This window comes from Corynebacterium sp. HMSC06G04, from assembly GCF_001807365.1.
GTDB classification, from domain to species: domain Bacteria; phylum Actinomycetota; class Actinomycetes; order Mycobacteriales; family Mycobacteriaceae; genus Corynebacterium; species Corynebacterium simulans.
This window is the reverse complement of sequence record NZ_KV788599.1, coordinates 94,614-137,968: the sequence shown is the minus strand read 5'-3', so window position 1 is coordinate 137,968 and position 43,355 is coordinate 94,614. Positions and strand designations below refer to the sequence as shown.

General features: G+C 58.1%; 46 protein-coding genes, 4 tRNA genes and 1 pseudogene (1 of these 51 only partly in view). 25 read left to right on the top strand and 26 right to left on the bottom strand.

The features are described from left to right. Positions 1-170 precede the first annotated feature (170 nt). The 4 genes from HMPREF3158_RS03720 to HMPREF3158_RS03700 all read right to left on the bottom strand — a co-directional run bounded on the left by HMPREF3158_RS03720 (position 171) and on the right by HMPREF3158_RS03700 (position 3,343). Entirely contained in the window at positions 171-1,004 is an 834-nt protein-coding gene (locus HMPREF3158_RS03720; RefSeq protein WP_062036407.1) for a hypothetical protein, read from the bottom strand. Positions 1,005-1,540: 536 nt separating this feature from the next. Then, positions 1,541-2,005 carry a hypothetical protein gene (locus HMPREF3158_RS03710; RefSeq protein WP_062036411.1) on the bottom strand — a complete coding sequence of 155 codons (465 nt, stop codon included), beginning with the start codon at positions 2,003-2,005 and terminating at the stop codon, positions 1,541-1,543. 104 nt (positions 2,006-2,109) lie between these two features. Continuing rightward, positions 2,110-2,511 (bottom strand): hypothetical protein, encoded by a 402-nt coding sequence (locus HMPREF3158_RS03705; protein WP_062036413.1) that lies wholly within the window; start codon positions 2,509-2,511, stop codon positions 2,110-2,112. Positions 2,512-3,258: 747 nt separating this feature from the next. Then, positions 3,259-3,343, bottom strand: a tRNA-Leu gene (locus tag HMPREF3158_RS03700). Between the two features lie 190 nt (positions 3,344-3,533). Here HMPREF3158_RS03700 and HMPREF3158_RS03695 point away from each other — a divergent pair. From HMPREF3158_RS03695 to HMPREF3158_RS03645, 11 genes are all read left to right on the top strand, one after another. After that, the gene (locus HMPREF3158_RS03695; protein ID WP_062036439.1) at positions 3,534-4,367 is read left to right on the top strand and encodes a DUF3662 and FHA domain-containing protein; all 834 of its coding nucleotides are present in this window, start codon (positions 3,534-3,536) and stop codon (positions 4,365-4,367) included. Between the two features lie 28 nt (positions 4,368-4,395). Continuing rightward, the gene (locus tag HMPREF3158_RS03690; protein WP_061925626.1) at positions 4,396-4,848 is read left to right on the top strand and encodes an FHA domain-containing protein FhaB/FipA; all 453 of its coding nucleotides are present in this window, start codon (positions 4,396-4,398) and stop codon (positions 4,846-4,848) included. Continuing rightward, entirely contained in the window at positions 4,845-6,188 is a 1,344-nt protein-coding gene (locus HMPREF3158_RS03685; RefSeq protein ID WP_062036443.1) for a PP2C family protein-serine/threonine phosphatase, read from the top strand. The genes HMPREF3158_RS03690 and HMPREF3158_RS03685 overlap by 4 nt, the downstream gene beginning before the upstream one ends. Continuing rightward, complete coding sequence (locus HMPREF3158_RS03680) at positions 6,189-7,541, top strand: FtsW/RodA/SpoVE family cell cycle protein (RefSeq protein WP_062036445.1); 1,353 nt, start codon at positions 6,189-6,191, stop codon at positions 7,539-7,541. Then, a complete protein-coding gene (locus tag HMPREF3158_RS03675; protein WP_070497353.1) occupies positions 7,538-8,965 on the top strand; it encodes a penicillin-binding transpeptidase domain-containing protein in 1,428 nt (475 codons plus the stop codon). The genes HMPREF3158_RS03680 and HMPREF3158_RS03675 overlap by 4 nt, the downstream gene beginning before the upstream one ends. Before the next feature lie 2 nt (positions 8,966-8,967). Further along, entirely contained in the window at positions 8,968-10,401 is a 1,434-nt protein-coding gene (locus tag HMPREF3158_RS03670) for a serine/threonine-protein kinase (protein ID WP_070497351.1), read from the top strand. A 3-nt stretch (positions 10,402-10,404) separates the two neighbouring features. Then, the gene (gene pknB, locus HMPREF3158_RS03665; protein ID WP_070497349.1) at positions 10,405-12,348 is read left to right on the top strand and encodes a Stk1 family PASTA domain-containing Ser/Thr kinase; all 1,944 of its coding nucleotides are present in this window, start codon (positions 10,405-10,407) and stop codon (positions 12,346-12,348) included. Positions 12,349-12,418: 70 nt separating this feature from the next. Next, positions 12,419-12,691 (top strand): cell division protein CrgA, encoded by a 273-nt coding sequence (gene crgA, locus HMPREF3158_RS03660; RefSeq protein ID WP_070497348.1) that lies wholly within the window; start codon positions 12,419-12,421, stop codon positions 12,689-12,691. Between the two features lie 16 nt (positions 12,692-12,707). Further along, positions 12,708-13,796, top strand: coding sequence for a sensor histidine kinase (locus HMPREF3158_RS03655; RefSeq protein ID WP_061925605.1), 1,089 nt, complete (start codon positions 12,708-12,710; stop codon positions 13,794-13,796). Positions 13,797-13,858: 62 nt separating this feature from the next. Continuing rightward, a complete protein-coding gene (locus HMPREF3158_RS03650) occupies positions 13,859-14,095 on the top strand; it encodes a hypothetical protein (RefSeq protein WP_061925602.1) in 237 nt (78 codons plus the stop codon). Between the two features lie 6 nt (positions 14,096-14,101). Further along, positions 14,102-14,752, top strand: a complete 651-nt coding sequence (locus tag HMPREF3158_RS03645; RefSeq protein WP_070497346.1) for a response regulator — start codon at positions 14,102-14,104, stop codon at positions 14,750-14,752. 21 nt (positions 14,753-14,773) lie between these two features. Here HMPREF3158_RS03645 and HMPREF3158_RS03640 read toward each other — a convergent pair whose 3' ends face one another. The 5 genes from HMPREF3158_RS03640 to HMPREF3158_RS03620 form a co-directional block, all read right to left on the bottom strand. Continuing rightward, a complete protein-coding gene (locus tag HMPREF3158_RS03640; RefSeq protein ID WP_046646009.1) occupies positions 14,774-15,352 on the bottom strand; it encodes a hypothetical protein in 579 nt (192 codons plus the stop codon). 11 nt (positions 15,353-15,363) lie between these two features. Then, a complete protein-coding gene (locus HMPREF3158_RS03635) occupies positions 15,364-15,933 on the bottom strand; it encodes a hypothetical protein (protein ID WP_062036461.1) in 570 nt (189 codons plus the stop codon). A 55-nt stretch (positions 15,934-15,988) separates the two neighbouring features. Continuing rightward, positions 15,989-17,275, bottom strand: a complete 1,287-nt coding sequence (locus HMPREF3158_RS03630) for a hypothetical protein (RefSeq protein WP_070497344.1) — start codon at positions 17,273-17,275, stop codon at positions 15,989-15,991. Positions 17,276-17,791: 516 nt separating this feature from the next. Continuing rightward, positions 17,792-18,448 (bottom strand): rhomboid family intramembrane serine protease, encoded by a 657-nt coding sequence (locus tag HMPREF3158_RS03625; RefSeq protein WP_210386623.1) that lies wholly within the window; start codon positions 18,446-18,448, stop codon positions 17,792-17,794. A 72-nt stretch (positions 18,449-18,520) separates the two neighbouring features. Then, positions 18,521-19,051 carry a peptidylprolyl isomerase gene (locus HMPREF3158_RS03620; protein ID WP_082787645.1) on the bottom strand — a complete coding sequence of 177 codons (531 nt, stop codon included), beginning with the start codon at positions 19,049-19,051 and terminating at the stop codon, positions 18,521-18,523. 68 nt (positions 19,052-19,119) lie between these two features. Here HMPREF3158_RS03620 and HMPREF3158_RS03615 point away from each other — a divergent pair, with 68 nt between their 5' ends. Next, a complete protein-coding gene (locus HMPREF3158_RS03615) occupies positions 19,120-19,758 on the top strand; it encodes an HAD family hydrolase (protein ID WP_070497365.1) in 639 nt (212 codons plus the stop codon). Here the strand turns inward: HMPREF3158_RS03615 and metE are convergent. Together metE and HMPREF3158_RS03605 are read right to left on the bottom strand one after the other, a co-directional pair. Beyond that, positions 19,738-22,011 carry a 5-methyltetrahydropteroyltriglutamate--homocysteine S-methyltransferase gene (metE, locus tag HMPREF3158_RS03610; protein ID WP_061925585.1) on the bottom strand — a complete coding sequence of 758 codons (2,274 nt, stop codon included), beginning with the start codon at positions 22,009-22,011 and terminating at the stop codon, positions 19,738-19,740. The two genes, HMPREF3158_RS03615 and metE, sit on opposite strands and share 21 nt — an antisense overlap. Next, positions 22,008-22,931, bottom strand: a complete 924-nt coding sequence (locus HMPREF3158_RS03605; RefSeq protein WP_061925582.1) for a methylenetetrahydrofolate reductase — start codon at positions 22,929-22,931, stop codon at positions 22,008-22,010. Before HMPREF3158_RS03605 ends, metE begins: the two co-directional genes overlap by 4 nt. Positions 22,932-23,241: 310 nt before the next feature. Between HMPREF3158_RS03605 and HMPREF3158_RS03600 the strand changes: the two genes are divergently transcribed. The 6 genes from HMPREF3158_RS03600 to HMPREF3158_RS03575 all read left to right on the top strand — a co-directional run bounded on the left by HMPREF3158_RS03600 (position 23,242) and on the right by HMPREF3158_RS03575 (position 29,306). Beyond that, complete coding sequence (locus HMPREF3158_RS03600) at positions 23,242-24,117, top strand: GDSL-type esterase/lipase family protein (RefSeq protein ID WP_160330566.1); 876 nt, start codon at positions 23,242-23,244, stop codon at positions 24,115-24,117. Between the two features lie 110 nt (positions 24,118-24,227). Further along, positions 24,228-25,037 (top strand): hypothetical protein, encoded by an 810-nt coding sequence (locus HMPREF3158_RS03595; protein WP_061925579.1) that lies wholly within the window; start codon positions 24,228-24,230, stop codon positions 25,035-25,037. 116 nt (positions 25,038-25,153) lie between these two features. Then, positions 25,154-25,357 (top strand): hypothetical protein, encoded by a 204-nt coding sequence (locus HMPREF3158_RS03590; RefSeq protein WP_061925575.1) that lies wholly within the window; start codon positions 25,154-25,156, stop codon positions 25,355-25,357. A 91-nt stretch (positions 25,358-25,448) separates the two neighbouring features. Beyond that, the gene (locus HMPREF3158_RS03585; protein ID WP_070497343.1) at positions 25,449-27,023 is read left to right on the top strand and encodes an ABC transporter transmembrane domain-containing protein; all 1,575 of its coding nucleotides are present in this window, start codon (positions 25,449-25,451) and stop codon (positions 27,021-27,023) included. Then, positions 27,020-28,801 (top strand): ABC transporter ATP-binding protein, encoded by a 1,782-nt coding sequence (locus HMPREF3158_RS13345; RefSeq protein ID WP_070497341.1) that lies wholly within the window; start codon positions 27,020-27,022, stop codon positions 28,799-28,801. The genes HMPREF3158_RS03585 and HMPREF3158_RS13345 overlap by 4 nt, the downstream gene beginning before the upstream one ends. Positions 28,802-28,811: 10 nt before the next feature. Next, a complete protein-coding gene (locus tag HMPREF3158_RS03575) occupies positions 28,812-29,306 on the top strand; it encodes a GNAT family N-acetyltransferase (protein ID WP_062036478.1) in 495 nt (164 codons plus the stop codon). 168 nt (positions 29,307-29,474) lie between these two features. On the opposite strand, the gene HMPREF3158_RS03570 is transcribed toward HMPREF3158_RS03575, so the two are convergent. Continuing rightward, positions 29,475-29,547 (bottom strand) — tRNA-Ala (locus HMPREF3158_RS03570). 176 nt (positions 29,548-29,723) lie between these two features. Here HMPREF3158_RS03570 and HMPREF3158_RS03565 point away from each other — a divergent pair. Both HMPREF3158_RS03565 and HMPREF3158_RS03560 read left to right on the top strand, forming a co-directional pair. Further along, entirely contained in the window at positions 29,724-30,572 is an 849-nt protein-coding gene (locus tag HMPREF3158_RS03565) for a polysaccharide deacetylase family protein (RefSeq protein ID WP_070497340.1), read from the top strand. Then, a complete protein-coding gene (locus tag HMPREF3158_RS03560) occupies positions 30,572-31,120 on the top strand; it encodes a DNA-3-methyladenine glycosylase (RefSeq protein WP_070497338.1) in 549 nt (182 codons plus the stop codon). The genes HMPREF3158_RS03565 and HMPREF3158_RS03560 overlap by 1 nt, the downstream gene beginning before the upstream one ends. A gap of 6 nt (positions 31,121-31,126) precedes the next feature. On the opposite strand, the gene HMPREF3158_RS03555 is transcribed toward HMPREF3158_RS03560, so the two are convergent. The 10 genes and pseudogenes from HMPREF3158_RS03555 to gyrA all read right to left on the bottom strand — a co-directional run bounded on the left by HMPREF3158_RS03555 (position 31,127) and on the right by gyrA (position 36,567). Next, complete coding sequence (locus tag HMPREF3158_RS03555; protein WP_061925562.1) at positions 31,127-31,612, bottom strand: MarR family winged helix-turn-helix transcriptional regulator; 486 nt, start codon at positions 31,610-31,612, stop codon at positions 31,127-31,129. 42 nt (positions 31,613-31,654) lie between these two features. After that, positions 31,655-31,873, bottom strand: a pseudogene (locus tag HMPREF3158_RS03550) (succinate--CoA ligase subunit alpha); the annotation flags it as partial. A 63-nt stretch (positions 31,874-31,936) separates the two neighbouring features. Then, on the bottom strand, positions 31,937-32,110 hold the full coding sequence (locus HMPREF3158_RS12875; protein WP_158510289.1) for a hypothetical protein: 174 nt from the start codon (positions 32,108-32,110) through the stop codon (positions 31,937-31,939). A gap of 142 nt (positions 32,111-32,252) precedes the next feature. Next, positions 32,253-32,633, bottom strand: a complete 381-nt coding sequence (locus tag HMPREF3158_RS03545; RefSeq protein ID WP_061925555.1) for a hypothetical protein — start codon at positions 32,631-32,633, stop codon at positions 32,253-32,255. Continuing rightward, a complete protein-coding gene (locus HMPREF3158_RS03540; RefSeq protein ID WP_005325312.1) occupies positions 32,633-32,842 on the bottom strand; it encodes a hypothetical protein in 210 nt (69 codons plus the stop codon). The genes HMPREF3158_RS03545 and HMPREF3158_RS03540 overlap by 1 nt, the downstream gene beginning before the upstream one ends. Positions 32,843-32,901: 59 nt before the next feature. Continuing rightward, positions 32,902-33,162 (bottom strand): hypothetical protein, encoded by a 261-nt coding sequence (locus tag HMPREF3158_RS12870; protein ID WP_070497336.1) that lies wholly within the window; start codon positions 33,160-33,162, stop codon positions 32,902-32,904. A 167-nt stretch (positions 33,163-33,329) separates the two neighbouring features. Next, positions 33,330-33,402, bottom strand: a tRNA-Ala gene (locus HMPREF3158_RS03530). A gap of 9 nt (positions 33,403-33,411) precedes the next feature. Continuing rightward, positions 33,412-33,488 (bottom strand) — tRNA-Ile (locus tag HMPREF3158_RS03525). A 166-nt stretch (positions 33,489-33,654) separates the two neighbouring features. Next, on the bottom strand, positions 33,655-33,999 hold the full coding sequence (locus HMPREF3158_RS03520) for a DUF3566 domain-containing protein (RefSeq protein WP_062036487.1): 345 nt from the start codon (positions 33,997-33,999) through the stop codon (positions 33,655-33,657). A gap of 3 nt (positions 34,000-34,002) precedes the next feature. Then, positions 34,003-36,567, bottom strand: coding sequence for a DNA gyrase subunit A (gene gyrA, locus HMPREF3158_RS03515; protein WP_062036489.1), 2,565 nt, complete (start codon positions 36,565-36,567; stop codon positions 34,003-34,005). Between the two features lie 78 nt (positions 36,568-36,645). Between gyrA and HMPREF3158_RS03510 the strand changes: the two genes are divergently transcribed. From HMPREF3158_RS03510 to HMPREF3158_RS03490, 5 genes are all read left to right on the top strand, one after another. Next, complete coding sequence (locus tag HMPREF3158_RS03510; protein WP_062036497.1) at positions 36,646-36,858, top strand: hypothetical protein; 213 nt, start codon at positions 36,646-36,648, stop codon at positions 36,856-36,858. Continuing rightward, positions 36,855-37,124 carry a hypothetical protein gene (locus HMPREF3158_RS03505; protein ID WP_062036499.1) on the top strand — a complete coding sequence of 90 codons (270 nt, stop codon included), beginning with the start codon at positions 36,855-36,857 and terminating at the stop codon, positions 37,122-37,124. The genes HMPREF3158_RS03510 and HMPREF3158_RS03505 overlap by 4 nt, the downstream gene beginning before the upstream one ends. A gap of 126 nt (positions 37,125-37,250) precedes the next feature. Next, positions 37,251-37,607, top strand: a complete 357-nt coding sequence (locus tag HMPREF3158_RS03500) for a hypothetical protein (RefSeq protein WP_070497334.1) — start codon at positions 37,251-37,253, stop codon at positions 37,605-37,607. A 33-nt stretch (positions 37,608-37,640) separates the two neighbouring features. Continuing rightward, positions 37,641-38,078, top strand: coding sequence for a DUF6918 family protein (locus HMPREF3158_RS03495; RefSeq protein WP_062036503.1), 438 nt, complete (start codon positions 37,641-37,643; stop codon positions 38,076-38,078). A 32-nt stretch (positions 38,079-38,110) separates the two neighbouring features. Continuing rightward, positions 38,111-38,797, top strand: a complete 687-nt coding sequence (locus HMPREF3158_RS03490; protein WP_083291034.1) for a nitroreductase — start codon at positions 38,111-38,113, stop codon at positions 38,795-38,797. An 85-nt stretch (positions 38,798-38,882) separates the two neighbouring features. Here the strand turns inward: HMPREF3158_RS03490 and gyrB are convergent, their stop codons facing one another. The 4 genes from gyrB to dnaN all read right to left on the bottom strand — a co-directional run. Further along, positions 38,883-40,937 (bottom strand): DNA topoisomerase (ATP-hydrolyzing) subunit B, encoded by a 2,055-nt coding sequence (gene gyrB, locus HMPREF3158_RS03485; RefSeq protein WP_070432485.1) that lies wholly within the window; start codon positions 40,935-40,937, stop codon positions 38,883-38,885. 143 nt (positions 40,938-41,080) lie between these two features. Beyond that, a complete protein-coding gene (locus HMPREF3158_RS03480) occupies positions 41,081-41,602 on the bottom strand; it encodes a DciA family protein (RefSeq protein WP_062036507.1) in 522 nt (173 codons plus the stop codon). Continuing rightward, positions 41,595-42,761: a DNA replication/repair protein RecF gene (recF, locus tag HMPREF3158_RS03475; protein WP_070455763.1), complete on the bottom strand. Its 1,167-nt coding sequence runs from the start codon at positions 42,759-42,761 to the stop codon at positions 41,595-41,597. Before recF ends, HMPREF3158_RS03480 begins: the two co-directional genes overlap by 8 nt. Continuing rightward, positions 42,761-43,355: the 3' portion of a DNA polymerase III subunit beta gene (dnaN, locus tag HMPREF3158_RS03470; protein WP_082778674.1), read on the bottom strand. 587 nt of this gene lie beyond the right edge of the window; only the last 595 of its 1,182 coding nucleotides appear in the window; the start codon falls outside the window, past its right edge — the gene reads right to left on this strand; it ends in the stop codon at positions 42,761-42,763. The genes recF and dnaN overlap by 1 nt, the downstream gene beginning before the upstream one ends.

Sequence of the window (43,355 nt, the reverse complement as noted above, 5' to 3'; positions counted from 1 at the left end):
CGGATTGCCCCTACCAACTACGCCGAAACGGCACTTTGTATACCGACTTTCTATTCCTGATGCCCACTGCTGAAATTCTTCAACCACGGTAGATAGTGGAAACCGAAGAAGCGCCACAGCATGGGATACCGGTGCTATGGAATGGGTGTAGAAATACTTCGTCATTGTCTTTAGTTCCCTTCGTGTTCGCGGACCCAGGTGTGTTCACGACGTTCAAATAAAGCGCATGGCCCGTACTTTTTAGGCAAAGGGTATCCACTATTGATAAGTGTTGCACGCCCGGTGAGGAACTGTCTGTTGAAGGGATCGAGCCCAAAAAGCTGTGCACACTCGAAGAGATCATCGGTAGTAAACCGCTTGCGTAGTGGACCCTTTTTGGTTTTGAGTCTTTCCAGTCCGGGAAAGGCGAAGTCTTCGCCGTCAGGCCAGTCGGTAAAAGCCTGGAACCGGGTTTCTCCTTCCCCAATACCTACAATAAAAGTGTCGTATCCTCGGATTTCAGCGGCAGGGGCGCGTTTGCCGATAGCGGCATCCATATCGTAGGTGCCGATGATGAGGGACTTGCTGCCTGAGCGGTAATTCCACCCTTTGACGATTTTGCGTTCATCTGGCTCATCCACGATACGTAGCTGTGTCATACCGGGAACAAAAGGAATAGAACCATTATACCTAACGGTTGCGAAAAAATCGTAATTGTTGCTCGAGTCATCGCAGATAAACCACACCCAATCAGGATTCGTGGTTTCCAAAACTGCTGCCCAACGACGAGGAAACTGCGGATCGTGCACCCCAAGACGCAGCGCATGAGGAAGATCATCGACGGTAGTATCAATGTCCACATACTGCTGCGACCAGTAACTATTAGCTGTTTCTAAAGGCGTGTGGAAAACACGTGACCGTGCGGCAGCCTCAACCGCATAATCAAAAGGCAGCTTCAAAAATAACTGATCATAAGAATACGGGGCTAACAGATAATCAATATCTCGCCGCAGGTACACACTCATCTTTAAATCCCTTCCCTGAGCGAAGCGACATAGTTGTCTACTCCGTCTCGATTAGCTTTGATGACTTTCCAAAGTTCAGAGGACTCATCAAGCTTGTCTAGTGTAAGCAGCCTAAAAACCGCATCCGGATTCGTATCCAACTGCTGCTGTGCATGGTGCGGCGCCCTAGACGCAGGTGGCCGGTCGAACTCAATTTTAATTGACACACCATCCTCGTGGACAATACTAAGATCGGGTCGTCCACGGCTTGTTGTCTTTAGTGCCTTTTACCGCGTTTCTGAGTCAGAAAAGTAGTCAGAATCGCGTCTAAACTGTTCGTAGTAGCTTTTATTTCCTCTTGACCTGGGCTGGATGGTATGGGCTACCTAACAAGGTTCAGATCCTTGCCCGCATTACGAGCACAACGACCTTAGCCATATACCGCAGTACAAAGCGGGAAACTGGAACCGTCATCAAAGTTGGTGTGCGTTCTAACTACTTGCCGTTAAAGTATGCCGCTGCCGCTTCGTTCGCTAACACCTAAGGATTACTTTTCACTAGGCAAGGAACGACGTTTCAAGAAAGTCCTCAAGACTCCAATATTCAGGATCAAACCACGCAACGCCTTCGTCGACTTCGAGTGCGACTAATTGGTCAGGCAATAAGATGAGGAAATCATTTATCTCGGTGCGGATTCCTTGGCGTTGTAGCTCTTTTGCGACTCGTTCAGTGCTCTCCTGCGCGGTCTCAGCGGGGCGACGATTAAGGTCAACACCATAGAAAGTATCCGTGATTGGCACCTCCATGTACTTCATTTCAACGGTGACGCACTTACCGTCCTCCACACAGCACACAATCTTGCGGCCAGGATCACCAGGCTCTAGTGTTTCGATATCGACCCAGCCTTCAAACTGTTCCTCATACGTATCGGCAGTCAGCTCAGAGTCGTAGCATGCTTTAGTGGCTTGGTTCACCGTCATACCGGGTTTTACGGGCAAGGGACAGGTACGTTCAAGATTCATTGTCTCGATACGCTTTCTTCTTCGTCGGTTGTTTAGTACGTCAAGGCCTTCGGTCAGGCTATCGCCAATTCACACGGCGCATTCGCGTGATTGAAATTGACTAGCTACCCCCAGTAAATAGCCACAACTTTGCCGAATTGGTATGACAAAGCAATTGTCCCATTGTCGTGCGGAATGGTTATGCCGTCACGGTCGTGTTCAAATTCAATCCCCACATCTTTTAGGGCTTTTACAAACTTTCGACTCGACAATGACAGTGGGATATCAAGGAAGCTATCTGTCTCCCGCGCGTTTAAGATTTTTATTGAGGTAATCAATCCGTCGTTTTCAAAGCCCTTAATGTCGTAGTCGATTCCCCCGATCTCACATTTGCCAAAAATTTGGCCCGTGCTGCCTATCCCGAGATAAGAAATATCCAGGTATCGGTAATCAGACAGAAGATTTTCATAGTATGAAACAGGTACAGACCGCTGCAACGGTTCAGGGACCTCAAAAGTAAATTTCATTTTCTATGGCTTCCTTAGAGAAGGGGGACTCACAACACAAGATGCTACCTACCTGTTAGAACACGCTGGCAGAGTTTAAGCCCATATGGTGAAAGCCACAGGGCAAAGAAGCCGCCCCTTCTCAGCACAAAGAAAATGAGCCGCGTGCCGCTAGCGGCCTCCGGTTCTCAGCTAAAGCCACTAGACACTCACCACTAATCCAAGAGCTATTGCCCCACTAGAAAAAGAGTTCCTGGGAGGTCACCACCGCACCTAGGGACTCTCACCGCAATTCTCCACGCTGCTTACGGAGTATATCTTGTGCTTTGCGCAGCGCAGTCTCGTTCGATTTCGTTAACTTGGAGGAAGCCTTCAGTGCGTCAAAGAACTCTTCTGATTCAGCCCATCGCGCCAATTCTTCATACGAAAATTCGGAGGCTTCGTCTTTTCTATTTATAGCCACTTCACCTGTGCTTTCGTCAACCCATACACAATGTGTTCAAACATGCTACTTGGGTTAAGGGTTAAAAGAACCGAGTTTAGTAGGAAAATACTCTGTTGAGGGTTGAGGGACAGACCCTTTTGACCCCTAACCCTCTGTTGGCACCATCGAAATAAAAACTCGAAAGGCGAGAGCGGGAGCTAGGATGTAAATCCCCACGCTTACAATCCTCGACCACTAAAGTTCAGAAAAAGAAAGAAACCGAAGGTCACGAACCCTTTCGAGTTTGTTACCTCCGGTGTCACAGTTTGTACAACTGCTCAGCGTGCCCGGGGCGGGACTTGAACCCGCACGTCCTATAAGGACACTGGCACCTGAAGCCAGCGCGTCTGCCAATTCCGCCACCCGGGCTGGGTACCTAAATGTCTTGGCGACCAATTAACATTAGCACGCAGTAGCTAAGAATCTACAAATCCGCAGGCAAACACGAAGTTTTCTGGGGAAAAGCCCCTTAAAAGCATCGGAACTTTAGGCGGCGCGGCTACGTTTAGAAGGGGTAGGCACCCTATAATTAGCCTGTCATAGAAAAGGAGGACAGCACGTGGCAATTTTTGAAAAGCTCGCGAAGCTGGATTCCGCCATGCAACGAGGCTTGGACAATGGCATGGCCTTTGTCTTCGGAGGCAAGGTCGTTCCCGCGGAGATTGAAGAGCTCCTCAAGCAGGAGGCGCAGGACAATCTCGCACGCGGTGATGACGAGAACCTCTACAGCCCCAACGTCATGACAGTAGGCGTATCTTCCAAGGACTTGGAAAACCTCTCCCGTGACCCAGATCTGCCCGCAGATTTCGCCGACCAACTCACCCGCTTTGTTAGAAACCACGGCTGGTCATTCGCCGGCCCGGTCATCGTACGCATCGCGGAGGAATCAGGATTGCGTACAGGACAGCTTCGAGTGTCTTCGTTTATTGATCACGAACCCGCCGAGGAAACCGGATTCGACGCAATCTTCCACGAAGACGATGGTCAGGAGGACCACATGAGTAACCCGTTTAATGCAGACGAGGCAGCAACCACCACCTTTATGGCACCGGATCAAAATCCAGAGCAGCCACACTCGCAGGGCCCCGCAGTGAACTTGATGCTGCAGGATGGTTCCTCCCGCGTGTACCACGTGCGGGAAGGTTCCAACATCATCGGTCGCAGCAACGACGCTGACCTTCGCCTGCCCGACACTGGCGTTTCCCGCCAGCACGCGGAGATTACGTGGAACGGACAGGATGCCGTCTTGGTAGATTTGCAGTCCACCAACGGCACCACTGTCAACGAGACGCCAATTGAAAACTGGCTGCTGGCCGACGGAGACGTCATCACCATGGGACATTCCCACATCGAGGTCCGCATCACCGGCACCGAGAACAACCACAACTACTAAACCCCGCCGAGAAAGTAAGGAGGTCACCATGGATTCAGTCGTTTTGCTAGCTCTTCGCATCGGCCTTCTGGCGCTGTTGTGGCTTTTCATCTTGGTGGCCTTGAACGCAATGCGCCGGGACGCCAATAAGGCTGCCGGCGTCTACCAGCCTTCGGCGCAGGCGAAGGCCACTCCGCGGCGTCGCGAAACGCCCAAGCAGATCAACATCGTGGACGGGCCCCTGCGTGGCTCCCACATGCAGCTCGGCACGCTCGAAGAGTGCACCATGGGCCGTGCGCAGGACTGTGACTTTGTCACCGGCGATGACTTTTCTTCCGGTCATCACGCGCGCCTGTTCCGCCGCGGCAGCGAGTGGTTTGTGGAAGACCTGGAATCCCGCAACGGCACCTTCGTGGGTGGCGTTCGCATCGATCAGCCGGAGCGAGTTGGCGTTGGCACCGACATCAAACTTGGCCGCACGACCGTGAGGTTGATGGCATGACTTTAAGCCTTAAATTCACCGCGATCACAGATCGCGGTCTAGTACGCCAAAACAACGAGGACAGCGCCCACGCTGGTCCCCATCTTTTGTTATTGGCAGACGGAATGGGCGGCCACGCCGCCGGCGAGGTGGCCTCCCAGCTCATGGTTGAGCACTTGGAGCACCTCGACCAAGACCCCGAAGACAATGACATGCTCGCGCTGCTGGGCGCCGCGGCAGAAGATGCAAACGCGTCCATTTCCGCACACGTCGAGCAGCATCCAGAGACCGAGGGCATGGGCACCACGCTTACCGCGATGATGTTCAACGGCACCGAGTTCGGCGTATGCCACGTAGGTGACTCCCGCGGCTATCGCCTGCGCAACGGCAAGCTGACCCAGGTAACGCGCGATGACACGTATGTGCAGTCTCTGGTGGATGAGGGTCGCCTCGACCCCGAGGACGTTTCCTCCCATCCGCAGAAGTCGCTGATTCTTAAGGCCTATACCGGCCGCCCGGTGGATCCCACCTTGTTTATGTTGGATGCCAAGGTCGGAGACCGCCTGCTGCTGTGCTCCGATGGTCTTTCGGATCCGGTTACGGCAGCCACCATCGAACTGGCACTTTCGCAAGGCACGCTTGACGACGCCGCGGTTACCCTCCGCGATCTCGCCCTGCGTTCCGGCGGCCCAGACAACGTCACCATCGTCTTGGCCGAGGTAGTCGAGGGCAAAGGCGATAGCTCGCCGGTCAAGGTCGGCGCCATCGCAGGCGTCGTACCTGAGCCGACACACCCGGATTCCTCCGCCAGCCGCGCGGCTGCGCTAACAAGGCCACGGGAGGCGTCGCCTGCGCCCCAAGAAGAGGAAGACGACACCGAGGAACCTCACAGTCCAAAGAAGAAAGTTGGTTGGAAGGTAATCGGCGCCCTCGTAGTGGTGCTCGCGCTCGTCATCGGCGGCGGATTCTGGACCAAGAACGAGATTTCTAACAACTTCTACGTCGCCACCGACGAAGAAGGGGCACTCAGCATCGAGCAAGGCGTAGATTTCTCAGTCTTTGGGCGTTCTTTGCACCACAAATACCAAAATGCGTGCGTCGATAAAGCAAACACGCTGCGTCTCGGATCCACTCCGTGTGAGGGGGATTTCGCCCCGTTCAAGGTCACTGACCTGCCAGATTCCGAGCGCGCGGCCGTAGATAACCTGCCTTCGGGTTCCTATGCCGAGGTACAAACCCAGCTTTCGAGCCTGTCCTCCAAGGCACTCAAGCCGTGCATCAGCACGCCGAGCAAGAAGACGGACGAGAAGCTAGAGAAGAAAACCGCTAAACCAGGAATCACGTGCCGGGAGGTGAGCTAAGTGAAGAAGATCTTTTCCCGCGGCACTGAGCTCGGGCTGCTGATTCTGGCGGCCGTGGTCTTTGCCATCACCACCGTCAGCCTGGAACTTTCCCAGGGCAACATCTTGACCATGGACGTCCTCTACCTCATCGGTGGATTCATCGGCGTCTTCACCGTCGCCCACCTGGTGCTGTGCTTTTTGGCACCGCATTCGGATCAGCTCATGCTGCCGATTGTGTCTCTGCTCAACGGCACCGGCCTGGTCATGCTGGCGCGCCTCGACCTCGTCAATGATGGTGTCCTGGCGCGGCGGCAAGTGATGTGGACGATCGTCGGCCTTATCCTCTTCGTGCTGGTGCTGGTTGTATTGCGGGATCACCGCTCCCTTACCCGCTACTCCTACATCCTGGGCGCAGCCGGCCTCATCCTGCTGGCGCTGCCGCTGGTGTGGCCGCAGCCGCCGGGAGTCGAGGCGCGTATTTGGCTGTGGCTGGGTCCATTTTCTATCCAGCCTGGCGAGTTCTCGAAGATCATGCTCATCTTGTTCTTCGCCATGTTGCTTACCCAAAAGCGCTCACTGTTCACCGTTGCCGGTTACCGCTTCTTGGGCCTTTCCCTGCCGCGTCTGCGTGACCTCGCGCCGATTCTGGTGATTTGGGGAATCGCCATCGTGATCATGGGCATCTCCAATGACTTCGGCCCGGCGCTGCTGCTGTTCAGCACCGTCCTCGGCATGCTGTTTATGGCAACTGGCCGTGTCAGCTGGCTGCTCATTGGCCTGCTCTTGGTAGGCGTTGGTGGTTTTGGCATCTACCAGATCTCTTCGAAGATTCAAACGCGCTTTTCCAACTTCCTGGACCCGCTGGGCAACTACGACAACGGCGGTTACCAGCTTTCCCAGGCACTGTTCGGCATGTCCTCCGGCGGCATCTCCGGAACCGGCTTGGGCCAAGGCCACCCAGAGATCGTCCCAGTGGCGCACTCCGACTTCATCCTCGCCGGCATCGGTGAGGAGTTCGGCCTCATTGGCCTAGCCGCCGTGCTGGTCATGTTTGGCATGCTGGCTTCTCGCGGTTTCAATACCGCGCTGAAGTCCCGTGATTCCTACGGCAAGCTGGTTGCATCCGGTTTGTCGCTGACCCTGGCAGTCCAGGTCTTCGTGGTCACTGGCGGTATTTCCGCCATGCTGCCGATGACCGGCCTGACCACCCCATTTATGTCGGCTGGCGGTTCCTCGCTGATGGCTAACTACATGCTTCTGGCAATCCTGCTGCGCATCTCTAACGCGGCTCGTCGCCCAGCGCGTGAGACCAGCAGCAATGCGCCTACCGATACTTCCATGTTCCCCGCCGTACAGGAGGCAACCCGATGAATAAGTCGATCCGCCTCGTCTCTCTCTTTGCCATCCTCTTGACCGCAGTGTTGCTCGTAAACCTCACCGTGGTGCAGGCATTTTCAGAGGACAAGTACGCACATAACCCGAAGAACATGCGCGGTTTCTACGCCATGCAGACCACCCCGCGTGGCCAGATCTTCGCCGGCGATACGGTGCTGGCTAAGTCCACCGAGGATTCCGAGGGCAAGTACTCGCGTTCCTACCCCACCGACTCGCCGGCCTTTTCCAACATCACCGGCTACCTTTCCACCCAGTTCGGTGCTTCCCAGTTGGAGGCTTCCCAGAATGAGATCCTCAACGGCACCGACGATTCCCTCCTCACCCAGAACTGGCTTGACACCATTTCCGGCAAGGAAAAGGTAGGTGCCAACGTCGAGGTCACCATCGATCCTGCGCTGCAGCAGGCCGCCTATGATCAGCTGGTTGGCCCGGGTTACAACGGCGCGGCGGTGGCCATCCAGCCTTCCTCTGGCAAGATCCTGGCCATGGCTTCCTCGCCGAGCTACAACACCAATGATCTCCTCGGTGAAAACGCCGACGAAACCTGGAGCGCGCTGCAAGAGCAGAAGGGCACCCCGCTGCTCAACCACGCCACGCAGGAAACCCTGCCTCCTGGTTCCATCTTCAAGATCATCACCACGGCCGCCGGCCTCAACAATGGTTTCAACCCCGACTCCTCGCTGACGGGTGCTAATTCCATCGTGCTGCCGGACTCCGTGACGGAGCTGACTAACTACGGCAACCAGATGTGCGGCGGCTCCCAGTCCGTTACCTTGCAGACTGCCTTCGCCCTTTCCTGCAACACCGCGTTCGTGGAGATGTCCGAGTCCATCGGCGCTGATGAGCTGCGCAAGTACGCGGAGGCTTTCGGCGTGGGCGAAAAATATGATCTCGGAGTTAACAGTGCTGCCGGCAATTTGGGCGAGCTTGCCGACGGCGCGCAGGTTGCCCAGTCCGCGATTGGTCAGCGAGACGTGACCATGTCTGCACTGCAGGCGGCCATTATGGCTGGCACCGTTGCCAACAAGGGCAAGCGCATGGAGCCCTACCTCATCAACCGCATCACTGATGCGCAGATGAATGAGATCCGCGCGACCAAACCTCGCCAAGCCGAGCAAGCGGTAACGGAGGATGTTGCGAACACGATCAAGGAATTGATGTACGGCTCGGAGCACTCGACCTTCGGCTACGATGGCAACTCCTTTGCTTCCAAGACCGGCACCGCAGAGCACGGCGATGGCCTTGCCCCGCACGTGTGGTACGTCGCGTTCGATCCGGACCGAGACATTGCCGTCGCCGTCGTAGTCAAAGACGGTGGCAATCTCGGCGAGTCTGCCACCGGCGGCCAGGTTTCTGCCCCTATCGGACGCGCCATCCTGCGCGCATATGGAGGACAGTAAAAGTGAGCAACTCAGATAATAAAGAGCATCTCCAAGCCCTCATCGGTGATGATTACCAGCTGCAGTGGATCATCGGCCACGGCGGCATGTCCACGGTGTGGCTGGCTGACGACGTCCACGGTGACCGCGAGGTAGCAATCAAGGTACTGCGCCCTGAGTTTTCTGATAACACCGAGTTCCTCAGCCGTTTCCGCAACGAGGCTCAGTCGGCAGAGTCGATTACCTCTGAAAACGTGGTGGCCACCTATGACTACCGCGAGCTCGAGGACAACGGCCGTACCTTCTGCTTCATGGCGCTCGAGTACGTCCGCGGCGAGTCGCTCGCTGATCTTCTAGCCCGCGAGGGCGCCCTGCCGGAGACCCTGGCGCTCGATGTCATGGAGCAGGCAGCGCATGGCCTTGCCGTGATCCACCGCATGGGTTTGGTGCATCGCGACATCAAGCCTGGCAACCTCATGATCACCCAGAACGGGCAGGTCAAGATCACCGACTTTGGCATCGCCAAGGCGGCAGCTGCGGTGCCACTCACGCGCACCGGCATGGTGGTCGGCACTGCGCAGTATGTCTCCCCAGAGCAGGCACAAGGTCTCGATGTCACGCCGGCTTCCGATGTCTACTCCTTGGGCGTCGTAGGCTACGAAATGCTCGCCGGCAAGCGCCCGTTTAGCGGCGATTCCTCGGTGTCCGTCGCGCTCGCGCACATCAGCCAGGCGCCGGAGCCACTCTCGACGTCGATTAGCGCCCCTGCTCGTGAGCTCATCGGGATTTCTCTGCGCAAGGATCCCACCACCCGTTTTGCGGACGGCAACGAGTTCACCAACGCCGTCGCCGCAGTGCGCAACGGCCAGCGCCCGCCACAGCCTAAGTCGGGGGCATTGGCACCAATGGCGGCCGAGCCTTCCCCTTCCGCGTCCACGGAGATGCTCGCCAACGTGGCCAACCCCAAGACCGCCACCCCGGAGCGCGCACCAGTCAAGGACACCCCACACCCCGTGCCAAAGGAGAAAAAGAAGAGCTCTGGATTTGGTATAGGCCTTCTTATTGCTGCCGCATTGGCCGCCTTGGCGGCATTGGGATTCTTCGCGGCAAACTTCTTCAAAGGCGCAGGCGAGTCTACGGAGCCCACCACTCCGCCGGAATCCATCGTGGTTACGGAGTACCGCGATCCCGTAACAACCGAGGTCGTTACCCCCGAAGAAACCACGGAAGATACCCCTGAGCAGGTCACTGTCACCACCACGCACTCGGTTGAGGAGGAGACACCTACGCAGGAGAAAAACACCCCGACCCGGCCGGTTCATACCCCCACGCAGCAGGAAATCCCTACTACTGTCCAGCAGGAGACCGAAGTCAATGAAACACCAACGTCTCCAACCGCAGTAGACTCGCAGCCTGATAACCCCCTAGAAAATCTACTACCCCAGGATGGTGCCTAGAACATGGTCAATGACCGCTACCACCTTCGCCAGGTCATCGGATCCGGCGGCATGTCTGAGGTTTATGACGCCGAAGACACGGTTCTGGGGCGCGCGGTTGCTGTCAAGATGCTGCGCCCCGAAATGGCGCGTGACATTAATTTCCGCGAGCGCTTCCGCCGCGAGGCTCAAAACTCCGGCAAACTGAACCATCCCAACATCGTCTCTGTTTTCGATACCGGTGAAAAGACCGTCGATGGCATTACGATCCCCTACATCGTGATGGAGCTGGTCAACGGCCGTACCCTGCGCGATATTGTTCGTGAAGACGGCCCACTTCCAGCTCAGGAGGCAGCGCAGCTACTGGCACCCGTGGCAAATGCACTGCAGGCTTCCCACGAGGCCGGCATCATCCACCGCGACATCAAGCCCGCCAACATCATGCTCACCAACACCGGCCAGGTGAAGGTGATGGACTTCGGCATCGCGCGTGCGCTCGATGATTCAACCTCCGCCATGACACAGACCTCTGCGGTCATCGGCACCGCTCAGTACCTGTCTCCTGAGCAGGCCCGTGGAAACCCAGCGGATGCACGCTCCGATGTCTACGCATTGGGCTGCGTGATGTACGAGGCCGTCACCGGCCGCACCCCTTTCGAGGGCGAGACCCCGTTCGCGGTGGCGTACCAGCATGTTCAAGAAGAGCCGGTTCCGCCTTCGCAGTACATCGATACGACGCACCTGACTAATACCCAGCGCCTCAACATCGACGCGGTCATCCTCACCGCTATGGCCAAGCATCCAGCTGACCGCTATCAATCCGCCTGGGAGATGAGCGAAGACCTGCAGCGCATGGCCAATGGCCAGCTCACTGAAGCTGCGCGCGGCCACGTCAACGAGGAAGAGCAAGCGACTTCGATGGTGGCGCCAGTGGCCGGTGCACATCGCGCTCCTGTGCAATCCACTCGTCCTGACGAGGACGAGGAGGGCGGCAATGGCCTGAAGTGGCTCGCGCTTTTCTTGGCGGGCCTGTTGGTTGCCATCATGGGCTACTTTGCATGGGACTTCTGGAATGCCTCGCGCGAAGAAGACCGTGCTGCTCAGCAGCAGCAAGAGGAGGCGACCGCCCGCGCCAACATGGTCATTGTTCCCGAGGTAGAAAAGCGCCCACGCAACGAGGTCGTCGCCGAACTCGAGAAGATGGGCCTGCTGGTTACCGTCAACGAAGAAGCTAACCCGGATATTAAGCGTGGCCAGGCAATCCGCGTGAACCCTGCGCCGGGTTCGGAGCTGCAGAAGGGTTCCTCGATTACGTTGACTGTTTCCTCCGGTGACGAGATCACCGATGTGCCGGATCTCTCCGGTATGACCTTGGAAGAGGCGGGCAAGGCGCTTAGCGACGCCGGGCTTTCCCTCAACGAGCAGGTCGAAGAGAAAAACGACGATGCTCCTGCCGGCCAGATCATTTCTCAGAATCCCGCCGGCGGCTCGCAGCTGTCTAAGGGCTCAAAGGTCAAGGTCACCGTGTCCAAGGGCAAGGAGGAGGCGAAGGTCCCTGACGTAACCGGTATGCCACAAGACCGCGCTGTCAGCATGCTGGAGTCGGTGGGCTTTGAGGTCAACGTCAACGTCGTGGACTCCCAGGAACCGGCAGACCGCGTTCTATCCGTCAGCAGCCAGGGCGGCAAGCTGGCCAAGGGTGAGACCGTCACGATTGAGGTCTCCAATGGCATGCTCATCACGGCACCGAACCTGTTGCACAAGACGCCTTCTGAGGCTGAATCCGCGCTGCGCTCTGCCGGCTGGCAGGGTAGCGTGCGCACCGGCCCCGTTGTTCCTACCGGTGCGCTGGTGGATAACGGCCGCGTGGGCTGGGCTTCTGTGAATGCGGGCGATGCCATTCGCAAGAACGCAACCGTGGAGCTCCGCGTCTGGGAGTTCACCGCCACAGAGCTGCTCCCGCGCTAGTAGCAGGCGAATTTCGCCTGCTAAAGTAACCGTTAAAAAGAATGCCTAAAGAAAAGTTGAAGGTTTAGCAATGCCAAAGTCAAAGATCACCCAGAGCTCGGGCGTTCCGCAGTCCTCTAGCTCTGCGGCCAACCGCACTCCGGTCAAGATCAATTCCGAGGGCACGCCAAAGTGGTACATCGCCATCATGCTGGGCCTGATGATCATCGGCCTGCTGTGGCTCGTGGTCAACTACTTGGCCGGCGAGTCCATCCCATTCATGCAGGAACTGGGCCCATTGAATTACGGCATCGGTTTCGGCCTAGCCATCATCGGCCTGCTCATGACGATGGGCTGGCGCTAAACTTCATCACCCTGCCATGAGCTCTACGAGGTTCTATAGCTTCGCCGGCGTCGGCTTCATCATCGCCGTGATGCTGACCGTGGCCATCGATCCACTATTCCTCTCCCCCGGTGCGCTGTTGCTCGCCGTCCTTGGTGTGGCACTTACCCCGCTCGGTATGAACCACCCGCTGTGGGCGGCTGCGGCTTATAGCGCGCTTTTTGGTATTTGCACATGGCATACTGAATGGCGCTCGTTCTTATTGGTCGCATGGAGCGCAGTCATCGTTGGGCTAATTTCCTACCGACGTCCATGGACTCACGCCGTTATCCCAGGACTGGTGCTGGTACTTCTTTCCATTATCGATCCTGCACAGGGCATCTGCACCTCGCTCGACCTCTTTAGCTTTGTTCTGGTGTCCGCGATCAATTTGCTGGGTATCATTTTCGGCGTTTGGCTAAAAAAGGCGCGCCAACGCAGGCTCGCCGCTGAGCAGAGGAACCAGGAATACCGACACGCGCTGATGACCACGCTGCATGATTCCGTGGCAACGACGTTAACCTCGGTGGTCATGCGCTCAGAAACACTCGGCCTTCTAGAAACCAACCCGAAGGTGGCTGAGAACTCCACAGCCATCGCGGATGACGCACGCAAGGCAATGGGTGAGGTCCGCGATCTGCTGCGCCTTATGAAAAACGAGGACCTTCCAACGTTAAAGAAAGCACGCTCGACCATCGCAGAAGAACTGGAAGAGATGCAGAGCTTCCTGAGAAGCCATGGTTTCGAATGCACTGTGAAAGGAAAGCTCGGGAAATTGGCGCGTTCCATGGCTTTGCCCAACGATCTGCATTTGGTCTTTTCAGAACTTAGCGCCAACTTGATCAAATATGCCGAAGCAGGTTCCGAAATCACCATCCGACTACGACGCAATTACCGCGGTCTCGATATAGAAGTCCATTCACTCATCGCTGAAGCCCAGGCAGATCAACATATGACGACTAGACTGGGTCTTTCAGAAATCGAAAAAAGAGTTGCTGCAGCAAACGGCACTTTCAGCAGCGGCCCCCACAATGGTAAGTGGGTAAGTGCGCTTTATATCCCAATTTCCAACATGGTGCGCAGATAAACTTACCTTGTAGTAGGCTAAGGCCTATCGTCTTTATTTCTCTCCCCAATAGGAGTATCCACATGCGTTTTCGTTCTGCTGCAGCCGCTGCCGGCGCCGTACTGTGCCTTACCAGCACCCCATTTGCTAGCGCTGCTTCTTCCTTCGGTTCTTCCAGTGCCGCTGAGTCTGCTACTCAGACTGAGACCGCCTACACCGGCGGATTTACCTACTACACCTCTCAGGCGGAAGACTTTGCAAACGCTTTGCGTTGCTCCACCAGCCCGCAGCGCTGGTGGTGCGCAAAATACCGCCACTAAGCCTCGATGTCCATAAGAGTCTTTCTCGTTGATGATGACCCGCTGGTCCGCTCATCGCTACGACTTTATTTCGAAACCACCGATGACATCGAGGTGGTAGCTGAGGCAGCTAATGGCGCAGAATGCCTCTCGATGCTGGACAACGTTGATGCCGACATCGTCTTGGCAGATATTCATATGCCCACGATGGACGGCATCACTTTGCTGCGCAAAATCAAGGAAAGGCCCTACCCGCCAGTTTTCTTGGCGGTGACATCCTTTGATTCGGATGACACCATGCTCAAGATTCTGCAAGAGGGCGGGGCTGGCTACATTCTGAAAAACCAAAGGCCGCAATCCATCATCGATGCTGTCCGGGAGGCAATCCACGGTGGCACCGTTGTAGCGCCAGTAGCGATGCACCGCCTGGTGGGATACATCGGGGATGCACCCCGCAAGGATCCGGTCGCCACCGCCATCGAGACGCATCACCTCAGCACTAACGAGATCAATGTGCTCAAACTGCTGCTACAGGGCAATTCGAATTCCGAGATCGCAGCAGCGCTGGAAATCTCAGAATCTTCGGTGAAAAAGCACGTCTCCAGCCTCATCGTCACCTTTAACGCAAGCACCCGCCTAAATCTTGTAACCAAGATTTTAGGCGGGGCAGGTAGCTAGGCACTGAGGCTAGAACACGTCTTAATACACCGGGGCGTCGTCAATGCGTAGCTCCGAATAGCGTGAGTACGGTGCGCTGACAAAGTACGGCGCGCCCTTTTCTACCCACTGCTGATCCTCGGAACAACGCACATCCTGCGAATCCGCGTCGAGCATCATAAAGCCCCACACGAGCTTGCCTTGCTGATTAGCTTCCAAATCGTAGGGGCCAATCTTTTGCCCGAGGCTCCAATGGATCTGGTGGACGAAGTTAAAGCCAAATGCGTTCGACATGTACTTTTCAATGTCGCCGATTGGCTTCACCGAAACGCTGACCTCAGTGGTCTGCGTACGCTTATCAGTCACGGTGTGGCTAACTGGAACAGTGTAGTCGTTGCGATTAGCCACGCTGGCAGCGTCAGTCTGCTTAAACCACATGCGCTCCGCCGTGACATAGGTGCCCTGTGCGCCCGGTGTTGCACAGTGCGTGCCCGGCTTGTAGTCATCGTTCCAGCGCTGCGGCAGGCGGTAGGAAGCCGCGCCGTCGACAGCCTGCGCAGCCGGAGTGGCCGCACTTACTGCCACCAGCAATGCTGCGGCGATGCGTGCAAACTTGCGCACAGTTGCCTCCCCTAGTTGAACTTCATGTTGTCGCGAGTAGAAACCTCAACGTGGCGCTCTGCTGGCAGAGACGCGGTGAAGGTCTCGCCGGTGCCCTGCCAGGTTCCGTCTTGGCCGCACACGGTCTTCTCGCCTTCAAAGTCGGAGACAACCCAGCCCGCGCGCATGACGGCGGTCTTGCCAGGTGCAACGTTGTACGGACCGACGGTCTCGCCTACTTCGTAGGTCTGGGAATCGGTGTAGCCAGCGTTAAACTTGATGTTGACCAGCTTCAGGATGTCGAAGTCAACGCCTACGGAAACGTTCCAGGTCTTGGTCTTGGTCTCCTTGATGGCGCGGGTCAATGGCAGCGGCTCAGCATTGTAGTTGGAGACAGTCCAGGTGCCTGCGGAACCATCAAAGTAGGTGCGGACAATCTCAACGGTCTGGCCGGTATCGCCCGGGTTGACGCACTTTTCACCGATGGTGGTCGGGTTAGCAGCGCCGTGGTTAACGGCAGGCAGTGCCATTGCTGGTGCAGCGGCGATGGAAGTTGCAGCAATTGCGGATGCTGCCAGGGCGAGAGTGCGGTTAAAGCGCATGATGTACTCCTATTTAGTGAGAAAGAAAGTGGGGTTGGTAGGCGGTGTCGTGGTGTTAATAAGCGGTCTGGGTCGCAACTGGTAGGTCACGCCACTCATCTGGGGTGACGTCAACCTTGCGGGTCGAGCCATCCTTGCCAGTGACGGTGGCCTCCGCCCAGAATCCGGCCGGCGCGGAGGCCTGCTTGAAGTCGTGAACGAGGCTGTATTTACCATCGCGGCCACAGTGCAGCTCGCTGTAGTTCACGCGCATCATGGTGGTGCCGTATTCGATGCGCGCGCGCTCACCTGGCTTAAGGTCGAGCGGCGCCAGCGCGGTACCCACCGGCATGTAGGCACGCTGTGCGGCACCGATGGAGCCGAGCCAGCCCTCCGGCAGGCGGCCTTTATTGCCCAGCCAGTTCATCTGGCCGTTGTACTGCGCGCCCACCAGGTGGTCGGTGATGCCACGATAGGTGTAATCAGCCTCAGTCCAGTTCATGAAGTCCTGGGAAAAGCCCGGCTTTCGGAAAGTAGGAGCTACGCCCTCAATGGTGTTCGGGTACCACTGCATATCGCCAGCGGTGCACTCTTCGCCTTCGCTCGGCCAATTCTCGCGCTGCAGGTCGGTCGTAGGGTTGACCACATAGTCCTGCTTTTCATCGGCAATCTTCTCCAGGCTTGGGCCGGAGACGGCATTGTAGCCACCGTCAACAACCTTGCTGTTCGCACCCGGCGCGCGGGAAGGAATCTCAAGCGCTTGGTCATCAACGGTACCGTCGGCGTGGATTACGGTTGCCCAGGCATAACGCTCGGCCGGTGCGGTACCACGGATGACATTTGCACCCTGGATATTGGTATAGATGCCATCCTTGCAGTCCACAAACATGGAAATGAAGTCTTTTTCCACGGTGCCGTATTCCACGCGGAAGGAATCGCCAGGCGCAAGCTTGATCGGCCCGATGGTTTCCCCCTCTATCCAGCCGTTGGACAGAGTCAGACCGATGTCTGCCTTTGCGGTGGTGTTCCAGTTGGAAGGCCACTTGGCGGCAGAGTTTGCTTCGATCTCGTGATTAGTACCGGATTCGACGGTGGCGGTGTACGGAACCGTCTGCTTGGTGGTGTTGGTGAACTGGATGGTGCCATCCGAAAGGTAACGGCGGCCAGTTTCACCAAAGTGCCAATCCGGATAACCCGCTGCAGTAGCTTCTGCTGGGCTGCACTCCTTGTAGAGATTCTCAATCGGATAGCCCTGTGGCATGGCGGGGATCTCTGCGTGTGCCGCAGCAGGGGCAACGAGGCTTGCCGCAGACAGTGCGGCGGCTGCTACGTAGTAGCTGAGATGGAGGCGGGGAATGCGCATCGCTACGTTTCCTTTTATTCACTATTTTTTGAAGTTTGAGGTTCACAGCGGCGCGGTCTCTCCCTCCACGCGCTGTGAACTACTCACATGACGCTAATCGGCCACCATCGCATCCTTCAATACCTCAGATACTTTCGGATAATTGCCACTTGAGCTTGCATTTTCCAGAATTTTCCCAGCTATTTTTGACTCCGCGCGCAGCCAAAATTGTCCTTTCGTACACACCCGCTTCTGCCCCCTTCCCGAGTTGCCAACAAGATGGGAGGAAAGTTATCCACAGGCTGGGGATAACTCTGTGAAAATCAAATTCCCCAGCTTTCTTCCACAGCCTGTGGATAACTGTTTTCACCCACTTCCACAAGGGCTAAATTACAAGGATGTAAGTCTTCTTGCCTGCGTGATCAGGCAAAACTCCGGCCATGCGTTCGAGAAATTACAAAAATGTAGTTATCCACATTGTGGATAACTACTGTGGAATTCTTTCGCACAAGCGTTTTGGTGAATAACTCGCCGGAGTTATCCCCAAAACCCTGCTTGAAGGCCTAAAAAGAAACTTAAAGCCAAGAAAACCGTGAAAATTCCCGTCCATCGCACTCCCCGACGGCTGTTAAAAACAAAAAATGCGAGAATCACGCCTGTGAACAAACCGCCCAAATGACCCCATAGGGATACGCCGGGCATCAAAAACGTGTAAGCCACGTTGGCCGCTACAAGAACAATGGGTGCCCGCAGATCCATACCGCGAGAGTTGTAGAGCCCTACCAGCAAAGCCAGCAGTGCATATATAGCTCCCGAGGCCCCCACCGTCGGTGTTTGATAATCCATCCCCAGCACGGCCGCTGAGGCGCCCAGCAAAGAGAGCAGATATACACAGGCATACAACACTCCGCCTAAGGCCTGTTCGATTTCGCGGCCTACGAGCAAAAGCAGAAACATGTTCACCGCTAGGTGTCCGAGATCGATATGCATAAACCCGGCACTTAGCGCCGTCAACGGCGCAGCCTCAAAGTCCGGGCCCCACAGCGTCCAGTCATAGGCCAGCGAAGAGCCGTAGTAGGACGCAGTAAGCGAATGCGACTGGATGGCGGTAACTGTCCAAACCAGCGTGCACAGGGCGATGACCCCGGCGGTGACCGGCGCTGGTTTTGGGTAGTTGCGCAATGTCTTTTCCATATTTTCCCAAAAACTTCAATGAGCCCACCGCCACTTTTAATAAGTGGTGGTGGGCTCAGTTGTTAAGAGCTCTTAGGCGATCTCGATGGACTCGATGATGACGTCCTCACGTGGGCGGTCCATGCGGTCCGTATCAACCTTGGCGATCTTGGACACGACTTCCTGGGATGCCGGGTCGGTGACCTCACCAAAGATGGTGTGGTGGTTGTTCAGGTGCGGGGTCGCAGCCACGGTGATGAAGAACTGGGAGCCGTTGGTGCCTGGGCCAGCATTTGCCATAGCCAGCAGGAATGGACGGTCGAACTGCAGCTCTGGGTGGAACTCATCCTGGAACTGGTAGCCAGGGCCGCCACGGCCGGTGCCGGTTGGATCGCCACCCTGGATCATGAAGTTATCAATGATGCGGTGGAAAATTGCGCCATCGTAGAACGGTCCGGACTGCTCGCCCTTTGCGTTCTGGGTGGAGTAGTCCTTCTCGCCCTTTGCCAGGCCGATGAAGTTCTCCACGGTTACCGGTGCATGGTTACCGAACAGGTCGATAACGATATCACCGTGATTGGTGTGCATCGTTGCAGTTGCGGTCTTCTGAGTCATGCCGACCATTGTATGGAATTTCTGGCTCGCGCGCCGCAAATGACATAACGCCCTAAGCGATCACTATGCTTAAGTCCATGATTCGCGCCGTGCTCTTCGACCTCGATGACACTTTGATGGACCATACCTCCGCTATGCGCGAAGGTCTCGACGAATGGTGCCGCGAGCTAGGGCTTCCCACTGGCCAACATGAACGCTTTGCCGCCATCGAGCGCAAGTGGTTCGCCGCCTATGAGCGCGGCGAGGTCACCCATCATGGCCAGCGCATCGCCCGCTGCCGCGAGTTTCTAGAAAAAGACCTTTCGGAGCACGACGCATTGCAGGCCTATTCGGGTTATCTTGCCGCCTACCAGCGCAATTGGCGCGCTTTTGCCGACGCCCTGCCCGCCCTGCAGCGAGCCCTGCAAGCAGGTCTTCGCGTTGGCGTCCTCACCAACGGCGCCCGCGAGATGCAGGAGGCAAAGCTGCGGACCGGCAAGTTAGATCTGCCAGAGGTGCGTCTCATCGCCACGGTGGATCTGGGAATCCCTAAACCGCAGGCCACCGCCTACCTGGCTGGCTGCCAGGTGGTGGGTTCTACTCCCGCAGAAACGCTGATGGTGGGTGACTCGCTGGCTAACGACGTCGAGGGCGCCCGCGCCGCCGGGCTGCAAGCGGTGCACCTGCGTCGCGACGGCTCGGGCGATATTTCTGGCCTAGACCAATTGGGGTTCTAGCGCGGAGGCCAGCACTTCCTCGCGTGCCAAGACGAGATTGCGCAAAGCCGCTTCCGTCTCGGCGTAGCCGCGGGTCTTAAGACCACAGTCTGGGTTAATCCACAGCCGCTCAGCCGGCACATGGCGTAATGCTGCACGGATGAGCTCGGCCATCTCCGCCACGGATGGGATGCGCGGCGAGTGGATGTCATAGATGCCTGGGCCAATCTCCGAGTGGAACTTCTCATCGATGTCTTGCAGCAGCTCCATGCGTGAGCGCGCCGCCTCGATGGAGGTGACATCGGCATCGAGGCCTGCCACCGCATCGATAATCTGCCCGAACTCGGAGTAGCACAGGTGCGTATGAATCTGAGTGGTCGGTTGCGCCTCGAGGGCAACCAAACGGAAAGCACGCACTGCCCAATCAAGGTAAGCCTGGCGTTCTTCTTGACGCAGCGGCAGCAGCTCCCGCAGTGCGGGCTCGTCGATCTGGATGATGCTGATGCCGGCGTCTTCGAGGTCATGCACCTCGTCAGCCAGCGCCACACCCAGCTGATCCGCGGAGACTGATTGATGCACGTCATCGCGGGTAAAGGACCACGCGAGGATGGTTACTGGACCGGTGAGCATTCCCTTGACGTGCTTTGCAGATAGCGACTGCGCGTACTTGGCCCACTCCACCGTCATCGGCTGCGGGCGGGAGATGTCACCGACAACGATTGGCGGACGAGTACAGCGCGAGCCATAAGACTGCACCCAGCCATTTTCAGTGACCACGAAGCCATCGAGCAGCTCCGCGAAGTACTGCACCATGTCATTGCGCTCCGGCTCGCCGTGCACGAGTACGTCCAGCCCTAGACGTTCTTGCAGGTCGATGACCTGCGCGACCTCCTTGCGCAACGCCTTTTCATAATCGGCGTCGGAAAGCTCGCCCTTGCGGTGCGCGGCGCGCGCGGCACGAATCTCCTGGGTCTGTGGGAAGGAACCGATCGTGGTGGTCGGAAGCTGCGGCAGGCCCAGGGACTTCTGCTCCTCGATGCGCTCGGCAAACAGCGGCTGACGCTGGACCTGCCCTTCCGGCAGCCCTGCCGTGCGCTTGGCGACGTCCCGGTTATGCGTGCGCGCCGATTCCGCCCGGGTACGCACCGCGCGATCGGCCTGGGCATAAGCCTCTGGGGCATCAAGCGGGCCGGCGAAAAGGGCCACGACCTCGCGTACCTTTTCATCAGCGAAGGAGAACCACGTCGCGACGTCAACTGGCAATGTGGTTTCGGCAACGACGGTATGCGGAACGTGCTGCAAAGATACCGAGGTAGTAACCGAGGCGCCCGGAAGCTGCTCCAGCTTGGCACGCAGATCGCGCAGGTTCGCCGCCCACACATTGCGGCCATCAACAAGGCCCGCGCTCACGTGCACCGGCAACTGCGCTACGCGCTCCAAATAATCCAGTTCCAGCGCCAGGGTTCCCACGCTCAAGTCCACCTGGACTGCTTCCGGGCGTAGCTTCGCAATCGCGTCCAATCCCCTGCGAGCTGCGCCATAAGGCGTGGTCAGGTAGATCTGTGGGCGCTTCGCAGTGCCGAGGATGCGTTCGTAGGCCTGAATAAGGGCGTCGGCAAGCGTAGCGTCATCTGCTGCCTGCAGATCAGCCACCAGCGCAGGCTCGTTGAGCTGAATCCACTCCACGCCCGCCGCATGCAGGTACCCAAGCACCTCGATATAGGAATCCACCAGCTTGCCCAGATGCTCGAGAGGCTGGGTGTGGGAACCTTCCGCCGGCTTGGACAGTGCAAGCAGCGTCACAGGACCCACCAGCACTGGGCGCACCTTGTGGCCTGCTTGCCGGGCTTCCTCTACCAGCTTCAGCACGCGCTGCGGACGCGCCTGAAACTCCTGCTCGTCAGCAATTTCTGGGACGATGTAGTGATAGTTGGTGTCGAACCACTTGGTCATCTCCAGTGGTGCTGCCTGTGCATTTCCGCGCGCTAGACGGAACTCATCGGCAAGGGTTTCGCCCTCGACTGCGCCCACCGTCAGCGCGGTTTCAAGGACGTGATCGTAATAGGCCACGTCCGCCGGGATGGCATAATCCTCGCTCAGTCCAAGGTCATGCAGGCGGGCATAGGTATCAAGGCGCAGCGAGTGCGTGGCCGATTCGAAGGTCTCCTCATCGATCTTGTCGGCCCAGAAGGCCTCGAGTGCGCGCTTTAGCTCGCGGTTCGCGCCGACGCGCGGATAGCCTTCGATGGTTGTGTGAGGAAATGGTGCGTTCATCGATTTACTCCGATTCTGCTCAGTAGGTCTTGGGTGATGGCTGGGTTGTTATGCGTATATATATGGAGGCCCTCCGCGCCCGCGCGCAGAACGCCGCGCGCGAGTTCAGCCGTGAGCTCCATACCGATTTCTTGTTCTTCTTCTGGGGTTTTCGCTGCCGCGAGCGCTGCCCGCACTTTTGGCGGGACGTCGAGCCCGGACAGCCCCGCCATTCGCTCAAGGCGGGCCACGCTGGTCATCGGCATGATTCCGGGGATAAGCGGAATGCGCACGCCGGCGAGCCGAGCGCGTTGATAAAAGCGCGCATAGTCTTCCGGGTCGAAGAAGAGCTGAGTTATGGCGAAGTTCGCGCCCAGGCGCTGTTTGGTCAGCAGGACATCGATGTCTTCATCAGCATTGGCTGATTCCGCATGACCATTGGGATAGCACGCCACGCCGACGGCCAGGTTGCCTGCGGCGAAACGTGCCGCTTGCGCTGCTTCCCGACGCCGAATGAGCCGGATTAGCTCATCAGCATGCTGCAGGTAGCCCACGGGCATGCCGCCTTTCGGAAGATCCCCGCGCAGTGCGAGGAATCCGCGGACGCCAGAATCGACGAGTACGTCGACCCACTCGCGAAGTTCCCCCGGGTTACCGGCGGTGCAAGCAAGATGCACCAAGGGACGCATCGAGGTAGTGCGCGAAATCTGCTCAATGAACGCGGCCGTGCCACGCAACCATCCGGAGCGCTGCGAGCTGGTTACGGCGATGTAATCAGGGTGATAGCTCTGCAACACTGCAAGCAGTTCAGATATCTTGCTCGCATCGGCGTCGTTGCGCGGCGGAATCACTTCGAAGGAAAGCGCGGTGCGCTGACGCACCCGAGCCGTCCATTCATTGATTTGGTCTAAAGGCGCAGAGGCCGAGAGTCGCGGCGTCATGCCCACCTCCTTCGCTGGTCACTTCGATTTCGTTGAGATGAAATGTACCAAGCGGTCTATTAAGAAAGGAGGGCTAAATTTTAGATACTATCTTTAAAACGGTTCTGCCTGCGGGGTTAACGTTTATTAGCGCGAATAAAAATCGCCCAAAATGAACCAAGCTGTCTATCCAAAAGGCGTGGCGGCGGGGGTAACCGGCCTGAAAAAAGCAGTAGAATCAAGGCCAATTCCCAATGGCAGACTTGTCTGTACCACCTCTCTTAAACAAGTTGCGACCAGCTCCAAACGCAAACGACATCGAGGCTCTCTCTTGAAAAAACATAAGATTTTGACCAAGCTCTCTGCTGTCTGCGCTGCAGTAGTAACCACCGCAGCTCTTGGAACGGCAGCCGCATCAGCTCAGCAATCCGAGACGGTCCTCTTCGGCGACTCTATTTTTGCCAACCCCACCTTCGATCAAATCGGCTCCCCCATTGCCGAGCTGTCTAGCGCCATGAAGATCGGCAGCGACCCAGGCGCTCCGAGCCCACAGGGCTGCCCGCAGGGCGCATCCAACGTTGGCCGCGAGCTCGGCCGCGCCTCGGGCCAGCGCGTCATCAACTACGCTTGCTCCGGCGCTACCGCTGCTGGCTCCACGCCGCGCTCGGACTTTGTCCAGCAAGTTAACCACGCAGTGGATACCCACACCCTCAACCCGGGCACGCGCAACGTGCTGATCCAGTTCGGTTTCAATGACGTCGTCAACACGAACTTCATCCTTGACCCGAACCGCACGGCTTATAAGAACGCGATGCGCAATCAGATAAACCGCATCCGCGCTGCCGCCCCGAACGCCAAGATCACCCTGGTGGGCTACCCAGCCTTCTCTGCGGCAAACGGCTCCATTTGCCCAATCCGCATCAAAGAGAACCCAGGCCTAGGCGCTAACCTCTCCGCGCTGGGCAGCGTACGCACCATCGAAGACAACGTTAACCATGCGATGTTCCAGGCCGCCCAGGAAAATCATGTGGACTATTTTGACCTACGTTCGGCCACCATCGACCACAATATGTGTGCGCCGACCGGCATGCGCTGGATGGGAGGCGTCTACGAGTTTGCGGAGCCGCATAACTTCTTCAACCACCTGACCCACTCCGGCAACGTTGGCGTGGCGCGCATCCTTTCGGATCGCGTCCTCACACGCTAGGAAATCCACATAAGGATTAATGGCTGATTAATGGCTATAGTGGCGGGGCCCTCGCGCCGTCACTACGCTGGGGTGAAGCGCACCATAAACTAATTTAAGGAGCATCTGGGATGAACCCCACCGCAATTTCCGCCTCCATCGGTCTAGCGAACAATCTGTGGAGCCGTTTCAAGGATTACCGCGAGGAAAAAGAACTCGAAGCTTATGCCGCCCTTGAAGGCGCCGCCGCACGTGCGGAAAGCCGCAGCAAGGATCTCTTCCCAGAGGCACGCCGCAACGCCGGTGCTGTAACTCAGGCTGCCCACGAGCGTCTCGAGCGCACCATCGCCGAGCTCAAGGAGCGCGGCCAGGAAGCTGGCAAGCAGGCATCTGAACGCTTCGAAGAGGCTCGCAAGGATGCCAAGAAGGTGCAGAAGAAGACCAAGAAGCAGGCAAAGAAGCAATCCAAGGCTGCACGTAAGGCCGCAAACAAGGCGCAGAAGCAGAGCGCAAAGAAGCTGAATAAGGCAAAGAAGGTCAACTTCCGCAAGGAAGACAAGGGCTCCAAGTTCTGGCCATTCGCTCTTGTCCTGACTCTTGTCTCCGCAGTTGCCGGCGGCGCTTACTACTTCTTCAAGATCCGCAAGGAAGCTCCCTCCGAGGTTCCACCTCGGGTTGAGGACTTCGGTGGCGGCGCAGACGCAGCGGCTGAGGGCTCCACCTTGGTCTACACCTCCACCTCCGAGCAGGACCTCAAGAAGGATTCCGACCTCGCTGAAGAGGGCGTCGTCGAGCGCGATGAGGAGCTGCTGGGCTCCATCGATGAGCAGCTGGCAAAGCACAAGGAAGAAGCTGCGGCCGCTGAGGCCGATACCTCCCGCATCACTGATGACCGCGAGGATGAGGGCAAGCACCGCCTGCAGACTGACGAGCAGGAGTAGTAATATCCCCCGAGCAAGGGGGTAGCACTCAAGTTGTCTTGATCTCAATTCTTTGATTAAGAGACCTAGAGCTGATTGAATTCTTGAGTATTTCGAACCTATCTCAAGGAGAGTAAATGAGCTTCGAGTCTCTCATTGTCAAGCTCAAAAGCGGAGCGACCTACTACTTCCCAGCCGGCTCCGTCAGCGGGGATCCTTCACATCGTGTTGACAATCTCCGCTTTGCAATTGAGAACGGCACTATCTTCCGTTCTGTTGATGACAACGGTATCGAACGCGAGTTCTCTGGATACGACGTATCGAATTACCACCTTGCATAAAACCTGCAGAGCATAAAACCTGCTAAGGCTGCCTTTCTTTCCGGATAATCCGAGCAAAGGAAGGCAGCCTTTTCTTATAGGATAAGCAGCTATGACTGTCTATCCTCGCATGAAAACCTGGTCTTGGTACCTGCCAAGCCAGCCACCCGCCGGGGAGACCTCTCTCACCGAAACCACCAATTGGTCTAAACCCCGCAGCGCAACCCGGCGCCTGCTCTTTGCGCAGCCGGTGGGCGTGGCCGGCATTCTCATCTCCGCCGCCATCAACGCGCCATTGGGTGCGCTTGTCTCCGTGGTCATTGGCCAAGCCACGCAATACGCATTCAGCGACCCTTCCTGGCGCACGCTCGCCATTCCAGTGGCGTTGACCGCACTGCTGCTTTTCATCGTCTATCTCGCCGAGGCCACCGCGGATGCCTTCACCGATCTCAGCCAGGCCCGCACCACGCATACGCTGCGGCTCGGGCTGCTGGAGAAGCTGCTCCGCTCTTCTACCTCCGGACTTAACCCAGGCCGCCTGCTCAACACGATGGACGAGGATTCCCATTACATCGGCCAGCTCAAGCAGGTGCTCAACTTTCCGCTGACCATGGTGGGCTATCTGCTGGGCGCGATTTTCAGCCTAGCGCCGATCTCGTCCGTGGTTTCCATCGTGCTTTTGATAGGTGCCGTCGTCACCGCGGCGGTATCTTGGGCCACCGCAAAACCGTTGACGAGAGTGGCGGCAGCCCGCCGCCACAAGGAAAACACGGCGCTTTCGCTCGCAACGGACTACGCGCAGGGCTCCCGCGTTATTAAAGGTCTAGGCGCTAACGAGGTGGCCAAGCAACGCTTTGGCACCGCTGCACACACCGCCCTCGACGCAATGCTGCGCGAGCTAAGGCTTAGCGTCTGGTTGAACTGGTTGCGTCAGATGGTACCCACCGCGTTTACCATCGGTCTGCTCGCATGGACCTCATGGCAGATGTACCTGGGCAATATTTCCCCAGGTGGGATGATGAGTATCACGATGCTCGCCCCACCGGCGCTCAACGTCCTTGGGATCGCGCTGGGCCATCTCACCGAGGCGTGGGCGCGGGCCCAGGCCTCCGTGGAGCGCATCGGTGAGTTGCTGGAGGACCTGGATAAAGGCGACGTCGCAAAGCACGGCGATGCGCTTTCCTTAAGCCCTGGCTTGCAGGTCTGGGTACCGGAGACCACCAAAGGGCGCGCGCTTGTCGACGCCACCATATCCCGCCTTTCTGCCCACGGCGCCCTGTGCCCGCCGCACCGGATTTCCGTGCTGGAGGGAACGCTGGCCGATAACATCAATCCGCTCGGCAACATCCCGGCATCGCAGGTTCGCGCGGCGCTTGAGGCCGCGGCCTGCGAGGACATTGTCACTCGTCTCGGTGGCTTCGATGACAATGGCGCCTTGCCGGATGCTCCCATTGGGGAGGCTGGACTGAACCTATCGGGCGGTCAACGCCAACGCGTTGCGCTTGCCCGCGCGCTTGCCGCGGACCCAGAAATCTTGGTGCTTGATAACCCCACTACGGGCTTGGATTCGCTAACACTCGCGACGGTAGCTGAGCGCGTGGCGTGCTTGCGCAAGGACCAGATCACCGTCGTAATCAGCGGCGCGTCGACGTGGGCGGCTAACGCGAAGGAGGTGCTAGAACTATGAGTAAACCCGCAGCAGATGCCCTAGCTCCTGCCTCCGCCCGTGAGTCCTGGCAGTTCCTTCGCACGCTGCCTTCCGCACCGTCGAAGGCGAAGCTGGCGCTGGTATTCGGCATCTTCACTCTGACCATCCTGATGATGAACCTGGGCTCGCAGGTACTCGGCCGCCTCGTGGATATCATCCAGGGTGGCGAAGTCCCTGTGATTGGCTCTGGGCGCAAGGCGATGATTGCTGCACTATGGATCATCGCAGCCTGCCTCCTCGTTGAGGTCAGCGGCCGGGCGCTCGGCGGCTATCTCATCAACGCCCGCACGCGCCGACTGGCTGTGGATCTGCGTACCGCAGCTCTCGACTCGGTGCTGCGCGCTCCCGTGCCGCGCGTGATGGAGCTGGGAACCGGCAACGTGATCACGCGCTTGTCTAAGGACATCGACACCGTGGTCACGGCAGTGGCCATGATGGGTGAGCGCCTTGCCGTCACCATCTTCATTCTGCCGCTTACTTTCCTAACCATGGCTTTCATCCACCCGGCTTACCTTTTGCTGTGCATGCTCGCAGCCGCCGTGATGTATCCGTTTATCAAGGGAACGATTCGCGATATCCCCGCCGTGGCCAATGCCGTCTCCACCGTAGAGGCCCGCCGCAACAACGTCTTGCTCGATACCATTCGCGCATTGGAGACCCTCCGGATTTTCCGCCTCGACGGCTGGGCCACGCGCCGCATGGAGAACTATTCTTGGAATACCGTGCAGGCCTGGGGCGATAAGGTGCCGCTTATCAACCGCATCATCGGCCAAGGCAGCATTGCTTTCGGCGTGCTGCTCCTCGGTTCACTCTCCATGTCAGTGCCCATGGTGGCCTGGGGTTGGCTCACACAAGGCCAGGCCACGGCCGCGGTCTTGCTGGTCATGCGCCTAGAGATGCACGTTTTCAACATCTTGTTCTTCGCTGGGGAAATTCAGCATTCGGCAACTTCCTTGGGCCGCGCTGTAGCGCTGGCTCTGCTGGGCGCTGACGTGCCAACCAAGGAAGTAGCGCCGCTTGGGCAAGCCCCCGCGGTGCATATCGACGCCGTGAGCTACTCCTACCCCGGCGGCGCCAAGGTCTTAGACGGCATTAGCCTCACACTGACGGCCGGCACCACGACCGCGCTGGTGGGCACCTCAGGTGCAGGCAAATCCACCTTGGCCGCACTGGTGGCCGGGCTGCAATACCCCACTGCGGGCAGCATCCGCCTTGACAACGTCGACACCGCAACAGTGCCCAATACCTGGGTGACCGAGCACGTCGCGCTGATTACGCAGGAAGTCCACCTCTTCTCCGGCACGCTGCGCGAGGATCTTCTGCTCGCGCGACCTACTGCCAGCGACGCAGAGCTATGGGCAGCCCTACACGAGGTGGGATTGACGGAAGACTCGCGCTGGCTGCCTGACGGCCTCGATACCCGCATCGGCGCCGGCAACGAGGAGATGGGCGCCGAAGCCGCCCAACAGATCTCGCTGGCGCGCATGGTGCTGCGGCAGCCGCCGGTGCTCATCATGGATGAGGCCACCTCAGAGGCCGGCTCTGAACACGCCGCCGTGCTTGAGGAAGCTGCCCGGGCCGTCACCCGCGGGCGTACCTGCCTAGTAGTGGCGCACCGCTTGGACCAGGCTCGTGAGGCGGACCGCATCATCGTGATGGAGCAAGGAGAAATCGTCGAAGACGGCGACCACGCCTCCCTCATGGCGCTCGGCGGCCGCTATGCCAAGGCTTATGCGCAATGGGAGCACGGCCACTAGGCTGGCCACCATGCCTGATTTCGAACTGCGCCATCTCACCGAAGCAGACCGTACTTACTTGGCACGACTAAACTTCCTCACTGACACTTTCGGCGATGAGCACAAAGAACTCACCCCGCAATTCGAGGCCGACTTTGATTACTATCTGCGCGGCTGGAATCCTTCTCGCGGCGGGTTCATTGCTTGGTCAGGAGCCATTCCGGCCGGTGGAGTCTGGCTGAACTGGGGAACTAAGGATCGCCATGGGTACGGCCACGTCGCCGAAGGAATCCCTGAGTTCGCACTCGCCGTCGAGCCGCGCTTCCGCGGCCAGGGCGTGGGTACACTGCTTCTCGACGCCGCCACCAACCTCGCCCGCGAGAAAGGAGCCCCTGGTGTCTCCCTCTCGGTAGCGATAGCAAACGAACGCGCCCATCGCCTCTACCTGCACTTAGGCTTCGAGCCCGTCGATGAGGCGGAAGGCCACATTGTGTTGGTGAAACGCTTCAAGCCGACGCAAAGCTGATCGCGCTGCTTCCTCCCCTTCTCTCCTTCATTTCTCCTCTCTTCGAGGGTGGTCCCTTTGCTTGGCTCCCTTTGTGGGGGATGCAGAAGCGAGTCTCGGAAGCGGCGGGCCGAGGGCAACGCAGGAACGACGAAACCCGGCACCGAATGGTGCCGGGTTTCTGGGCTGTGGAGCATAGGAGAATCGAACTCCTGACCTTCTGCTTGCAAAGCAGATGCTCTACCAATTGAGCTAATGCCCCAGTGCGTTTAATGCTACCCCAGGGGTATCGCAGAAAGAAAATCGCTGGCCCGGCCGGGAGTCCCATCAGTCGCAGTAGTTAACTCTTTTCACTCTGGTTGCGTGTCACTACGGTTTTTAGAAACGGCGGTGACCATAATCTAGGAACAGAAACACCCTCGTTAGAAAGGCTTTTGCATGCGCCGCCTCGCTGCCGCTACCGCTGCACTCTTACTTACCGCCGCACTTCCAGTCTCAGCCCACGCAGCGCCGGCATCGCCCTTCCCGGTCCCCAACTTGCCGCAGATGCAGCTGCCGAACCTCCAGCAAGAAGCCGAGAAACTCAATAACGACTTCCTAAACTCCTTGCCACCAGAGCTCGGTTCTTCGAAACCTGCGCCGCAAAAGCGCACCCCAAGACCAGCACCTGCACCGACGCAAAAGTCTGACTGCTCCAACTGCGTCGCCATCACCTACGACGACGGCCCCAGCACCCTAACCAACCAGCTGCTCGACACCTTGCGCGAAAAACACGCACACGCCAGCTTCATGGTGCTCGCCCCTAACGCCACAGCCCACCCAGAGCTGCTGCGCCGCATGCAGGCAGAGGGGCATACCATCGGCAACCACACCAACACGCACCGCGAACTGAACAAGCTCGCCGCCGGCGACATAGACGGGGAAATCAAGGCGGGTGCCGGCGCCATCAAGGCAGCAACCGGCCAGAGCCCTCGTTGGCTACGCCCACCGTACGGCGCCACAAACGGCACTGTCGACGCCGCGGCCAAAGCCAACGGCCAAGCCGAGGCCATGTGGTCCGTGGACACGCTGGACTGGAAGGACCGCAACTCCGAGCACGTATGCAGCGCTGCAGTCAGCGGCGCGCAGCCGGGCGGCATCATCCTCATGCACGATATCCACGCCACCACGGTTAATGCTGCCAGCTGCGTCATCGACGGCCTGCGCGCCAAGGGCCTCGAGCCGGTCAGCCTCGATACCCTTGTCCCCAACCCACAGCCGGGCAAGCAGTACTACTCTCGGGGCTAATGATTGATTTCTCGGCCCCCGCAGATGTCGTTGCGCCCCAACTCTTGGGGGCAACTCTCACCTTCAACGGCGTCAGCATCCGCCTGACGGAAGTCGAGGCCTACCTCGGCGCCAAAGACCCCGCCGCGCACACGTACAACGGCCCAACCCCGCGCAACGCCACGATGTTCGGCCCGCCCGGGCGCCTTTACGTCTATGCCTCCTATGGCATCCACCGCAACGGCAACATCGTGTGCGCCCCGGAGGACACGGGCCAAGGATGTCTGCTACGCGGAGGCGAGGTCACCGAAGGTACCGAGCTCGCTTTCCGACGCCGCGGCACCACCGACTTCCATAACCTCGCCCGTGGGCCGGGAAACCTCGGAAAAGCACTGGGATTCACGCTGGAAGATAACGGCACGCCAATTCAACTCACCGATCGTGAGCAAGAGCCGGAGTGGGTCTGCGGGCCGCGAATTGGCATCAGCAAGAATAAACAAGCGCCATTGCGCTTTTGGATTCCTTTCGACAAGACCGTCTCGGCGCGCAGAGGCCTGCCGCCGAGCTAATAAGGCCTAGTAACGCCCGCCGTAGCGTTCATCGCTCTCGATGGCCGCGAGGATGCGATCGTTGATCTGGTTGAGCTGGCGCACCTGCGTGCGAGTGAGGTTGTCCATCACGGAACGACGCGCCTGGGCGGCGTGCCCAGGCGCGGTGGCGACAACCTTGTCCCAGCCAGCGTCGGTAAGCTGCGCCAGCGTGGTGCGGCCATCATTCGGATCTGGACGGCGCGTAACCCAACCTTGCTTCTCCAAGCGCGTGACCACCTGGCTAAGCCGTGAGAGCGAGCCGTTCGCCGTGTACGCAAGGTCGCGCATGCGCATCTCACGATTCTCCGACTCAGAAAGACGAGACAGAACGGTGTACTCGAAGAAGCTCAAGCCGGCGTCGTCACGCAGCTGGGCATCCAGAATGTTGGTTAAGCGGATGGTGACTCCCATGAGGGATACAAAGGAAGCGAGTTCCTCCTCATCGAGCCACTTCTTATCCTTCTCGGTCATGAAATTAATTCTAGCAATGAAGCTTTATTTGTTAAGCATCTGCTAGGCAGATTTCAGCGCTTCCCGGAGAAGCTGCGCCGCCTGGCTCGGGGTTTTGCCGACCTTCACGCCGGCCTCCTCTAACGCAGCCTTCTTGCCCTCTGCGGTTCCGGATCCTCCAGAGACAATCGCTCCTGCGTGCCCCATGGTTTTGCCCTCCGGCGCGGTAAAACCAGCAATGTTGGCCACCACCGGTTTGGTCACGTGCTCCTTGGTGTAGTCGTCCAGTAACTTCCATCAAACACGAGAGTAAACTTAAGTACTGCCACCCGTGAGTTTACTGGCCTATTTAAAGACCAGCCCGCCGAGCATGAGGACATCACCGTTCCAGACTTTCTCAACCGCGAAGAACTCGACGCGACCGCCACCGGACAGATGCTGAACAAACATTTCGGACACGAAGCGGCCAAGATGGGACACCAGATCCTCGACCAGGCCGAGCCGTTTAACGCTGCCCACACCACCAACTGGGGACTACCTTGCAAGCCCACCGTCACGCGCGGCTAACGCACACGAGTCCACCGGCCGATAAAAACGCCCAGTACGCGTGTGTATCATGCGCGTGCTGGGCAACTTTCGTTTTCAGTATGATGTCCTCCTTTTAGGATGCTGCGAGCTTTTGAGCGCGCTGGTAAGACACGCCGAGGACTGTTCCCATATCTCGTACGGTCATTCCAGCGTTTCTCATTGCAACAGCGAGGTCATGAGTGCTTGCCTGTGCTGCAGCGGCCAGTCGTGCCGCTTCTTCGCGTTCTTTTTCGGCGCGAGCTTTCATTTCCGCAAGGTCCGGTGGAAGAACAACATCAACAATAATGTTGAGTTCGTCTGGGTCTAGGCCTGCCTGGTAGGCCAGTGCTTCGCGCATCTCGTCGGCAGCATTAGCCAGCCGCTTAGTTTGAGACACTGCCCCTAGTTCGGCGCATTCGAGCACCCATACTCCGCTGGTTCCACGTTCTGCGGTTACTGTGTATGTCGTGGTCATTACCTCCACCAGCCTTTCCCTAATTCTTGGGCGTATTGGTCAAAAAACTTCTTGACTGTCACATCGTCAATCTCACGGTGCCTACCTAAGGTTCGGGTTGTGCTGCCTACCCGATAAGCGTCATGGCGCGATAGGGCGATTTCCTCAAATTCAAGACCACGCCGCTTAGCTTCCGCTTTCAATTTCTTGATGACGGCGTTTCGCTTCATAACGGTAGTCTACCGACAGGAGACTAAACAAGTCAACCATGGGTTGACATTTTTCTTGATTATGCTCCTTCGCCAATTGAACTGGGCACTACCCCACAAACCAACCCTCCAGCGCCCCTAGGGCGTGACTGACAAAGTGCGTCAAAGCCGCTGAAATATTGCAACCGCAAAACGGCCCAGGCCAACAGCATAAGAACGATGAACAGGCCAGCGACGGCACCCCAGCCCACCTTTACACTCCACGTGGCCGATCTGCTCATGGCAAACACCGCGACAAGCACCGGCAGAGCTAGGAAAACTTCGAGAATCAAAATCGTCATAAGTTAAGTGTCGCAGGCGGGTGTGCACATTCTCGGTCACCAGCAACAACACCATTTCCGAGGACTAGAAATAACGAAATTTTGCTACTTAGCCCCGTGTCAGGAACGGTGCACGCCCCGAAGCAACAAAGGAACCCGACACCATTACGGTGCCGGGTTCCGGGCTGTGGAGCATAGGAGAATCGAACTCCTGACCTTCTGCTTGCAAAGCAGATGCTCTACCAATTGAGCTAATGCCCCATTGTTCCGTGGTGGGCCTAGCAAGAATCGAACTTGCGACCTCATCGTTATCAGCGATGCGCTCTAACCGACTGAGCTATAGGCCCCTGTGCGGAACGAGATGTAACTTTACATACCGATCCGGCAAATACACAAATCGCCAGCGCAGCCAAGGTTTTAGCAGGTTGTTTAAAAAGCGAAACCGGCACCGTCTCTTAAGAATTTGAACCTAAAAGACGATGCCGGTTCGATGTGGGCTAGCAGGCTCGGGCTTTAGCCATGACCAGACTGGATACCCAGCTTGAAACCACCGAAGACGTCCACGATGGCGTTATAAAGTACCGCGAGCAGCGGCGCTAGCAGCATGTTGAACACCGCCACGATTGCGCCGAAGAGAGCAGAGATAGACAAGACCACACCGAAGGTCACTTCGAAGGCGCCGCCCACTCCGCCGACTAGGCTGTTGAGGGAATCCCAGATTCCCGCCTGATCGAGGCCGAAGTAAAGCAGGCACACAGCAAGCAGCCATGCGATAAGCCCGACGAGGGACATCGCCAAGCCCACGCGGAAGGCCGAAATCGGTGAGATCCGCGTAAGGGTTACGTCTCGTCTTGCCATGGATTACTCCTCGCTATCTGCTGCGTTCTTGGAATCCGCAACCTTGAGGTGTTCCTGCTGAACGTCCTCAACGGATTTCTCGCCCTTGGCCACAGCCTGAGCGTCTTCCTCACCATCGTCCTCAACGTTGCGGTCGATTGCAAGCAATTCGACGTCGTCGGAGAGGTTGACCAGGCGCACGCCCATGGTGGCGCGGGAGGAAGGACGAATCTGGCCTACCTCGGTGCGGATGACGCCCCCAGCGGAGGTGATAGCGAAGATCTCGTCTTCCTCATCGACGGAGATAGCGCCGATGAGCTTGCCGCGCTTCGGGGTGTACTTGAAGGTCATAACGCCCAAGCCACCGCGGCCCTGTGGCGTGTACTCCTCGATAGCGGTGCGCTTGCCGTAGCCGCCGGAGGTGGCAACCAGCAGGTACTCGCCATCGTGAACCACGGACATGGACAAAAGCTGGTCATCGTCGCGGAAGCGCATGCCCTTCACACCGGCGGTAGCACGGCCCATCGGGCGCAGCTGGTCGTCGTCAGCGGTGAAGCGGATGGCCTGGCCCTGCTCAGAGGTCAGCAGGATGTCATCGCCTTCGTCGACGAGGGACGCGCCGATGAGCGCATCACCCTCGTTGAGGTTGATGGCGATTAGACCGGCAGAACGTGCGGACTCGTAATCGGTGAGGCGGGACTTTTTGACGCGGCCCTGCTTGGTGGCCAAGACGAGGTAAGGAGCGTCCTCGTAGGACTGAATCTGAATGACCTGTGCGATCTTCTCCTCCGGCTGGAACTCCAGCAGGTTAGCCACGTGCTGACCACGTGCGGTACGGCCTGCCTCCGGCAGCTCATAAGCCTTGAGGCGGTAAACACGGCCAAAGTTGGTGAAGAAGAGGATCCAGTCGTGTGTGGAACAGACAAAGAAGTTCTTGACGATGTCGTCCTGCTTGAGTTCCGCACCGCGCACGCCCTTGCCGCCGCGCTTCTGCGCCTTGTAGGCATCAACCTTGGTGCGCTTTGCGTAGCCAGTGGAGGTGATCGTGACGACCACGTTCTCGCGGGCGATAAGATCCTCGTCGGTGACGTCGCCAGAAGCGGCCACGATCTGGGTACGGCGCTCATCGCCGTACTTTTCAACGATCTCAGCGAGCTCGTCGTGGACAATCTGACGCTGGCGTTCCTCGCGGGCGAGGATGTCCTTGAGGTCAGCAATGATCTCTTCGATCTCAGCCAACTCGTCAATGATCTTCTGGCGCTCCAGGGCTGCCAGCTTACGCAGCTGCATCGCGAGGATGGCGTCTGCCTGTACATCATCGACGTCGAGAAGCTCCTTCAACCCTTCTCGCGCTTCGTCGACCGTTGGGGAACGGCGGATAAGCGCGATGACCTCGTCGAGCATATCGAGGGCCTTGACCAAACCACGCAGGATGTGGGCGCGCTTTTCGGCCTCATCCAGGCGGTACTGGGTACGGCGAACGATGACCTCGATCTGGTGCGCAACGTAGTAGCGCAGCATCTGGTCCAGGCGCAGGGTGCGCGGCACGCCATCGACGATGGAGAGCATATTGGCGCCGAAGGAGGTCTGCAGCTGGGAGTGCTTGTAGAGGTTGTTGAGCACGACGCGAGCGACGGCATCGCGCTTCAGGGTGACCACGATGCGCATGCCAACTCGGTCGGAGGACTCGTCCTCAATCTTGGAGATACCGGCGATCTTGCCATTGGCAACAGACTCCGCGATGTTGGAGATCATGTTATCCGGGTTAACCTGGTACGGCAGCTCGGTAATGACGATGGTCTGGCGGGAGCCAGACTCCTCGATGGAGGTCACACCGCGCATACGGATAGAGCCGCGGCCGGTGGTGTAAGCATCCTTGATGCCCTGGTCACCAACGATGAGGCCGGCGGTTGGGAAGTCCGGACCCTTCACGCGTTCCATGCAGGCTGCCAGCGCCTCTTCGTCGGAAGCCTCTGGGTTATCCAGCAGCCAGAAGATAGCCTCAGCCAGCTCGTTGAGGTTGTGCGGCGGGATGTTCGTGGCCATGCCGACGGCGATACCGCCGGAGCCGTTCATCAGCAGGTTCGGAACGCGGGAAGGCAGGATGTCCGGTTCCTGGGTCTTACCGTCGTAGTTCGGGGAGAAATCGACGGTGTTTTCGCGAATGTCACGGACCATCTCCATGGCCAGCGGGGTCATGCGGCACTCGGTGTAACGCATTGCCGCTGGGCCGTCGTTGCCGCGGGAACCGAAGTTACCCTGGCCGTCGACCAGCGGGTAGCGCATGTTCCAGGACTGCGCCAAGCGCACCAACGTGTCATAGATTGCGGAGTCACCGTGCGGGTGGAATTGACCCATGGTGTCCGAGACCGGGCGAGCGGACTTCACGTAGCCGCGCTCGGGGCGGTAGCCGGAGTCGAACATCGCGTACAGGATGCGGCGGTGCACCGGCTTCAGGCCGTCGCGTACCTCTGGCAGAGCACGGCCGACGATGACGGACATGGCGTAGTCGATGTAACTCGACTCCATCTCCTCGTTGATATCAATCGGTTGAATACGATCAAAGAGATCGTCATTTTGGTCACTCATAACGGCAAATTCTACCCTCTGCGCCCCTCTCCCGCCGTCTGCGCCGCGCTAGTGATACCGCGGTGATACCATCGTGCCATGGCTATGACTCTTCGTCTTACAGCGGAACAGGATCATGCGCTGACCCTCCTGGCCTCCGCGCAAGGCACCTCCAAGCACGAGGCGGTGGTGCGTGCAGTTGTGGCGGCTGCGGCGCGCACGCTTTCCGACGCCGCGGTCCAAGACGCCGCACGCCAGCTCCTGCCCGGCCGCGCCGAGCTCGAGGCAGAAATCCGCAGGGCTCGCCCATGACTGCAGAGCAGCTCCTTCTCATCGCGCGCGAATTCTGCGCGCAACACAAAACCACGGTGACTAACTTTGGCGCTTTAGTTGCCGCCGCGAGCGTCTCAAATGCCCAAATTGATGGCATCCCCGTCCACGCAAACCGGCAGCAAGCAGCTCATGCGATGCAGCAGATATTGGTGGCTTATCCAGCCCTTAATAAGCACAACCGCGCCTTCGCAGCACTTAGCGCCCGAGTATTCATGGAGACGGAATCACGTCTTAGCCTGCGCTGACCTATCCTTTGTTGCCCGAGTTATGTAAGTTATAGCTGGTAACACTTAACTATTCCCTCGAATATCCGCGCGGCTTGGCCTTGAGGAATGACTGAAGCGTCAATGCAACGCGTAGGAAAGGAAGACATGTCTCTGAAGAAAGCCATCGCTGCGGGCGTAGTAGCAGTATCCCTAAGCACCGCTGTCACCCCAGCCGCAACCGCCGCCTCCAGCACCCCTGAGACCACCAACACCTGGGAAAACCAGGTCAATCCTGATTTCAAGCAAGGCAAGGAAACTTCCTCTCTCACCGGCTCTTCCCCACTCGATTTGGGCATCATCATCGGCGGTTCCGTCGCTGGCGCCGCGCTTATTTTCAAGCTGGTGACCGATTTCGCTCCGGCACTTCTTACCCAGGGCGTCCCGAACCTCGACCTCGAGCGTCTTGCTCGTGACAATGGCTTAACCCAACTTGCAGATCAGATTGCTGCTCTGAAGGGCTAATTGCCGCATTCGGGTTTCAGTAAGATTACTGCCATGTCTAATCTTTCCCAGCTCCTGGAAGAGCCAACCCGCACCAGCGTTGTCACCGCGCTTGTTTCCTTGGTCGATAACACTGTCTCCGAACAATCCGGCATCACCGGCATGGCCATCAAGGGCGCGGTGGCCGCGGCGAAGAAGGTCGACGCCGACATCGTCTCAAAAGGGATCAACCGCGCCCTGCCGGATCTCCTCGGCGAGATGGAATCCTACTGGCAGGAGTTCGAGACCTCCCCGCAGGAGGATTTCGGCACCTACCTGGCCGGAAACGACAAAGAGGTGGCAGATTCCATCTTGGGTGTGGCTGATCGTAATGCAGACCAGGTAAATAATCCGGCGCTGGTGAAGACCTATAACTCCCTACGCAGCAAGATCGCCAAAATTATTGAGCCCCAGATTCCGGAGCTCGCGCGCATTTTGCAAAAGCATATGTAACCCCATATGTAAGAAGGTGTAGTCTGGCGCGCATGACTTCAAGCAATAACTATTCTGAATTCATCCGCAGCCGCCACTCCGCCCGCGCCTACCTACCAGAACCAGTTCCGGCAGAGGTTATTAAGCAGGTGCTTATCGACGCCCAGTCTGCACCGTCTAATTCCAATACGCAGCCATGGGACGTGCACGTGGTTAGCGGTGAGAAGCTCCGCGAGCTTTCTGATGCGCTCATCTCCGAGTTCAATGAAAACGGCATCAACCCGGATTTCACCTTGGACTACGGCGAGGGCGTGCACCCTTCCCGTTCCATTGAGCTGGCAAAGAAAATGTACGGCATCCTAGGAATCGCCCGTGAGGATAAGGAGGGCCGCACCGAGTTCGTGCGCGAAAACCTCCGCTTCTTTGGCGCCCCGCACGCAGCACTTCTTCATATCCCACCAATGGGCGATCGCATTCGTGCTGCCTTCGATCAGGGCACTTATGCAGAAAACTTCTTGCTTTCCCTGCGTGCCCACGGTTATTACGGAACCCCTTTGGGCATGATTTCGCTCATGGCGCCGACCACCCGCGAGTTCCTCGGCATTGATGAGGAGCAGAAGATGGTCGTCGCCATCGCCTTCGGTAAGGCGGACGAAGACAGCCCCGTGTTCAACGTAGAGCCGGGCCGCGCCGATCTTTCTGAGACGGTCACCCTGCACGGCATCGATTTGGACATCTAAGGCCAAATTACAGAAAGCGCCCTGCTCTCCCATTCGAGGAAGTGCAGGGCGCAAGTTTTTTCTGGCTCGTGTAAAGCCTTTGGCTTTACACGTCCAGGAAGCGAACGTCCTTCGCGCGGCGGGTAATGAAGGAGCGGCGAGCCGAGACATCGTCACCCATCAGGATGGAGAAGAGCTCGTCGGCGCGCTGTGCGTCTTCCAGATCCACGCGGCGCAGGATACGGGTGGTTGGGTCGAGTGTGGTCTCCCACAGCTCGGATGCGTTCATCTCACCCAGGCCCTTGTAGCGCTGGATGCCATCGTCCTTGTTGATCTTGCGATTAGCTTCGAGGCCTTCTGCCAGCAGCTTGTCGCGCTCGGCGTCGGAGAAGGCATAGCCCGGCTGGCCCTTTGCCCACTTGAGCTTGTACAGCGGCGGATTAGCCAGGTAGACGTGGCCATCCTCAACCAGCTGCGGCATGAAGCGGAAGAGCAGGGTCAACAGCAACGTCGCGATGTGCTGGCCGTCAACGTCAGCGTCGGCCATCAGCACGATCTTGTTGTAGCGCAGCTTGGAGATGTCGAATTCTTCGTGGATACCGGTGCCCAAAGCGGTGATGATCGCCTGGACCTCGGCGTTTTTTAGAACCTTATCCATGCGTGCCTTCTCCACGTTCAGGATCTTGCCGCGCAGCGGCAGGATTGCCTGGAACATGGAGTCACGGCCGGCCTTTGCGGAGCCGCCTGCGGAGTCACCCTCCACGATGTAAAGCTCGGAGATCTTCGGATCCTTAGAACGGCAATCGGCAAGCTTGCCGGGCAGGCCGCCCAAGTCGGTGGCGGACTTACGGCGCACCATCTCGCGGGCCTTACGCGCTGCGACGCGTGCGTGCGCGGAGGAAACGGCCTTGTTGATAATCGCTTTTGCCTCTGCCGGGTTGGCATCGAACCAGTCGTTGACGTGCTCGTTGACGGCGCGCTGGACGAAGCCCTTAATCTCAGAGTTGCCGAGCTTGGTCTTGGTCTGGCCCTCGAACTGTGGGTCACTGACCTTGACGGAAATGACGGCAGAAAGACCCTCACGGCAGTCATCGCCGGAGAGGTTGCCGTCCTTCTCCTTGACCAGCTTGTGCTCCTTGGCGTAGCGGTTCATCAAGGAGGTCAGCGCTGCACGGAAGCCCTCTTCGTGGGTACCACCCTCATGGGTGTTGATGGTGTTGGCGAAGGTGTGGACGGACTCCTTATAGCCCTGGTTCCACTGCAGAGCGACCTCGACTTCGTGATCCTCGCCCTTGACGTCGAAAGCGACGATGGTGGGGTGGATGGCGGTCTTGGTCTTGTTGAGGTGCTTGACGTAGTCAATCAGGCCGTCTGGGTAGTGGTAGACAACCTTCTTCTGCAGTTTCTTTGCCGGCTTGTCCTCGCTCGGGCCGTCTGCTTCGGAATCGACGTCGACGTCGTCAAAGGACTCAGCGTCCAGGGCGGTCTCGCCGGATTCGGCGTCGGCAATTGCCTCGAGCTCGAGCTGCTCCTCGGTAACGCGCTCGTCGATAAGCTCGATGGTCAGGCCCTTGTTCAGGAAGGCCATCTCCTGCAAGCGGCGTGCGATGGTCTGGTAGTCATAATCCGTGGTCTCGAAGATCTCTGGATCGGCCCAGAAACGGATCGTAGTACCGGTACCGCGCGCATTGCCGCCTTCCACCAACTCATCTGGGATGGCGTTAGAGAAGTTCTGATACCAGTGCTTGCCGTTGCGCTTGATCTCTGCCTCAACGCGAGTAGACAAAGCATTCACAACGGAGATGCCGACGCCGTGCAGACCACCGGAGACTGCGTAGGAATCGGAGTCGAACTTACCGCCAGCGTGCAGCTGGGTCATGACAACCTGGACGGTTGGTGCGCCGGAGGCGTGCATCTCCACAGGGATGCCGCGGCCATCATCGATGACCTCAACGCCGCCATCGGCGAGCAGCTTGACGACGACCTTGGAGGCATAACCAGCCATGGCCTCATCGACCGAGTTATCCACGACCTCCCAAATCAGGTGATGGAGACCGCGTACGCCGGTGGAACCGATGTACATACCCGGACGCTTACGGACGGCTTCGAGGCCCTCCAGGATGGTAATGGAACTAGCACCATATGCGTGTTCTTCAGCCACGGAAACGTGTACTCCTTTTGGCTATAGCAAAATCTAAGACTTTAGCTATTCTACACGGTGTCCCCCTACTAGAGAGCACTCCACACCAGTGAGAGGGCGGAATTTAGCCCGATTTTTCGATCCAGATTTTTATCCCGAAGCGGTTATCCGTAGGTATCTTGCGAGCCTTGCGGTTTCACCCACTGCCGGCCCTGATAATTGCGGTGTTGCTTAGGGCCTTGAATACGCAGTTCAACGATGACGTCGGGGCCAAGGCGGTCGGCGATCTTGCGCAAGATCTGGCGTTGCAGATAGCGCAGCTCCGTAGCCCACACAGAGGCATCGCAAGAAATATAGACGACCTTATCCTTAATGCGCTCGGGCTTCGTGTGTGCGGCGATGCGCTCGCCCACCAGGTTGGTCCAATTGCCCATGACCCAACCATCAGCCAGCTCGTTTTCCCACCCGCGGCTCACAATCTCCTTGTTCAGCGTGGCACCGAGGCTAGGGATATCCAGGCTGCGGCGCTGCCGCCTACCATCGGGGCCGGTGGGCCTGCCCACGCGGTATTTCTTCGCCGGTGCATCGTGACTGATCTTCATCTTCGGCGCTGGCTTATCCAATTTGGGAGCATTCTTGGAATTTGAACGCACACGCTCAAAGAAATCCTGAATAGGATCAGTCATCTTCGCGCACCTTTGTAATTTCAGAAATTCGCCCCTCTTGAGTATCCCGAACGGAGACTTCGTAGCGAACGATCGGTTCTAGGTTGCCGGGCAGGTCCTCATCCACGGCGGCGGTGATCAGCACTTGCTCAGCTTCCATGGCTAGGTGCACAAGCTTCTCCCGGCGCTTAGCATCGAGTTCGGCGAAAACATCGTCGAGGATCAAAATTGGATCGGTGCCTTCCTCGCGCAAGAGGTTGAACTCGGCAAGGCGCAATGAAATGGCATATGACCAGGTCTCGCCGTGACTTGCAAAGCCTTTTGCCGGCTGCGTTCCGAGGTTGAGCACGAGATCATCGCGGTGCGGGCCCACCAGGGAGATGCCACGCTCGATCTCGCGCTGCCGCTTAGCGGCAAGCTCGGTGAGCATCACGGCTTCCAGTACGTCGCGGTCAGAGACGTCGATCGTAGATTTGTACTCGATGTGGGCTGGCCGCGATTCCGGGGCCAGGCCTGAATAGGCGGATGGGATCAGCTCGCTTAAGGCGTCGACAAGCGCGAGGCGTGCCTGAATCACCTGCGCGCCTAGATGTGCGAGCTGGGCGTCCCAAACATCCAACGTGGCCAAAGCCGAGGCACCATCGGCGTCATCGTAGCCGCGGCGCAGGCTTGACGACGCCGACTTTAAAAGCGCATTGCGCTGCTTTAAGACCTTGTCATAATCCGCCTTTACCCCAGCTAAGCGCGGGGTACGCGAGGCGATGATGTCATCCATGTAGGTGCGCCGCTCAGCCGGCTCACCACGCACGAGCGCGAGATCCTCAGGCGAGAACAACACGCTTTTGACTACACCCAATAACTCGCGCGGGCTTTTCAGCCGCGTGCGATTGATCTGGGCTTGGTTAGCCGCGTGCGGTTTGATGAGCAGATGCGCGGTAAGCTCGCGGCCCTGATTGACGGCAGTGGTGGAGATTCTGGCATTAGCGGCACTTTGACGTACCAACGGCGCGTCGTGGCTAACACGGTGCGAGGACAGGTGGGCCACGTACCCGATCGCCTCGACGATGTTGGTCTTGCCAAAACCGTTGCGTCCGACGAACAAAGTGATCCCCGGGCCGAGCTCAATATGTAGCTCAAGCCACGAGCGAAAATCCCGGACGTCGAGTTCGCGTATGAACATTAACCTGGCAGACGGACCGGCATCAGAAGGTAGGTGAAGTTGGTCTCCGGGGTTGGGAAGACTCCATCCTCATCTGCCATCGGCATCTCCTCTGGCTCCGGAATCATAATTGCTGGGCGGGAAGGCTCAGTGAAGCCGAAGACCACGCGGTCAGTATGGACCACGGCCAGGCCATCCTTGAGGTAGCCCGGGTTAAAGGCGATGGTGAATTCATCGCGGCCGGTAAATGCACAAGGCAAAGTCTCGTCTGCCTTACCGGAATCCGCGCCAGCTGCCAGGGTGACCTGACCTTCAGAAAAGTCCATGCGGATCTGGGCGTTGCGATCAGTCAGCAGGGAAACGCGGCGGATGGCTTCCTGCAGCGGAGCAACCTCGATGCTGGCCATTGCGGTATGCGTCTTTGGCAGCAGCGGAGAGACGTTTGGGAAGTCTGCATCCAGCATGCGGGTGGTGGTCTCGCGGTTATCCGCGTGCAGACCAAACAGGCCCTCTGCGCCAATGTTTTCGCCGGTGCCTACCGCGATCTCCACTGGGATGTTGAGGTGAGTATCAAGGGAGCGGCCGGTGTCTTGCAAGGTTTTCGCAGGAACCAGC

Excerpts from the sequence above, each read along its gene's own strand:
- HMPREF3158_RS03720 (WP_062036407.1), bottom strand. The coding sequence starts at position 1,004 with ATGAGTGTGTACCTGCGGCGAGATATTGATTATCTGTTAGCCCCGTAT.
- HMPREF3158_RS03710 (WP_062036411.1), bottom strand. The coding sequence starts at position 2,005 with ATGAATCTTGAACGTACCTGTCCCTTGCCCGTAAAACCCGGTATGACG.
- HMPREF3158_RS03705 (WP_062036413.1), bottom strand. The coding sequence starts at position 2,511 with ATGAAATTTACTTTTGAGGTCCCTGAACCGTTGCAGCGGTCTGTACCT.
- HMPREF3158_RS03690 (WP_061925626.1), top strand. The coding sequence starts at position 4,396 with ATGGATTCAGTCGTTTTGCTAGCTCTTCGCATCGGCCTTCTGGCGCTG.
- HMPREF3158_RS03685 (WP_062036443.1), top strand. The coding sequence starts at position 4,845 with ATGACTTTAAGCCTTAAATTCACCGCGATCACAGATCGCGGTCTAGTA.
- HMPREF3158_RS03675 (WP_070497353.1), top strand. The coding sequence starts at position 7,538 with ATGAATAAGTCGATCCGCCTCGTCTCTCTCTTTGCCATCCTCTTGACC.
- pknB (WP_070497349.1), top strand. The coding sequence starts at position 10,405 with ATGGTCAATGACCGCTACCACCTTCGCCAGGTCATCGGATCCGGCGGC.
- crgA (WP_070497348.1), top strand. The coding sequence starts at position 12,419 with ATGCCAAAGTCAAAGATCACCCAGAGCTCGGGCGTTCCGCAGTCCTCT.
- HMPREF3158_RS03655 (WP_061925605.1), top strand. The coding sequence starts at position 12,708 with ATGAGCTCTACGAGGTTCTATAGCTTCGCCGGCGTCGGCTTCATCATC.
- HMPREF3158_RS03650 (WP_061925602.1), top strand. The coding sequence starts at position 13,859 with ATGCGTTTTCGTTCTGCTGCAGCCGCTGCCGGCGCCGTACTGTGCCTT.
- HMPREF3158_RS03645 (WP_070497346.1), top strand. The coding sequence starts at position 14,102 with ATGTCCATAAGAGTCTTTCTCGTTGATGATGACCCGCTGGTCCGCTCA.
- HMPREF3158_RS03635 (WP_062036461.1), bottom strand. The coding sequence starts at position 15,933 with ATGCGCTTTAACCGCACTCTCGCCCTGGCAGCATCCGCAATTGCTGCA.
- HMPREF3158_RS03630 (WP_070497344.1), bottom strand. The coding sequence starts at position 17,275 with ATGCGCATTCCCCGCCTCCATCTCAGCTACTACGTAGCAGCCGCCGCA.
- HMPREF3158_RS03625 (WP_210386623.1), bottom strand. The coding sequence starts at position 18,448 with ATGGAAAAGACATTGCGCAACTACCCAAAACCAGCGCCGGTCACCGCC.
- HMPREF3158_RS03620 (WP_082787645.1), bottom strand. The coding sequence starts at position 19,051 with ATGGTCGGCATGACTCAGAAGACCGCAACTGCAACGATGCACACCAAT.
- HMPREF3158_RS03615 (WP_070497365.1), top strand. The coding sequence starts at position 19,120 with ATGATTCGCGCCGTGCTCTTCGACCTCGATGACACTTTGATGGACCAT.
- metE (WP_061925585.1), bottom strand. The coding sequence starts at position 22,011 with ATGAACGCACCATTTCCTCACACAACCATCGAAGGCTATCCGCGCGTC.
- HMPREF3158_RS03605 (WP_061925582.1), bottom strand. The coding sequence starts at position 22,931 with ATGACGCCGCGACTCTCGGCCTCTGCGCCTTTAGACCAAATCAATGAA.
- HMPREF3158_RS03595 (WP_061925579.1), top strand. The coding sequence starts at position 24,228 with ATGAACCCCACCGCAATTTCCGCCTCCATCGGTCTAGCGAACAATCTG.
- HMPREF3158_RS03590 (WP_061925575.1), top strand. The coding sequence starts at position 25,154 with ATGAGCTTCGAGTCTCTCATTGTCAAGCTCAAAAGCGGAGCGACCTAC.
- HMPREF3158_RS03585 (WP_070497343.1), top strand. The coding sequence starts at position 25,449 with ATGACTGTCTATCCTCGCATGAAAACCTGGTCTTGGTACCTGCCAAGC.
- HMPREF3158_RS13345 (WP_070497341.1), top strand. The coding sequence starts at position 27,020 with ATGAGTAAACCCGCAGCAGATGCCCTAGCTCCTGCCTCCGCCCGTGAG.
- HMPREF3158_RS03575 (WP_062036478.1), top strand. The coding sequence starts at position 28,812 with ATGCCTGATTTCGAACTGCGCCATCTCACCGAAGCAGACCGTACTTAC.
- HMPREF3158_RS03565 (WP_070497340.1), top strand. The coding sequence starts at position 29,724 with ATGCGCCGCCTCGCTGCCGCTACCGCTGCACTCTTACTTACCGCCGCA.
- HMPREF3158_RS03560 (WP_070497338.1), top strand. The coding sequence starts at position 30,572 with ATGATTGATTTCTCGGCCCCCGCAGATGTCGTTGCGCCCCAACTCTTG.
- HMPREF3158_RS03555 (WP_061925562.1), bottom strand. The coding sequence starts at position 31,612 with ATGACCGAGAAGGATAAGAAGTGGCTCGATGAGGAGGAACTCGCTTCC.
- HMPREF3158_RS03545 (WP_061925555.1), bottom strand. The coding sequence starts at position 32,633 with ATGACCACGACATACACAGTAACCGCAGAACGTGGAACCAGCGGAGTA.
- HMPREF3158_RS03540 (WP_005325312.1), bottom strand. The coding sequence starts at position 32,842 with ATGAAGCGAAACGCCGTCATCAAGAAATTGAAAGCGGAAGCTAAGCGG.
- HMPREF3158_RS12870 (WP_070497336.1), bottom strand. The coding sequence starts at position 33,162 with ATGACGATTTTGATTCTCGAAGTTTTCCTAGCTCTGCCGGTGCTTGTC.
- HMPREF3158_RS03520 (WP_062036487.1), bottom strand. The coding sequence starts at position 33,999 with ATGGCAAGACGAGACGTAACCCTTACGCGGATCTCACCGATTTCGGCC.
- gyrA (WP_062036489.1), bottom strand. The coding sequence starts at position 36,567 with ATGAGTGACCAAAATGACGATCTCTTTGATCGTATTCAACCGATTGAT.
- HMPREF3158_RS03510 (WP_062036497.1), top strand. The coding sequence starts at position 36,646 with ATGGCTATGACTCTTCGTCTTACAGCGGAACAGGATCATGCGCTGACC.
- HMPREF3158_RS03505 (WP_062036499.1), top strand. The coding sequence starts at position 36,855 with ATGACTGCAGAGCAGCTCCTTCTCATCGCGCGCGAATTCTGCGCGCAA.
- HMPREF3158_RS03500 (WP_070497334.1), top strand. The coding sequence starts at position 37,251 with ATGTCTCTGAAGAAAGCCATCGCTGCGGGCGTAGTAGCAGTATCCCTA.
- HMPREF3158_RS03495 (WP_062036503.1), top strand. The coding sequence starts at position 37,641 with ATGTCTAATCTTTCCCAGCTCCTGGAAGAGCCAACCCGCACCAGCGTT.
- HMPREF3158_RS03490 (WP_083291034.1), top strand. The coding sequence starts at position 38,111 with ATGACTTCAAGCAATAACTATTCTGAATTCATCCGCAGCCGCCACTCC.
- HMPREF3158_RS03480 (WP_062036507.1), bottom strand. The coding sequence starts at position 41,602 with ATGACTGATCCTATTCAGGATTTCTTTGAGCGTGTGCGTTCAAATTCC.
- recF (WP_070455763.1), bottom strand. The coding sequence starts at position 42,761 with ATGTTCATACGCGAACTCGACGTCCGGGATTTTCGCTCGTGGCTTGAG.